This is a genomic window from Prosthecobacter sp., from assembly GCF_044232965.1.
Classification (GTDB): Bacteria; Verrucomicrobiota; Verrucomicrobiia; order Verrucomicrobiales; family Verrucomicrobiaceae; genus Prosthecobacter.
The window spans coordinates 57,219-106,518 of the sequence record NZ_JBIIKX010000013.1; the positions used below are offsets into that span (position 1 = coordinate 57,219).

Below are 49,300 nucleotides of genomic sequence, written 5' to 3' on the forward strand. Positions count from 1 at the left end.
AGCCATCTTTATCAACTGGCGCTGGCGGACGCGCTGGATGCCGCTGGCAAACATGACGAGGCGCTGGCGGCCATCCAGCGCGCCCTCGTGCTGGCGCCGTTGTATGAGGAGCCGCGCATGGCGCTTGGCATGCATTACCACCGGATCGGCAAGTATGAGCAGGCCGAGTTTGCCTATCTCTGGGCCAGCCAGGCCAAGGCGATGAATCCTGCGGGCACCACGAACTGGCTGGACAGTTATCGCCAGCTTCTATATCACACCGCCGTGCTGGCCGAGCGCAAACGCGCCGCGCGGAACAAGCCTTAGGGGCTCAGGAGACGACGCGCTTCACCTCATCCACGCGATAGCCAAATCCGGGGCCGCTGAGCGTGCTGAGATCCACGATGCCGCCGCGACGCTGAAACAGGCCGGGGTGAATCTCCTGCTCCGGCAGCGAGGCATCGGGATAAAACTGCATCGCGTTGCATTCCACGCCCTGGATCGTGCCCGCATGCGCGGCGAGGCGGACGTGCGGGATCATGGCGAGCATCGGATTGGTCAAATCCTGCACCATAAGCGGCATACCGTGCGCCTTGGCCCAGCACAGGCTTAGCAGCGCACCGGTTTGTGTTTTGCAGGTCTTCAACGCCACGCCGGACCAGCCGAGACGACGGCCAAGGCGCACAAACTCCCAGTCGTGGGCGCTTTCATCAAGGAATAGCGGCTTGCGCGCGGAAACACTGCGCACGTCGATCTGATGCGCCTCAAGATCGTATGGGAAGGGCTGCTCGACGTAGAGCGTGCGGGCGAAAATTTCCGGCTCCTCGGCCAGCAGGCGGTCAAGGATGGCATTCACATAAGCAGGCTCCTTCACGGTGCAGTTGAAGTCGGCGCTGAACCAAGTCACACCACCGGCGAGGCCGATGCGGCCCACGCGCTGCATGCGCTCGAAGTCCCACGCCGCATCCGTACCGCGCAGCTTCACCTTGAGGCACTTCAGACCGTCGCGCTTGATCCAGTCGGCCAGCAGTAGCGGATGCGCGTCCTGCGGCTCGGTGCCGTTCAGATCGGCGGCTTCGAGCGCGTCCACACCGCCAACGAGATGCCACACAGGCAGTTGTTTCGGCGCGTTCATCACCAGGTAGTCCTGCGGGTAACGGCTTTTGAAATCGATGCCGCTGCCGTCTTCTGGCGTGATGAAGGCGGAGAGATCGCGGCTCATGAACTCCGCGTTGTAGGTCGAGTAGATGTCGCGGTCATGCAGCACGCCGTAGGCATCGTGAACGGCGATGTCGAAGGCGCTGAATGCCACCAGGGAGCCAAGATAGGGCATTTCATCGCCTCCAGCTGCTTGATTGGCTTCCTTCAAAGTGGCCGCGAGCGTGCCGTGCATGAAATCGTGCCCGATTTCCATCGGGTGGCCGGTCAGGCCGCTCTCCACGAGGCGCTGCGCTAGCAGCGTGGAGAAATCCTGCATGCGCTGGGCACGCACCGCCACGCTCAGGGAGCTGGGCCAGACCCAGGACACGCTGAGCGGTGTCTCGCCCCAGCCCTGGGCGGTTTTGCCGCTGCCATCGGCCACCGTCACGCGCACACGCAGACAAACAGCGCTGGTCACGGTCTCCGGGCCAAACTTGAGCGGCACGCGCATCGTGACGGGAAGGAAAAACACTTCGGCGGCGGTGACACGGACATCGGTGAGCTTGGTGGAGGGCATTGGGCAAAATGAAGCGCCCACATCCGCCCGCAAAGAAAACATTGCCGTGGAAAGCAGCTTCCGCTTCACTTGGCACATCATGCGCATCTGGGATCTGCACTGTCATCTTTCCGGCGTTCCTGGGCTCACGCCGGAGGAACGTCTCAAGGCGCTGCTCGTGTATGCCGACCGCATGGGCATTGAGCGGCTGTGCGTGTACATGGGCTTGAAGTGGTCGCAAGATCCGTCCCCGGCCGATCTGGTTCAGCAAAACAGCGAGGTGCTGCGTGCGATCGCCAAGTTCCCGGATCGGGCGTTTGGTTTTGTTTATGTGAGCGCCAAACATCCTGAGGAAAGCCTCGCCGAGCTCGAACGCTGCGTCGCCAACGGGCCGATGGTGGGCGTGAAGCTGTGGGTGGCGGAAAAATGCAGCGTGGAGGCGATTGATGCGATCATCCGGCGCGCGGCGGAGTTGAAGGCGGTCATTTTTCAGCACACCTGGTTCAAAACAAACGGCAACTACCCCGGTGAATCGACACCGGACGATCTGGTGACGCTGGCGCGGCGCTTTCCCGAGGTTCCCATCATCTGCGGCCACACGGGCGGCACCTGGGAGCTGGGCATTCGCGCGATTCGTGAGCAAACCAACCTGTATGCCGATCTCGCCGGTTCGGATCCCACCGCAGGCATCACCGAGATGGCGGTGCGTGAGCTGGGTGCCTCTCGCGTAATCTATGGCAGCGACTGCGGCGGGCGTAGTTTCGCCAGCCAGCTTGCCAAGGTTCACGGCGCGCAGATCAGCGACGCCGACAAACAAAAGATCTTCTGCGACAATCTGCGAAATCTGATGCTGCCGATTTTGAAAGCCAAGGGCATTGAGGCTTAGCTTTTCTTTTTGCCGAAGCCGAACAAGCGCTTGAGCAGGCCGCCGCCTTCTTTTTTCTCGTCGCTTTCCGTGGTTGGCGCGTTCGGGCTGGACAGTCGGCGGCCATCGCCCGCAAGTTTGGCTTTCACAGGTTTCTTTTCCTCCACGGGGGCGGGTCTGCCCGCAGGCGTGGGCAAGGAGGCGGCCCACCATGAAGGTGAGAGCGCCGCGACGGTCTGCCAGGCGTCGAGTCCGGCGTGCCAGACGAGCGAATCGGAGGCAAGCTTCTTCTCGCGGGCCAGTTGGCTCATCGCGGCTTCATCCATCGGCCCTTCGGCGGCTCCGGCGTTGTTGAAGTACCAGTTCATCTTCGGCGGCAAGGCTACGCGTGCCGGCGAACAGTGCAAGGCGCGAGGAAATGCTTTCCAACTCGTCCCAGGTTGTTCAAACTGGCCGCATGAATCGCAGAAACTTTCTGGCAGGCTCCAGCGCGGCGCTGGCGGCCACCGTTTTGACGGCGGCGGATGACACCAGGCTCATCGACTGCCATGTGTATCTCGGCGCGAATCCCTTTCGGCGGCTCGGGGCTGAAAATGCGGCGCAGTTTGCCCAGGGATTGCAACAGCGCGGCGTCACCGAGGCCTGGGCGGGCGCGTTTGAAGGACTGCTGCGGCGTGATGTGGCTGCTGTGAACCGTGAACTGGCACAGGCCTGCGAGAACTCCCTGTTTCGCCCCTGCGGCACGGTCAACCTCACGTTGCCTGCCTGGCAGGACGATGTGAAGCGCTGCGCGGAAGAACACGGTATGCGGGTGATCCGTCTGCATCCGAATTATCACGGTTACACACTCGAAACGCCTTCGTTTCGCGAGCTGCTGACGCTGGCGGGCAAGCATCGGCTGCTGGTGCAGCTCGTGGCGCAGATGGAGGATGAACGAACGCAGCATCCGCAGGTGCGCGCGGCTCCGGTCGATCTCAAGCCTCTGACGGCGATCATGCGTGAGATGAAGGACACGCGAGTGATGCTGCTGAACGCGAGCGCGGCGATGGTGCTGCGGCATTTGCAGGACTGTCCGAACGTATGGCTCGATTTCGCTATGATCGAGAGTGTGGGCGGGGTGGACAATCTGCTCAAGACCTGGCCGCTGGAGCGTGTGGTGTTTGGCTCTTTTGCGCCGGTGTTTTACTGGGAGTCGGCCCGCCTGAAGATGCAGGAGTCCGCGATCATGGCTGCACCGGCGCGGACGATTCAGTCGAGCAATGCGGCGGCCTTGCTGGCTTGAGGTTTCAGGCCTTTACCACGACTGAACGTGGCGGCGGGGCGCTGGCGGGCAGTTTCGCGGGTTTCAAGGCGGCGGTGTTGGAACCAAGGACCGGGACCGGTGAAACGCCCATCACGTCCAGGGTGTGCTCGGCTTGAATGACGCTGCCGTTCCAGGAGGTGACGACAGGATAGACCTGCGCGGTGTTGGAGAGATAGACCTTGTTTGGCACCAGTTCCTCCGGCGGGCGGAGCTGCATCTGACCGAGTTTGTAGATGGGCTCGACGAACGGAGCGCGGAAGATGAAGGTGGTTTCGATGTCCGCGTCCTGAAACTGCGGAAAAAGTTTTTTCAGCGCGGGAATCCACGCGGCCCGAATGCTGTCATCCGCCTGCATGAAGCGTGGGTCTTCGCGATGCAGGTACTTGGTGAGATAAACGACGTGGCGCTCCCCACGGTCGCTGGTGTCCGTGAGCGTGGAGGTTTCGACGACGCCGTCAAAGGGATGCTCGCTTTCCGGCGTGGCGACCCAGTAATGCGTGGTGAGGGGCTTTTTGAGGAACAGGAGGCAGTTGATGACGCCCTGGTAATCGGTGGTGGTGTCGAGCGCTGGCATTTGCGCGCGCATGACGGGGCCGAGGAGCTTCTCCACCTGCGGTGTGGGCAGCGTGATGACGATCTGGTCAAATTTTTCGCTGCCTGCGGCAGTGGTGACGGTGACGCGGCCCTCGGCATCGAGATCGATGCCCTGCACGGCCGTGCTGAGCCGGATCTCGGCACCGAGCGAGCGCAGCACGCGGGCGCAGGTGTCGGTGATGTGCTTGTAGCCACCTTTGATGTAGCCTTTGCACTCGCCTTTGGATTCGCCCTTCTCGCGGTTGAAGCGGGTCCAGAACCAAAGCGCGGGGACGTCGTGGTAGCGGTCGCCGAATTTGGCCTCAAGCATCGGCTGCCAGAATTTCGTGAAGGCGCGTGCTCCACTGAGCCGGGTGAGCCATTTCACCGTGGTGATGTTATCGAGCCCTTTGTCGGAAACGAGACGGCCATACAAGCCGGTGATGCCGACGCGGATGCGATCCATGTAGCGCAGCGGGGCAAACTTCAACAGATCGAGCGCGGTGTTGAGCGGGAAAAACCTGCCCTGATGCGCATAGGCGAAGGTGGTGGGCTTCCAGTAAACGTCATCATGGATGCCGAGTGACTCCAGCACGCGCAGCAGCGGCCCGTCGCTGGGCAGCATGCAGTGGTAGAATTTTTCAAAGGAGCGGCCGTCATGCTCGAAGAAGGTGCCGAGACCACCGAGCTGGCCGGAGCCTTCGATCAGTGTCACGCATTTGCCCGCCTGGGCGAGGCGCAGGGCGCAGGTGAGGCCGGAGATGCCACCGCCGAGCACCGCGATGGAGTGAGTGACTGGGCGCATGAAGGGCTAATATCGAATGAAGCCCCAATCATGCACGAGATCCGAGCTGGTCGCGGAGCTCATTAAGCGAGGGCTCCTCAGCCTGCGGCAACACGTCCTTGGCCCAATAACGGCCGACCACGGTGAAGTAGCGGCGCATGGTGCGCAGGATGCGCATCTTGCTCACACCGATCTTGAGATCGTAACGCAGCGTGTAGGGAATTTCCGCCGCACGGGCACCCAGCCAGCGCAGGCGCAGCAGCAACTCGAGCATGCAGGCAAAGCTGCTCTCTTCGAGGAACCGTGGGCCGGCGTTTTTGATCAGGCGGCCCAGCGTGAGGCTGCGGTAGGCGCGGAAGCCGGTGGAGTAGTCGCGCACGTTGCGGTAGGGCAGCAGCACTTTCATCATGAGGAAGCAGCCCCAGCTCAGGATCACGCGGATGAAAGGCACGCCCTGAACCACGCTGCCGGACTGAAAGCGCGAGGCGATGACCACATCGGCATCGCCTTCACGGATGATTTTCACCATGTCCTGGATGTACACCGGGTTGTGGGTGTTGTCGGAATCCATGACGACAACGACATCGCCGATGAGCCAGCCTTCGCGCAGGCCGGTCTGAATGCCTTCACCGAGCCCCTTGTTCACCTCATGCTGCACGAGCTTGAGAGGCATCACCTTGGCTGCCTCGCGGGCGATTTCCGCCGTGCGGTCCTTGGAGCCGTCATCGACGACGACGACGGTGTATTTGAACGGCATGTCCGCCATCTTTGAGCGGATGTTTTCGAGCAGGACCGGCAGGTCCTTTTCCTCATTGTAGGCCGGCAGCACAATGGCGATCTCGTTGACTTGAGTCGGTGTTTTCATGGCGTTCTTTTTTTGGTTTTTGGGGTCAGGCTTGCAGGGTGCTTAGATGCGTGAGCTTGGGAGTGGCGGCGTGAATGGATTCGGCGTGCTGGCTCATCGTGCCGGTCTGCCAGTGCTGTTGCAGAGCGCGAATGGCGTGCTCAACGATGGCGATCTTCCTTGCCGCAGGCAGTTTCATGCCGGGGAAGAAGCTCATCTGCGGCACGTCCTGCACATCGAGGAAATCCGTGGGGTGCAGCAGCAGCGAAGGCGCGACACCGCGCAGGCGGCAGAGCAAAACGGCCGTGTTCCAGTAGAGTTTGGCCAGAGGCTCCGACTTCTGCGCCAGGAACATCAGGTAGGTCGTGTGAACCGGAAGCCGCAGCAGCGGCATGGTCGTCACCGGCAGCTCAATGAGGCCGTTGTCCCAGGCAAAAGTCCGCAGCGTGCCGAAGGCGTCGCTGAACTTGCCGTAGAGGCCTTTGCGCTGTGCTTTCTCTTCGGCGCTGAGCTTGGAGTTTAGGAAAAAGAACAGACGCGCCACAGGGCCGAGAGCGCTGGGAAAAAGGGAGGCGTCATAGGCGTAACCGCGCTCGGCAAGCACCTCGCGCACCAAGGGCGAGGTGCTGAAACCTGGGCCACGAAAACCGCGCGGCTGCTTGCCGGTGACGGCGGCGATAGCTTTTTCCGCGCCGCCGATTTCCTCGTGAAGCTGCTCGCGGCTGTAAAGATGCAGCCAAGGCTCGTGCATGAACGAGTGATTCGCGATCTCATGCCCGGCATCGGCGATTTGTTTTAACACGGCACGGTTCGACTCGATCGTGGCATCCTGGCCGACGATGAAAAAGGTGATGCGCTGCCCGCAGCGCTCAAGCACATCAAGGATGCGCGGCACGACCACGTCCAGATAACCCGGAAAACTCTCCCAGCCCGGAACTCCCTGAGTTTTCAGGTAGCTCCAGAGGTTGTCGAGATCGAGCGAGATGCTGGCGGCAGGCTTCATGACGCGAAACAGAGGCAAAAAATCAGGCTGCGAAGCGCATGGGTGCCATTGAGATTGTTTGGGGTGGTGCTCCGAACAGGATATCGCACACGCGCTCGGCGGTCTGGCCGTCGCCAAAGACATCGCGGGAGTTGTTGGCGCTGGCGTGCCAGACTTCGTCGATCAGTGCTGTGCGTAGCATTTCACCCAGGAGCACGGGTGACTCGCCGACGAGACGCGCCACACCACACTCCACGGCCTCGGGGCGCTCGGTGTTCTCGCGCAGCACGATCATCGGCTTGCCGAGCGCGGTGGCCTCTTCCTGGATGCCGCCGGAGTCGGAGACGATGAGCCAGGTCTGTGAGAGCAGATGCACAAAGTCACAGTAACCCATCGGTTCTGTCAGGCGGATGCGTGGATGCTGCCCCAGCTCGGTGGCGACGGCGACGCGGACATTGGGATTGGGATGCACCGGGAAAATCATGCAGAGGTCTTTTTCTCGCTCGATGAACTCGCGCAACGCCCGCAGATGCTGGCTCATTGTCTCGCCAAAATTCTCGCGGCGGTGGGTGGTCACGAGCACGAGGCGTTTGCCACCCGTCCACTGCTGCATGAGCTCAACGCTCTTGCCGGGACGCTTGGTCAGCAGCGTGTGGCGCAGTGCATCGACCACGGTATTGCCCACGAGGTGAATCGTGTCGGCAGGAACCCCCTCGTCGAGCAGGGTGCGGCGGTTGCGCTCCGTGGCGGCAAAGTGGTACGCGGCGATCTGGCCGACGATGCGGCGGTTCATCTCCTCCGGGAAGGGGCTGTGAGGATTTCCCGAACGCAGACCTGCCTCCAGATGACCCACCGGAATACGGCGGTTGAAGGCGGCCATGGCACCCATCACTGCGGTGGATGTGTCGCCCTGTACGATCAGCAGATCAGGTTTTTCCTTCTCCAAAACAGGGTCCAACCGCTCTAGCAGTCGGCTGCCGAGGGCGTTGAGGCTCTGCCCGGCCTTCATGGCCTCCAGATTGTAGCAGGGTCGTATGCCGAACAGCTCAAACAGCGGCTCCAACAGATCCGAGTGCTGGCCGGTGTTCACGGTGACGAGATCCACGCCCCGGCTTTTCAGCGCCTTGATCATGGGCGCGAATTTAATGAGCTCAGGCCGTGTGCCGAGGCACACGAGAACTTTGGAGGGCCGGGAGTCTGATGATGCGACCAATTTCATATTAAGGACGAAGCATAATAGACAGCGAAAGATCCGGCAAGGTTGAATTATGGAAATTATGTCAAATATGGTCAACGAGACTAAGCTCAAGGGGGAAGAAGCTTCGGACTTAGACTGACTTTCAAATGACGTGACACGATCGTCGCCAGGCCCAGACCGATCCACGGCCAGACGACGATCGTGTACCGTGGCAATCCAGGCAGCAGGCTGGTGCCGCCGAGGTAGATGAAGGCCATGAGGGCCAAAATCAGGATTTCAGCGGGAATCGTGCCTCGACACCGCCAGCCGACCCACAACGCTGTCAACACCGCCAGCACCAGCGGTCCATTCACGGCGACGAGCACGAGCATGATCAACTCCTCGGCCTGGTAAGAACGCGGAAAGCCGAAAATGAGGCGGCCCCAGTTGCTCAAACAGTTCTTGAGCACGCCTGTTGGATTGGCGCGGATGTTTTCGAGCGCCTTTTTCTTCAGCGCGGCCTCGCGCTCTTTCACCGGGAGGTAGTAGTTCGCCTTGTAGAAGTCGCGGTGGCCGTTGGCGACGAGTTCGGGCTTGTTTTGCGCGTCCTCCTCGGAAAACCAGTGGCCGTTTTCACCCTCGTGCGTGCTGGTGGCCCAGTAGAGCAGTTCTCCGCCGTTCGTGGACCAGCAGAGCGTTTCGCCAGTCTTCGACTTCGTGTAGGCCAGCCATGGCACGCACATGGCGAAGGCCAGCGCCAAAACAGCAAGCGCCCGCCATAAAACTGTGCGCTGGCTTTTCCAAAACGGCAGCAGCAGCATGAGGAAGGCAATTGAGGCCATGATCACATTGCCAAAGAACACCCGCGTGAGCGTCAGCCAGGCAAAGGCGAACGCGGCGGCCAGAATCATCCCCCAGTTCGATTTTTCCGACCGCAAAGCCGCCGTGAAGGCCCACGCGAAGCCGGCGATGCAGCACAAAGCAAGCGCCTCCGTCATCAAGTAAGGTGCGGTGCGCACCAGGCTCGGATGCAGCGCTGTCACGAGCGCCACGCCCAGCGCCCAGCGTTTTCCAGCATACGGCAGCACCGCGCGGAAACTGAACCACACCGCCAGCGCCATGAAGACCGCGTTGAGCATGCGCAGACCGAGCAGCGGTGTCTTCACCATCAGCAGAGCGGAGAGAACGAGCGGGTAGCCCGGTCCGTTGATGACATCCGGTTTCTCCGGGGTGACATAGAATCCTTGCGTGAGATTTTCCGCGAACCACAGGTAACGCCCCTCGTCCCAGATCAAATCCGGGCGGCTCGCCAGCAGCGTGACGGCGATGTAAAACAGCAGCGTGCCGCCCAGCAGCAGGAGTTCGAGGCTTCGGGTGGCGGATTTTGCGTCAGACATCCGGTACCGTCCGCTGCATCGGTGTGTTTTGTCAAAGCCGAACCTTGCATCCCCTCCTCAACCATCCATCAATCCCGCTCCAACTTACCTTTTTCCACCATGATCAAACTCACCGGCATCGCAGACGAAGCAGGCGCATCTCTTGATGTGCAAATCCAGGCTCACCAGGAACTCGGCTGGGACAGCATCGAGTCTCGTGGCGTCGAGATCGACGGTGTGAAGGGCAACCTGCATGAGATTCCCGAGGCGGTGTTCGACAAGGTCGTGGCCCGTTTGCAGGAGCGTGGCATGAAGATCAGCGGCTTCGGCTCGCTCATCGGCAACTGGGCCAAAAAAATCACTGACGACTTCAGCATCACCGAAGCCGAGATCTCTCGCGCTATCCCGCGCATGCAGCGACTCGGCGCGAAACTCATCCGCGTGATGAGCTACGCCGTCTGCAAGGACGAGGGCGGCAAGGATCTGGAGGAGCAGTTCGCCCCCGAGCGCATCAAGCGCATGATCGAGATCAACAAACGCTTAGCCGACGCAGGACTCACCGTCGTTCACGAAAACTGCATGAACTGGGGCGGCATGAGTCCGACGTATGTGCGGCGCATGGCCGAGGCCGTGCCCGGCATGAAGTGGGTTTTTGACACCGGCAATCCCGTCTTCATCGACGACCGCGACAAGCCCGGCCACAAGCAGGACGCCTGGGAGATGTACCAGACCATCAAGCCCTTCATGGCCCACGTTCACGTTAAAGACGGCATCTGGGACAAGACGAAGAACGACGCCGTCTATACCTTCCCCGGCGAGGGCGAAGGCCAGACCGAGCGCATCATGAAGGATCTCGTCGAGACCGGCTACGAAGGCTACATCAGCATCGAGCCACATGTCGCCGTCGTCTTCCACGGCGCGGGCGCCGCTGACGATCTTTCTCCTGAGCAGAAGGCCAAGGAGCAGTACGACAGCTACGTCAAATACGGTCGCATGCTGGAAGCGATGCTGAAACGCCTTGGCGCGAAGCTGGGCTGAACAGGAGGGGGATCATCCTGATCCCCCGCATGCAAAGAGGGACCAGGATGGTCCCGCTCATCACGGTGCCTTCGCGTTCTCGTCGTAGCGGTGCAGCGGGCGCACCCAGATGTTGCGATAGCGTGTGGGATTGTGGTGGTCTTGAAGCGCGAAGCCGAACTCCTGCACCTTCGTCTCCAGCGGCACGGCGTGATGCACGAGCACGCCATTGTGGAGCACCGTCATGCGGGCTGGTTGGAGCACGTTGCCCTTGTCATCGAGCTTAGCGCACTCGCAGATGATGTCGTAGCTCTGCCACTCGCCCGGTTTGCGGCAGGCATTCACCAGCGGCGGGTAGTGGTGGTAGATCGCGGCGGCCTGACCATCGGGATAAGTGTCGTTTTCATACGAATCAAGCACCTGTACCTCGCCCCAGCCGTGGATGAGCACGCCGCTGTTGCCCCGGCCCTGGCTTTTGCCGACGACTTCGGCGGGCGTGGCCCACTCGATGTGGATCTGGCAGGAGCCGAACTTGTCCCGCGTGTCAATGCTGCCAGATTTGCCCACGATCTCGGCATAACCATTCTCGATCTTCCATTTCGGCACGTCCGAGGTGTCGGGGTCATCTTTGCGCGGCTGCCGCTTGAACTTGGAGAGGTCTTTCCCATCAAACAGCACGATGGCATCACTCGTTGGCGTGTTTTCCGAAGGCGGCGTGATCACCGTGGGGCGCGGGCGCTCCATGTCGCCATGGCGATAGATGCCGCCGGGTGTGAAAGGTTTTTCTTTGGCCGGTTCGGCCGAATGAGCGGTCAGTGCAAGGCCCAAGGCGGGGAGGAGCAGGAGGCGAGTCATGGCCCAAGGCTACGCAGGCACGACGCTTCGTGTTGCAGCGAAGATGATCCGCTCAGGCCGCCTGCGGAGCCTGAAGGGCGGACATCGAAAAGCGCTTCATGAGCGAGCCGGCCGCCACATAGCCAAAGCCGCAGAAAAACAGCAGCAGGAAGGGAATGGAACCCCACTGGCCGCGCTGCGCCGCGAGAGCGATCATCCAGGCGAAGTAACCGGTGAGCGTAACCTCGATCCACAAAGCAATGGATTTGCCAGCCTTGTACTTGGAGCGTTGTTTCACGGCCTGCGCCTTGGTTTCGATGCCGTATTTCGGCGTGCGGACGAAGTCGGAGCTTTGGTTCAGCAGCGCTTCGAGCACCGCTTTGCCGTTGTTGATCGACATGCCGATGCCGAGCGCGAGCAGCATCGGCACATAGGGCAGCGCTTTCAGCCAGCCGAAGCGGCTCTGGGCACCCTGGGCGGTGATGTAAAACGCCACGACGCTTAGCGAGGCGAAGAAGAACACCGGCACATCGACGAACACCGCCTTGTGCCAGGAACTTCCCATCACGAAATTTGCCGGATACATGAGCACCAGTGTGCAGAGCGTGAGCAGGTAGGCGAAATTCGAGGTCAGGTGCGCGGTGGCCTCCAGCTTTAGCCGCAGCGGGATGTCGCTGCGCCACACATCGCCCAGGATTTTTTTGCAGACCTGGATGGAACCCTTCGTCCAGCGGTGTTGCTGGCTTTTGAAGCCATCCATGTCCGGCGGCAGCTCGGCGGGAACGACGACATCCTTCAAATAAATGAACTTCCAGCCCTTCAACTGCGCACGGTAGCTGAGGTCGAGATCTTCCGTCAGCGTGTCATGCTGCCAGCCGCCGCTTTCGGTAATGGCGGAGCGCCGCCAGATGCCGGCGGTGCCGTTGAAGTTCAAAAACTCACCGTGACGGCTGCGGGCAGTTTGTTCCAGTACGAGATGGCCGTCGAGGAACAGCGCCTGAAGACGTGTGAGCAGGGAGAATTCCTTGTTCAAGTGCCCCCAGCGGGCCTGCACCATGCCGACCTTTGGATCGGTGAAGTGATGAATCACTTTTTTCAGGTAATCCGGCTGCGGCTGGAAGTCCGCGTCGAAAATGCAGATGTAGTCGCCCTTCGCTGCGGCCATAGCCTCGTCCAGCGCCCCGGCTTTGAAGCCGTTGCGGTTTGTACGGTGGCGGTAATCCACGTCATAACCCTGAGCCTTGAGTTCGGCGGCGAGTTTTTCCGCGTGGGCGGCGGTTTCGTCGGTGGAATCGTCCAACACCTGGATTTGCAGGCGGTCGCGTGGGTAATCCAGGGCGCTGACCGTGCGCAGCAGGTTCCCCACGACATGCAGCTCGTTGAAAATGGGCAGTTGCACCGTGATCACCGGCAGCTCGTCGAACTGGGAAGCGGGCACGGGCGGGTTCGCACGGTGCTTCCAAAAATGATACAGCACTTTGATTCTGTGTGCGCCGAAGGCAGACAGAGCGGTGAACACAAGGATGTAGCTGGTAAACCAGAAAGGATTATCCCACACAATCATATCGGGAGGCCTACGAGGCAGGGGGCGCAATCAATCTCCACCAAGCTGAAACAATCAAGCAGCAAATCGAGTGCCAGAGCCATGAGGAAATTTTCAGCCCCCCGGATCAGACAGGTTCCTTTCTGGCGCTGTCCCGTAGATGCGCCATGATGCGCCGCATGCCCACCGAACAGCGCGACTGGTACGACACGCCTCTTTATTACGACATCGTCTTTGACGACGGCACTTGCCAGGAGGCGGACTTTCTGGAAGCGGCCTTCGCCAAGCACGCGCGACCAGCCCGGGGACGCCGATTGCTGGAACCGGCCTGCGGCAGCGGTCGTCTGGCCCTGGAAATGGCACAGCGCGGCTGGAATGTGAACGGTTTCGACGGCAACGCCCACATGATCACCTTTGCGAAAGAGCGCCTCGCCGCCGCAGGGCTGAAAGCGCGGCTGTGGGAGGACTGGATGCAGAATTTCGAGCTGCCCAAAGGCCTGAAGGGCGGTTTTGACCTCGCTCATTGCCTCGTCAGCACCTTCAAATACCTCCACTCAGAAAAAGACGCCGCCGAGTGCCTGCGCCGCGTCGCCGCCACGCTGCGGCCCGGCGGTTTGTTCTTCCTGGGCCTGCATCTGACCGACTACGAGTCTGGCAAAGAGGAGCATGAGCGCTGGGTGGCGCGGCGTGGGCCTGTTGAAGTCGTTTGCAACACACACACCTGGCCTGCCGACCCCAAATCACGCCTCGAAGACTTGCGCACCCGGTTGAAGATCACCGACGCGGGCCGCACGCACACGCAGGAGACGCGCTGGCAGTTCCGCACCTACAATGCCGCGCAATTGAAGACGCTGCTGCGCAAGGTGCCGGAGCTTGAGTTCGTCGAGTGCTACGACTTCACTTACGACATCACCGACCCACGCCGCTTTGACGACAGCTATGCCGATGTGCTGCTCGTGCTGCGCAAGTCAGGCGCTGCTTAAATTTCCTCACGCCGTCTCCCCACGTCGCAGATCCGGCATCAGCCGCACCGGCTTCGTGCTCGTGTGGCCTGTTTGCGCCAGCTCCAGCACCAGCTTTGACAGCCGCTTCGCAAATTTCGCCGCATCCGCCGAGTAGCGTGTCACGCGCGGCACCACATGTTCGAGAAACGCATCGTCATCGCGTGACACCACCGCAAAATCACGCGGCAGCCGGTGTCCGCTGCGCAGCAGATGCGTGATGACCGTCAGTGTGTGAATGGACCGGGCCACGACAAAGGCTGTCGGCGCTGGTTTGCGCTTCAGCAGCACATCCAACTGCTCAACGACCTGCTCGGCGGTTTCATGGTGCTGCAGCAGGATCGGCGCGGCATTCGAGGTCGCAAACGCCTCGCGAAAACCGTGCGCGCTTTCCACATCACCACCGTGCGAGGAGCCCGGCAGCAGCAGCGCGATCTGCCGGTGCCCTTTTTGCATCAGCATCGTCGCGGCATGACGGCAGGTGGCTCGGTAATCGAGATCGACGGATGGCAGCTCCAGCCCGTCCGCGCATGATCCTGCGATCACCGTCGCGATGTTTTGCTCGGCAAACCAGCGCTGCATCACCGGCGCCGAGCGGAACAGCACCCACGCGGCGGCTTGCACGCGCTGGGTGAGTTTTTTCAGTCCGCCCGCAGGTTTCGCCACAAAGCAGTGCGCGCTCGCATGCACTTCCAGTTGGTGGCCCGCTTCTGCCAGCAACTCCCGCAACGCGTCCACCCAGAACAGCACAAAGGGCGGCATCGCCTGCTGCGGCACGGGAGACAGCAGCGCGATCATGTTCGATCTGGCTTTGCCAGGCTGCTTGGCACTCACGGCTAGAATGCGGCGCTTCTTATTCTCCACCGCGCTGATCACGCCTTCGCGTTCCAGTTGCGCCAGCACAGCGCGCAGCGTCGGACGGCTGATGCGCAGTCGCGTGCAGAGCGTACGCTCGGAGGGCAAAACATCGATCCATTCACCCGCCAGCAAAGCCTCGCGCAAAAAGTCCGCGCTGTGCGTGATCAAAGAAGGCCTGGGTGGAACGGCATGCATGATTCGGCCCGCATCATGCCCTGGTCATCGCATTTGACCACGGAGATTTCACGCTCCGCATCGTTTCGTCATTCGTCATTCTGAATTCGTCATTTCCACCTCATGCTCCCTCACTCCGACCTCGTCCAACTCAAGCGCTGGAACACCCCCACCATCTACAACGGCTGGGAGCAGATCACCAAGCGTGATCCTGCCGCTGATGCCTTCAACCTCGAAGAAACCCGCGACTTCATGTCACAGATGGGGCCGATGGTCGGTTACGCCATCACAGTCGTCATCGAGCCGAGCAACAAGGCACATCGCGAGGCCAATCCCGATGGCTGGAACGAATACCGTCGCTACGTCGCCAGCATGCCCGGTCCCAAGATCGTCTGCGTGCAGGATCTCGACAAGCCGCGCACCATCGGTGCCTTCTGGGGCGAGGTGAACAGCAACATGCACCGTGCCCTCGGTTGCGTGGGCACCATCGTCGATGGTGCGATCCGCGATGTCGATGAAATGACCAACGCCGGCTTCAAAGCGCTCGCTCGCCGCCTTTGCGTCGGCCACGCGTATGTTCATCCCGTGCGCTGGAACTGCGAAGTCGAGGTCTTTGGCCGTAAAGTCTCTCCTGGCGACCTCATCCATGCCGACAAGCACGGTTTCATCATCATCTCGCCTGACGAGCAACCCAAAATCCTCGAAGCCTCCCGCTTCATGGACGCCAACGAATGCCAGACCGTCATCCCCGCCGCGCGTGGCAGCGCCGGACTCAGCAGCGACCAAGTCCTCGCCAACCTCGCCGAGGCCGGAGCGCAGTTTGGTAAGAACGCCCGGGGAAAATTCCAGCGTGAGGGAGAGTGGTAGATTCGATGAGTCATTGAAGCAGCACTCCCGACCAACCGCATTCGAGCGCAATTTTTTCTGTCACACACTCACAACTGCCAACCACCATGAAACTCGCTTACGTCATCACCATTGCGCTCAGTGGCTTCCTCACGGCTGCCGAGCCTTTCATTGAAAAACAAGACCTGTTCACCGTCGGCGAAGATCCCGCCTACAGCCTGTATCACATTCCAGGCCTCGTCGTCACGGCGAAGGGCACCGTGCTCGCCTGGTGCGAGGCGCGGAAACGTGCCGCCGGTGTCAGCGACTGGGATGACATCCGCATTCTCCTGCGCCGCAGCACCGACGATGGCAAAACCTGGAGCGCGTCGAAAAGCATCGCCAACGTCGAAGGCCCGAAGCAGAAAAACCCTTTCGCTCTCAAGATGAAAAACGTCGATCCCAACGACGTGACCTACAACAACCCCGTCCTCATCGCTGACAAGGGCGGCGCTGTTCACATGCTCTTCTGCCTCGAATACGAGCGCGTCTTTTACCAGCGCAGCGAGGACGACGGTCTCACTTTCAGCAAACCCACCGAGATCACCTCCGCGTTTGAGGCCTTCAAGAAAGACTACGACTGGAAAGTGCTCGCCACCGGCCCTAACCACAGCATCCAGCTCAAAACCAGCCGCCTCGTTGTCCCCGTCTGGCTTTCCACCGGCACCGGCGGAAATGCGCATCGCCCCAGCGTCACCGCGACCATTTACAGTGATGATTCAGGCAAGAGTTGGAAGGCCGGCGACATCGCCGTGCCCTGCACCGAGGAATGGATCAACCCGAACGAGACCGTCGCCATCGAACTCAACGACGGCAGTGTCATGCTCAACGTCCGCAGCGAGTCGAAAGCGCATCGCCGCCTCATCACCATCAGCAAAGACGGCGCGACCGGCTGGAGCACTCCGAAGTTTGATGACGCGCTGCTCGAACCCATCTGCATGGGCGGCATTGTGCGCTATAATCACGACGGGCAAAGCCTCATCCTCTTTTCCAATCCTCACAATCTCGACAAAGCCAAAGGCAAGGCCGAACCCGGCAAAAACCGCGACCGCAAGAATGTCAGCGTGAAGATCAGTCGCGACGAAGGCCGGAGCTGGCCGGTGAACAAGCTCATCGAAGACGGCCCCAGCATGTACTCCGACATCGCCGTCACCCAGTCCGGTGCCATTCTCTGCTTCTACGGTCGGAGTGGTGACAACCAAGGTGTGGCCGCCTTTGCTGGCGGGCGTCTGACGCTCGCCCGTTTCAATCTTGAATGGATCACCACGCCATGAAGTTGTTCTCTGTGGTTGCCCGCATTTTGCTTGATCTGTCCTGGCGGGCTGTCTCGCTGTGCTCGGCTCTCTGTGTCCTCAGTGGTTGCCTCAACGCCGCCGAGCCGCTGTTAGTGTGCGGAATGCGTCGGGCACGACTCTTCACCCCAGCACGCCCTTCACGATCTCGCCATGAATGTCCGTGAGGCGGTAATCACGTCCTTGGAAGCGGTAGGTGAGGCGGGTGTGGTCGAGGCCGAGGAGGTGGAGCGCGGTGGCGTTGAGGTCGTGGATGTGGACGGGGTCTTTGACGATGTTGTAGCTGAAGTCGTCGGTCTCGCCGTGGACGTGGCCGCCTTTGACACCGGCTCCAGCCATCCAGACGCTGTAGCAGCGCGGGTGGTGATCGCGGCCGTGATTGTCGCGGGTGAGCACGCCCTGCGAATACACCGTGCGGCCAAACTCGCCGCCCCAGATGACGAGCGTGTCATCGAGCATGCCGCGCTCTTTGAGCTCCGCCAAAAGCGCCGCGGTGGGCTGATCGGTGTCGTGGCACTGGCTCTTGATGCCGCTGGGCAGGTTGTTGTGCTGATCCCAGCCGCGATGGTAGAGCTGGATGAAGCGCACGCCACGCTCGGCGAGTCGGCGGGCGAGGATGCAGTTCGCGGCATACGTTCCCGGCTTCTTCGATTCGGGACCGTAGCGCTCGTAGATGTCGGCGGGCTCTTTGGAGAGATCGGCGAGATCAGGCACGGCAGACTGCATGCGGAAGGCCATCTCGTATTGATCAATGCGGGCCTGCGTTTCGGGATCGTGGTAATCGGCGAGCTTGAGGCGGTTCAACGCGGCGACATCGTCGAGCATGGCACGGCGTCGCTCCGTGGTGATACCCGGCGGATTGGAAAGGAAGAGCACGGGGTCCTTGCCGGAGCTCATGCGCACGCCCTGATACTTCGACGGCAGGAAACCGCTGCCCCACATGCGTTCGTGCAGTGGTTGCGCGTTCGTGGGGCCGCTGGGACGCGAGATGAGCGCGACAAAGGCTGGCAGGTCCGCGTTGTCGGAGCCAAGGCCATACGACACCCACGCGCCAAACGCGGGTCGCCCGCCGATTTGATGTCCGGTTTGAAGCAACGTCATCGCCGGATCGTGGTTGATCGCCTCCGTGTGCAGCGAGCGGATCAGGCAGATCTCATCGGCGAACTTCGACGTGTGCGGCAGTAACTCGCTCAGCCACATGCCGCTTTGGCCATGCTGCGCAAACTTGAATACCGACGGCGCGATCGGGAAACGCTTCTGCCCCGCTGTCATGCCCGTGAGCCGCTGCTCGCCACGCACCGAGTTCGGCAAATCCTTGTCGAACTGCGAGGCGAGCCCCGGCTTGTAATCAAACAGATCGAGCTGCGACGGCGCGCCCGCCTGCGTGAGCCAGATGATGCGCTTCGCCTTCGGCGCAAAGTGCGCCGAAGGCACGGCGAAGAGTTTTGGATTTGCGAGCGATGCCAGCGCAAGGCTCTTAAGCCAGTTGCGACGCGAAAAAGGGGCGAGGGAGGATTCGGTGCTCATGAGGTCACTCCTTGGTGATGGTTTCGTCGAGATTGATCAGCGTGCTGGCGACCGTGGTGTAGGCAGCGAGTTCAGCAGCGCTCAGTTTGTCGTCCGTTTTGGCCTCGCCGAAGGTGAGAAGCTGTTTGGCGGCTTCTGCGTCTTTCGTGAAGTCTTTGATGGATCGCTCCACCGCGGTCGTGAGGACTTGGAGTTCGTGTTGGCTCGGTTTTCGTCCGAGAAGCAGTCGAAAACCATGCGTGAGGCGAGACTCGATGCTCGTGCCGCCTTCCTTGATCATGCGTTGCGCCAGAAACCGAGCCGCTTCGACATACGTCGGGTCATTCATCAAATTGAGCGCCTGCAGCGGCGTGTTCGAGCGTGAACGACGAAGGGCGCAGGTCTCGCGGAAAGGCGCATCAAAGAGCAGCATGCCGGGATGCGGCACGCTGCGCTTCCAGTAGGTGTAAAGGCTGCGACGATGCAGATCGTCGCCACTGCCTTGCTGGTAGGTGGCCTTGGGATTGTCACGCTGCGCCACGACCTGCTCATAAAGCCCCGGCGGATGATACGGCTTCACGCTCGGACCGCCGATTTTCTCCACAAGCAGCCCACTCGCCGCCAAGGCTTGATCGCGAATCACCTCGGCGCTCAGGCGATGACGCGGCCCACGTGAGAGCCATTGATTCGACAGATCGGACTGATCCGACGAATGACGCGAACTCTGCTGATAGGTCTCGCTCGTCACGATCAGCTTCACGAGCTTCTTCACATCCCAGCCGCTTTCTTGAAACGTCACGGCAAGCCAGTCGAGCAGCTCCGGATGGCTCGGCGGCTCGCCTTGAGAGCCAAAGTCCTCGCTTGTGCGCACGAGACCGGTGCCGAAGAAATGCTGCCAGAAGCGGTTCACGATCACGCGGGCCGTGAGTGGGTTCTCGCGGCTCACGAGCCACTTGGCGAGGCCGAGACGATTGCGCGGTAAATCGGCAGCGAGGGCGGGCAAAACGGCCGGCGTGGCAGCGCTGACCTTCTCACCCGGCTTGTCGTAAGCCCCGCGCATCAGGATGAAGGTCGGACGCATCTCCTTCTGCTCCTCCATGACCAGCGTGGTCGGAATCTCCGCCTCCGCAGCGGCGATCTGCTTCTTCAAAGCAGCCTCCTCTTCACTCAGGCGACGGTGCTCAGGCATCTGCGCCAGGCGAAAGCTCGCGAGCTGTTTGCGCTCGGCCGCGGTGCGTTTGGCGGCCTCTTTTTGCGCGATCGTCACGATGCTCGCGGGCGCGATCAGTTCCGTCGCATTCTTGGTGGCAAACAAACGCCACTGCGAAGGCCCGCCGGCATTCTCGACACCGATCGAGATCGCCACCTCGGCACCTTCGAGAGGCTTTTCGAGCTCAAACAGCGCCTGCACTGGCTTGCCGGGTGCCACCGAGAGCACGGATTTGGTTTTGCGGTCGTTGTCGAGCACGTTGGCATGCGTGGCGTCGATGGCGTGGAGCTTCGTTTTGCCGACTTTGAGCTCGCTCCATTGAAAACTGGCCGAAGGAGCCGTCGTCGAGCATTCGAGACGCAGCGCGGTGATTTTGCCCGCTGGCAGCTTCACCCGGATCACGATGTTGTTGGCCCGCGTTTCCTGCGGACCGACCAAAACGGCCTTGTCGACGATTTGAGGCGGATTATCGCCCCCGGTCGCTTTTTGCGGCTCCAGCGGCTGCCAGTCGATCTTCGTCGCCGCGAGCTTTTTCGCCCAAGGCTCGAGATCACCGGCTGCGAGGCCTTTGAGCTGATCTTCGACCGGTTTGAGCTTCGCATTCAGCGCGGTGATTTTCGCCTCGAGCTCCGGCGCGGGCAGTTTCACAAAAGGCGGCGCATTGGTGCGCACCGGATTGCTGTAAATACCCACGCCGCGTTCCGGAACATTGTGGAAGAAGGCCTTCATCGCGTAAAAATCGTGCTGCGTGAAGGGATCGAACTTGTGATCGTGACAGCGGGCGCAGTTGAAGGTCTGGCCGAGCCAAACGGCGGCGGTCGTCTCCACGCGGTCCGCCGTGTATTCGGCCAAAAACTCCTCCGCGATGATGCCGCCCTCCTCATTGAGCATGTGATTGCGATGAAACCCCGTGGCGATCTTTTGATCCAGCGTTGCTCCCGGCAGCAAATCCCCCGCGATCTGCTCGATGGTGAACTGATCGAAAGGCATGTTCGCATTGAACGCCTTGATCACCCAGTCCCGCCAAGGCCACAGCTCGCGATCACGATCCACCTGGTAGCCGTTCGTGTCCGCAAACCTCGCCGCATCCAGCCACCCGACCGCCATGTGTTCCCCGTAGTGCGGTGATTGCAGCAACCGGTCAATAAAGTCATTCAGGTCAGCCTCGTCAGATGGCTTCGGCGGCAGCCCAGTGAGATCCAAAGCCAGCCTCCGGATCAAAGTCTCCCGTGATGCCCTGGGCGCAGGCTGAAGCCCATGCTTCTTCAACTCCGCCCGAATGAAATCATCAATCGAGTTGCCGGACTTCGGCTTCACCGGCGGCACGAAGGCCCAATGCGGCTCATACTTCGCTCCTTCGGCGATCCACTGCTTCAGCGTGTCCTTTTGCTTCGCCGAGAGCGTCTTGTGCGACTCAGCCGGTGGCATCAGATCATCGGCGTCAGTCGTGGTGATGCGTTCGATCAGGTTCTGTGGCCCCAGCTTGATCAGTTCCTCCCGCACGTCGAGCCGCAGATCGCCCTTGCGGTTGTTTTTGTCCGGGCCGTGGCAGTAAAAGCAGTTGTCACTGAGGATCGGGCGGATGTCGCGATTGAACGACAAATCCGCCGCGCCAGCCAGCGTGGTGATCGAGAGCAAAGAAAGGCGAAAAAGCATCCGCAGTCATACGCCGCAACACACGCGGCTCACTCGGCCTACTTTTTCTTCACCGGCGTGCTTGGTAGCGAAGAAACATTCAGCGTGAAGGGCTTCGCGGGCTGCTTGCCGAGGAGTTGAAGATCAAACCACTCGACCATGCGCTCCGTGTCCTGCGGCATCTCCTGCCAGCCACCGTGGCCTGCGCCCTGGCGGATGACTAGTTCGCACACGGTGCCGACTTCGTGGCAGCGTTTCAAAAAGCGCTCGGATTGCGTGATGGAGACCTGCGGGTCGGCGTCGCCATGCACGATGAAGATCGGCGGCTGTCCTTTGTGGACCCAGTAGATCGACGACAGCTCGCGCCCGAGTGCTTCACGGCCTTCCGGTGTGGCCGCTTTAGGGCCAAACGCGGCGGCGTAGGCTGCCAGCTTGCCGATGCCGACAGCGTTGTCGCCGGGCTCGAACCAGTTCAGGTAATCGGTGGGAGGATAGAAGCACGCGACGGCATTCACGGCGCTGCTTTCGCGATCAACCGGGTCAGCTGCCTTCGGATTGCCCGGACCGCCACGAGTCGCGAGCATCAAACTGAGATGACCACCTGCGCTGCTGCCGGTGACGCCGAGCTTCTGCGGGTCCACGCCATACGATGCGGCATTCGCACGGACAAAACGCACCGAGCGATTCAGATCGGCCACGATCTCCTCGACCTGAAACCTCGGCTGCGTGCCATGCACGACCACGAACGTGGTGTAGCCCGCCTTCGGCCAGCCGCCGTCGTTGATGCCGTTGTGGTTCGATTTCCAGCCGCCGCTCACGATCTTGATGATGCCTGCGCCGTTCGGTTTAGCTGGCTTGAACACGTCCATCGTCAGCGCCACGCCGTCATGCTTCGTGTAAATGATGTCGCGGATGCGTTCTGGCTCCTGAGCGAGAAGAGACGTGGTGACGAGAGCAAGGGTGAAGAGGAGTTTCATAATAAGGAACGTGGAAACTAAACACCCCAATGCTGCGCGATCTTCCGCTTCAGGAAATCGACGCTCCTGGCGAGCTGCTCCATGCCATCGACGCCGTCCTCGATGCTGATCCAGCCGTTGAAGCCTTTGCTCTTCAGCTCGGTGAAGATGGCGTCGTAGTCGTTGAGGCCTTTGCCGATCTCTCCGTGGCGCAAACGCTTCGCATAGCCTTGCGCACCGCCTTCTTCTTTGCGCAGGTCTTCGATGGTGCCCTCGGCGAGGTAGCGGTCACTCGCGTGCATGGTGACGACGCGATGCGACACGCGTTTCAGCAGTTCGATGGGGTCCTCACCGGCGAGGTAGGTGTTCGAGGGATCGTAGTTCACGCCGAAATTCGGGTGGTTCACGGCATCGACGAGCTTGCAGAAGACATCCATCTTCTGCGCGAACTCGGGATACTCCCAGAAGTCGTCCTTGTAGTGGTTTTCAATGATGAGCGTGATGCCGCGCTCCTGCGCATACGGCAGGCAGGCGTGGATGGAGTCGGCGGCGAGCTTCACGCCCTCATCTAGGGTCAACTCAGGCCGGCGCTGGCCGCTGAGCACGCGGCAGTAGCTGCCGCCGAGCGTGTGCGTCATGTCGATCCAGCGTTTCTGCTTGGCGATCTCCTTTTCGCGGAAGGCGGCGTCTGGGTGCGTGAAGTCCGGCGAGCAGCACATCATCGGGATGACCTTGCCGGTGTCCTCGACCTCCTGGCGAAAGCGCGGCCAGTTTTTCTCATCGGCCATCTCCAGGAAACCCGCATACCACTCCAGGCCCTGCACATCGAGCGTGGAGGCGAGCTTGATCCATTCGGAGACGGTCATCGTCCCTTCTTTGCAAAGGGCGACCATGAAGGCTTTCGGGAAGGCGGCGAGTTTGGGCATGGACCCAGCATAACGAAGGGCGGCCCGCTTGCACCACGACAAAGTGTGTGTGATTTGCGACCTGCGTCCCCGCCTGCCGCCTCGAGTTCTTATCTTTAGTGGCGGCACTTCCGGCCAGATCACCGAGCATTGATGCCCGCCTGAACCTGCGCGATGGCCTGTCCGATCTGCGCTTGGACGTTGCTGCCGCGCTGTGCCGCTTTGATGGCCTGCTTGATGGTCTTGATGGCATTGACCTTGAATCCGGCCTTGTTGCCCGTGGCGTTCTGCAGGTGCTGCTGGGCTTGTTCGAGCAGCGGCACGGGGTTTGGGGAGGCCTGTGCCTGCTGAAGAAGCTGGATGGCCTTCTCCATGCGGGGTTCGACGGCATTCAGCGTGCTGCACAGTCCAAGTGTGATGCAGACGACGGCGAGGAGGTGGGTTAGATGGCGGTTCATAGGTTTGGTTGTGTTTGTGCAGGTGTCGTTTGGGTGGATATGGGGGTGCGTTCCCTGGATTCGCTCACCCGATGCACCGTCCGGGTCGCGTTCCGGCAAAAGAGCCAAAGATTCTTCAAAATCTGCCGCCACGCCTCATTTCGGACGTTTCGACTTGTCCTTGCCCTGATGGAGGTTGGCAATGGCCGCGTTGATCTTTGACTCCATTTTGCTTCTGTTGCCAGCCTGCAGCTCCTGGATGGCCTCTTCAATCTTGTCGGTCACGTCTTCCTTTTCCCCGCCCTTGTTTCCCTTGTTGGCCTTGGAGATGCGGGTTTTGGCGGACTCCAGCAAGGGCAGGGGATCGGCGGCTTTCTTCGCGGCCTGGAGCTCATCGAGAGCTTTGCGTTGCTGGGGCAGGTCGGCGAAGGCCACGGACGCAGTGCTGAAAAGCAGCACCGAGCAGACGATGTTGAGGAGGGCAAGGAAGTGTTTCATGGATGTGGGCGGATCTTGGAGGCAGGAGCGAAATGCTCCATTCACCTGAGCATGCCCCATTCGTGATTCGTTCCGGCAGAAAAGTTGAGATAATTTCAATGCCTGGCCAAACGCGTCATTTGTCCCACTCGACAAGCAGGCCTGCGCTGGCGTTTTTGCGCCTCACAGGATCATCGAACCAGCAAAGCCTCCCATGATGCTTGATGACGATGCCAAACGGTCCCGGTACCGGCTGGCCCATGGTGGAGGAATAATCGGGCTCGCCCTCGGGCCAATCGGTGAAGGTGAAGGGCTCGCCGGTGATCCATGTGAACGGCTGGCCGCTGGCTGCCGCGCTCGCGCCCAGCCAGATGCTGGAGGAGCGATGAGCCGCATCGAGCTGCGTGCGGAAGGTCGCGTAGATCCATTTGCACTCTTCCTTGCTCGTGATCGTGGCGAGGTGTCCTCCCATCGTCTCTGCTTTCGCCTTTGCCTCGGTCCAGCCCATCGCGCCGGGAACGAACTGGTAGCGGTGCCCGGCGAAGGTGTGTACGAGCGTGAGCGTCTCATGCATTTCAGTGCCTTGCCGGCCATCCCACAGCACCTTCACACCGATGGCCAGCAGGATCATTGCGGCTGCGGCCAGAGCCGGCTTCCATGCTTTCCTAAGCACGGGCCGCCGCGTGACGACTGGATCAACGCGCAGCCAGTTTTCCAACGCATCGGCCAGCTCCGCCGCAGTGGCGTGGCGGGCGGCGGGCGACTTCTCCAGGCATTTCATCAGGATCGCGGCCAGTTCGCGGTGCGGCGTGCGCGGCGTAGGTGGCGGTTTTTCAGCCACCTGCTTCAGCAGCTCGATGAGATCGTCCGATTCAAACGCATGATGGCCCTCCACCAGTTCGTAAAGGATCGCCCCGAGGCTGTAGATGTCCGTGGCGGGTGTGAGCTCGCGCACGCCGCCACGCGCCTGCTCCGGGCTCATGTAATGCGGGGTGCCCACCACCCCTGTCATTGTCAGGCCCGACTCCTGGCCCATTTTCCGCGCGAGACCAAAATCCGTGACGTGCGGCTCACCAACGGCATCGAGCAGGATGTTCCCCGGCTTCAGATCCCGGTGCAGGATACCCTTGGCGTGCGCGTGTTGCACGGCGCGGGCGACTTTGACCATGAGCGCCACCGCCTTTCGAGGGGCTGCCTGATATTCCGCCATGTGAAACTGCAGCGTGCCGCCCGCCACGAGCTTCATGCTGAAATATGGCTGCCCCTCATGCGCTCCGACTTCATAGATCGGCACGATGTTTGGATGATCCAGCGAGGCGGCAGCCGTGGCCTCCGCCCGCAGTCGTTGGGTGTCCGCCTCCTTGCTCAGCAGAGGGCGGTGCCGCAGCATCTTCAGCGCCACTACGCGGTCCAGAGACACCTGGCGCGCCCGAAAAACGACGCCTGATGAACCATGCGCGATCTCATCAAGCAGCACATAGTCGCCGAAGTAGCCGACCTTGTCTCCCGCGGCGGGAATCGGCACAGATGCAGTTAGGGTTTCGTTCGGCTCCAGAAAACCATTCTTTTCTCCTTCCGCCCCCAGCATCGTCTCAATGCGGCCACGCAGGGCGAAATCCCCACCACATGCTTCAGTGATGAAGCGGGCACGCTCCCCAGCGTCCGAGATCTCACGGGCTGCGAGGAAGATCTCCTTCTGTCGTGAGATGGATGAATTGGAAGGGGGCATTGCGGGAAGGTTCGCAGGTTGAAGCAGGGCTCTGTCGAAAGACGATGCCACGGAGACATGCCCCGTCGCTCATCCATTCCGGCAAAATTCAGGCCAGCTCGGTCCGCAGCCACGCGCGGGCAAAAGCCCACTGTCGGTTCAGCTCCCGTTCTGGAACTCCGGTCATGTCCGCGATCTCCGGCCACGACAAGCCTGCAAAAAAGCGCAGCCCCACGACTTCCGCGAGGAACGGCTCTTTTTTTCCCAGCCGTTCCAGCGCCTCATCGAGCGCCAGCAATTCCTTGTCGGGCATGGGGGCGGAGATCTCCACATCCTCAAGAACCAGATGCTCATGATTGCCGCCGCGTTTGAGGCGGTTCTTGTCACGCGCGCGATTGATGAGAATGCGCCGCATGGCTTGCGCCGCCGCGCCGAAGAAATGACGGCGGTTTTCCCAGCGTGGCGCGCTGTCTTTGGACACGCGCATCCACGCTTCATGCACCAGCGCTGTAGCCGTCAGCGTCTGCTGGGCATCGCCCGCCACCATGCCACGGGCCAGTTTGCGCAGATCATCATAGACCTGCGGCAACAATTCCGAAGAGCTGGCATCGGCTTCGGCAGGCGGAAGTAACTCGTCCACATAAGCAGCGTGGTGGGTGCTCGCCCGTCTGTCAAATCACGAAGCCATCACGGCTTCGTCGGAATGGTGCTCGCGTCCTTCGGCGGATTGCGGCCGATGAAGGGGTGCTGCTCCAAATCGAAAACCTGGCCGCTGATGGGGCCGCATTCGTCGGCGAGGAGCCAGGCGGCGCAGGCGGCGATCTCGTCGGGCCAGAGGATGCGGCCGGCGGGGGCATAGACCTTTGGCAGATCGGCATACCAGTCGTCTTTGAGGCCGTGGGAGCGTTTGCGTTTGGCTTCGTTCTCGGTCAGCACCCAGCCGGGATTGATTTGATTCACACGCACGCCGTCCTCACGCATGAGTGTGTCCCCCAGATTGCGCGTGAGGGTCATGAGAGCGCCTTTGGAGACGCTGTAGGGCATCAAATTGGGCTCGCCGCTCCACGCATTGACGCTGCCGATGTTGATGACGCTGCCGCGTGCTTCACGCAGATGCGGCAAGGCGGCGCGGATGAGGAGATAAGGCACCACGCAGTTGATCTCGAGCATGCGGCGGAACCATTTCGCATCCGTGTCGTGAATGTTGCCGAGGCCGACCTGCGCGGCGTTGTTCACCACAGCGTCGAGCTTGCCAAAGGCACTCACAGCCTTCTCGACGAGCAATTGCGGCGCATACTCCTCCGCGAGGTCTTTGAGCACGAGCGCCGCCTTGTCCGCGCCGAACTCCGCGAGCGTTTCCGCGCCCAAATCGGCCTCCAGGCCATGGATGAGCACTTTCGCACCTTCGGCGACACAACGCTTCGCTATGGCCTTGCCGATGCCGGTGACGCTGCCGGTGATGAGGATGACTTTGTTTTCGAGACGGTTCATGGAGGTGCGGAGCATAACGAGCTCTGCGCCCTTTTCACCACGACAAAGTGTGTGCGAAATGCGGCATAGCAAAAAGTGGCTGCGGCTTTAGCCGCATTCATGGCATCACTTCGGCTAAAGCCGCAGCCACTCTCTCAACGCCAGACTTCATCCTTCGCGGGATCGCCGGGCACGTCGAGGAGCTGGACTTTGTTGATGCTCACAAAGCGGGCGTGGTCGGTGAACTGGCGGACGATGCGCTTTTGCTCGTCGAGCTCGAAGAACTGGGCGGTGGTGGCGAGGTAGCCGTGGCCGAGCCAGTTGATGACAAGGGTGTCGCCGTCGGGCAGGCGCTGGAAGCCGCTGATGAGGCGCAGCGGGTTGTTCGGCACATCCTGCGTGCCGAGCTTCCACACGGTTTTGCCTTCGCGGTCGAGTTCGAGCAATGCCTCGCCTTCGCCGCAGGCGATGAGGAGGTGGCCGTTGGGCAGTTCGCGGACTTCGTGAGGATCGCCGGGCGTTTGGATCGAGCGGAGGAGTTTGCCTTCGGCGCTGAGTTCGAGGATGGCGCGGTCGCCTTTGGCGCTGATGAGATAGCGCCCATCTTTCGTGCGACGGCAGCCGCGCATTTGATCATGCGTGTTCTTGGTCTTCACTGGCACGGCGATCTCACGGACGATCTGGCCATCGCGACCGACTTCGATGAGTCGCCTCGTGCCGCCCTCGACGACCATGACATTGCCATCCGGCAAGGGCTGGCAGCCGTGGACTTCGGTCTTCTCGGGGGCGCGGTAGCTCCAAATGACCTTATGGTCGAGCGTGACTTCGCGAGCGCCGCGCAGGTGGCTGAAGAGCACGTTGCCATTCGCCAGCATCCACACGTCCTGCGGTTTCTCGGCGGGATGCTCCCACTCCACGCGACCATCCGCAGCGATGATGGCGACTTTGTTGCCGCCGTAATCACTGACGAGCATGCGACGGCCAAAGGGCGTGACGTGCGCCGCGGCGACTGTCACGGGATCGCTGAGGAGGTTGCGGTTGTTCCGTTGCAAGGGCGGCTCGGGGCTCTCCCACCCGCGCGGGGCACCGAGATGCACCACATGTTGGCCGGTAACATCGTCGATGCGGATGTTGTCCATGACGAAGCCATTGCGCGAGCAACGCCAGCAATGAATCGCGCTGCCACCGCTCTTGATGACATTGCCGATGACCTCGTAGCCATCGAGATTGAAGTTCGGCTCGATGCTGGTGACGCCCGTCTCCATGTAGTTGTAGTTGCACTTCACGTTGCGCAGGTGACCGCGAAACGACGGATGGCCGAGCAGATAGCCTGAACCATTCGGATTGATCGTGCGGGTGCGCTGGATGGTGATGTCTTCGGCGTCAAAGGACTCGCCGGGGCCAGTTTTGCCGCCTGGCAGGAACTTCCCGGTATGTTCGCCGTAGCACATCACGGAGCGGTTCGTGTCCATCATGGTGATGCCCTCCACGAGCACGCCTCGCACGCGGCCATGGACGAGCACGCAGGCGTTGATGTCCTTCACGAGAAAGCCGGGCTGCACGTTGTGCGTGGCATTCATGTCGATGGTGCCTTTGCCCGTGATGCGGACGTTTTCAATGGTGTCCGGCTGGCGGCCATGACCGACCCGGATGCCATAGGCGACGGGTCCATCGTAGGTGCTAAACCAAGTGCTTCCTTTGTTGTGCCCGGTCTTGTTGCCAAAGCGGACCTGCACGCCATGCGCGAGCGTCTGCCACTCGCCCGTGATCGGCACGCGCTGATGCGGCGTCTCGGCGAACTTGCTGGAGGACGGCGGCAGCTTGGCGGTGCCTTGTGGATTGTCGGCGCTTTCAAAAACGCCCCAAGCAAAGGTGTCCGCACCGCCGTCGCTGCCTTCGGAGTCGATCTTGAGGGTGAAGATGCACGGCTTGATGAGGTCAAAGCTACCGCCCATTTCCAAATCGTCGAGTTTCTTGCCCGCGTCCTGATCGGTGGTGATCTCGGGCTCGGCTTCTAGCTTCGTCGTGTCGTCCGCGAGCTTCAGCGTGGCCCCTTCGCTCAGCTCAATGTGGATCGCTTTGTCCACATAAAGGATGGAGCGGTGCTTCGTGAGGCCGTGCTGGTGCAAGCCGGGCAGAAAGACCATTTTGTCGCCAGGTGCCGCGCGATCCATGACGGCTTGCGGGTTGTCACCAGGCTTGATCGAATGCTGCGCAGCATGAAGCAGCGGCGCGAGGGCGAGGAGGAAGAGAAAACGCATGGTTGGCAGGGTTGGGTGTTAAAGTTGAGCCATCGGTTGCACCATCGGCCAGAGCTTGATCTCCTCGGCGACGAGATGCGCGGGCAGTTGGGCGGTTTGAACGAGGAGCTGGCCGAGATCGGCAGGCGAGATGCATTGCGCGAGCACAGCGGGATCGCGTGGCGGAAGGTTCGCGGCCTCGGTGAATTCGGTTTGACCCCAGGAAGGCAAAACGGAGGTCACGCGCACGCCGTGAGGTCGCAACTCGGTGAGCAGGCATCGCGTGAACATGAGTAAACCGGCCTTCGCGGCCGAATACACGCTCCAACCCGGCCACGCATGCGTGGAGCAGGCGCTGCCGATGTTCACGATGAGGCCGCTGCCCTGCTTTTGCATGATCGCGGCAGCGCGACGGCAGCCAAGCATCGCCCCCGTGAGATTGCTGGCGATGCTTTGGGTGATGGCCTCATCCGTCTGCTCGCTGGCCGGGCCAATCTTGACACCCTCGCCTGCGTTGTTGATCAAGACATCGAGCCGACCGGTTTGGGCGATCACCTCCGCCATCAAGCGATCCCAAGCGGCTCCGTCCGCCACATCGGCCACGAAAGGCGTCGCCCCGATGCGGTTGGCGGTCTCTCGCAGCCTGACCTCGTTTCGTCCTGTGATCCACACACGCGCCCCAGCCTTCGCAAAGGCCTCCGCGATGCCCGCGCCGTAGCCGCGCGAGCCGCCGGTGACGATGACAGTGGAGGAGCTTAGGTTTGTCATTTGGGCTGTGCGTTGAAATGGAGAACCGATTGAAGGTCACGAACTACGCGTTTGCAATGGCAAATCTTGTTCCGTATATCAAACACATGCCCAAAGCGCGAAAAACCGCCGCCAACCCTCTCAGCCGCTACAAGGTGCCCATCCTCGACCGCACCCTGGACCTGCTGGAACTGCTTTCGCGGCATCCGGAGGGCCTGACGCTCACCACGATGACCGAGGCGCTTGCGATGCCGAAGAACTCCGTCTTTCGCATTGCCACCACACTCACGCTCCGTGGCTATGCCGAACGCGATGAAGGCACGAAGGCCTACCGCGCCAGCCGCAAGCTCCTCAGCCTCGGTCATGCCGCCGTGGGCGGCGAGCGACTCATCCAGGCCGCCGCACCCATCCTCACCGCCTTGCGCGATGCCACCGGCGAAACCGCGCTGCTCGGCACCCTCGCTGGCAATCACGGCGTCGTGCTCGATCAAGTCGCGTCCTCGCATCCGGTGAAGGTCGTCGTCGAGATCGGTCACGCCTTCACCCTGCACACCGCCGCACCCGCAAAGGCCATGCTCGCCCACTGGAGCCCCGAGGCCCAAAAAAACTTCGTGCAGCAGATGAAGTTCCCCAAACACACGCGCCACACCATCACCAGCGCCACCGCCTTCCTCGCTGAACTGAAGCAAGCCCGCCAAAACGGCTACGCCCTCGACCGCGGCGAAGAGAGCGAGACCTTCGCCTGCGTCGCCGCACCTGTCTTTGATCATCGCAGCCATCCCGTCGCCTCCATCTGGATCAGCGGCCCCTCGGATCGCGTCACGCCGGGCAGTTTGGACAAGCTGGGCCAGAAAGTGAAGCAGTTCGCGGATCAGCTTTCGCGGCAGCTCGGGTATCAGGCGTGAGGGAGATAGCTCTCAAATCTCATGCCAGAATCCCCTTCACCACCTTGCTGGGCTCCACGCCGGTGAGGCGGAAGTCGAGGCCTTGGTGGCGGTAGGTGAAGCGTTCGTGCTGGATGCCGCAGAGGTGGAGGAGGGTGGCTTGCAGGTCGTGGACATGCACGGGGTTCTCAGCGACGTGGTAGGCGAAGTCGTCGCTGCTGCCGTAGATGCACCCGCGCTTCACACCACCACCGGCGAGCCACATGGTGAAGGCGCGTGGATGATGATCGCGGCCGTGGGCCTTGGGATTGTTGATGTCGCCCTGAACGAAGGGCGTGCGGCCGAACTCGCCGCCCCAGATGACGAGTGTGTCATCGAGCAGACCGCGATTTTTGAGATCCTTCACAAGGGCAGCGCTGGGTTGATCGGTGTCCTTGCACTGGATGGGGAGTTGCGTGGGCAGGTTGCCGTGCTGGTCCCAGCCGGCGTGCATGAGCTGCACATAGCGCACGCCGCGCTCGGCGAGACGGCGGGCCATGAGGCAGTTGTAGGCATAGCTGCCTTTGCGTTTCACATCGGGGCCATAGAGTTCGAGCACGCTCTGCGGTTCGTCGCTCAGATCGGTGAGTTCGGGCACACTGGCCTGCATCTTGAAGGCCATTTCGTATTGAGCGATGCGCGTGGTGATTTCGGGATCGCCGAGCCGCTCGTGAGCGTGGTGGTTCATCTCGGCGAGGCCATCGAGCATGGTGCGGCGCAGGTCGCGGTTAATGCCATCAGGATTGCTGAGGAAGAGCACCGGATCGCCTGCGCCTCGAAACGGCACGCCTTGATACTGCCCTGGCAGAAAGCCTGCACCCCAGTAGTAATCATAGAAGAACTGGCCGCACGAGGCCTCTTGATCACGCGAGGTCATGACGACAAACGAAGGCAAATTGTCCGAGTTGGAACCGAGGCCGTAGCTGAGCCACGCACCGAGGCTCGGACGGCCCGGCAGGTTGTGACCGGTGAGCAGATGCGTCACGGCGGGAGCGTGATTGATCTGCTCGCCATGCATGGAGCGGATGAATGAGCAGTCATCGACGATGCTAGCCGTGTGTGGCAGCAGATCGCTGATCCACATGCCGCATTGGCCGCGCTCCTTGCCGCCAAACGCTGCTGGCAGGCAGGGCTTGCTCTTCTGGTTCGCCGTCATCGTAGTGAGCCTGAGACCACCGAGCACGCTCTCGGGGATGTTTTGATTGCGGCGCTTCTGCAGCTCAGGCTTGTCATCAAAGAGGTCCACATGCGACGGGCCGCCGGTTTGCATCATGTAGATCACGCGCTTCGCTTTGGGTGCAAAATGAGGCAGCGATGGCAACCCCTTCTCCGCTGCCATCAGCGACTGCAAAGCAGGTGTGCCGAGTGTGAGTGCCGTGGTGCCAAGGAAGCGACGACGGGTGAGATTGAGGGCGTGTTGATGGAGAGGGTTCATGGGTTCAGCGTCTCGTCGAGGTTCAGGATCATGAGGCAAACCGTGGTCCAGGCTGCGTGTTCAGCGGGTGGGAGTTTGCCGAGTCGTTTTGATTCGCCGGTGGCGATGAGTTGCTCGGCATCCTTGGGCTGGGCTTGGTAGTGGGTGCGGGCTTTGGTCAGTGTTTGCTTGAGAGTGGTCATGCCCGGCGCATCGAGATGATGGCCAGTGGCATTGCGGAAGGCTGTCTTCAGTCGCGCATCGTCATCTGACAACACGGCGAGCTTCTCGGCCCACACGCGGGCGGCTTCCACATAAGTGACATCATTGAGGGTGGTGAGGGCATGGAGCGGCGTGCTGGTGCGCTGAGGTTTGACGGCACAGCTTTGTCGCGCAGGCACATCGAAGAAGCTCGCCGGAGCCACGCTGCGTCTCCAGAAGGTGTAGAGGCTGCGCCGATACAAGTCCTCGCCCGTGCCCTGGAAGTAGCGATTCTTGCCAAAGCTCATCTCCTCCCAGATGCCGGGCGGTTGATACGGCATGACTGCGGGTCCGCCGCGCTTCTCCACGAGCAAGCCGGATAGGGCGAGTGCTTGATCACGCAGGAAGCGCGAGTCAAGCCGGTGACGCGGGCCGCGTGCGAGCAAAATGTTCTCGGGGTCCTTCGCAAGCAAGGCTGGCGTCACGACCGCACTCTGGCGGTAGGTCTTGGATTGCACGATGAGTCGTATCATGTGCTGCACATCCCAGCCGCTGTCGCGAAACTCCACGGCCAGCCAGTCGAGCAGTTCGGGATGCGATGGCAGCGCGCCTTGCAGCCCGAAGTCATCGGGCGTCTTCACGATGCCGCGACCAAAGAACTGCTGCCACAGACGATTGATCACCACGCGCGACATCAGCGGATGCTGGGGCGATACGAGCCACTTCGCCAAGGCCATGCGGTCAGCCTTGGTGCCCACAGGCAGAGGTGGCAAGGAAGCAGGCACGGCAGGCGGCACGATGTCGCCGGGAGTCTCGTAGTTGCCGCGCTTCAAGATGTGCGTCTCGCGCTTCTTTTCATCCCGCATCACCATGACGTGTGGGATCTGTTGCTGAATCCTGTCTTCCTCGGCACGCAGTTCATCAATGGTCTTCATCGGCACCGACCACCGCGCATCACCGCGCAGAAACAGCTCCACCAGCGCTCGCTCCGTTTTGTTCGTTAGCTTCTCGTAGTTTAGCGACTCCAACTTGATCGTGCCTGCGATCCGGCGCAGGCCGTCTTCCTCAATCCGCTTCAATAAAAGTTCGCCATCCGCACGCACCTCCTTCACCCATGTTTCGAACGGCGCTTTGAACTCCTTGTTCCTAACCATCAGAGCCTTCTCCGCGCTGTCCCGTTTCGATTGCGCGGACTTCATTTGAGCCTCCTGCTCCGGAGTGGCGAGCATCAGATACGGTGACTCCATCGCGTAAAGGCTGTCATACATGTTGCTGTAGCTCTTTTTGCCAAAGCGCTTGTCCACACCGCCGGTCTCCACGAGCTGGTTGAACAGCGCGAACATCGAATAGTAGTCCTTCTGCGTGATCGGGTCGAACTTGTGATCGTGGCACTGGCTGCAGCCCATCGTCAGGCCCAGCCAGACGGCGCTGGTGGTCTCCACGCGATCAAACACGGTCTTCGTGCGATTCTCCTCCGCGATGGTCCCGCCCTCCGCATTGAGCATGTGATTGCGATTGAACGCGGTGGCCACGAGTTGGTCCTGCGTGGGCTTCTCCAGCATGTCACCAGCGAGCTGCTCGATGGTGAAGCGATCAAAGCGCATGTTGTCATTAAACGCCCTCACCACCCAGTCGCGCCACGGCCAGTTCATGCGGATGGAGTCCATCTGGTAGCCGTTCGTGTCCGCGTAGCGTGCCGCATCGAGCCAATCCATCGCCATGCGTTCGCCATAGCGCGGTGACTTCAGCAGGCGAGCAATGGCAGCCGCATAGGCCTGCTCAAAATCCTTTGCCGCTGTTTTCTCAAACGCATCCAACTCCGCAATCGTCGGCGGCATGCCGGTCAGGTCGAACGTCAGTCGACGCAGCAGCAATCCTGCCTCTGCCTGGGACGAAAAGGCGAGACCTTCCGCCTTCAATCGCTGCTCAATGAAGTGGTCAATGGCAGACAAAGTGGCTTCGGCTTTAGCCGAATCTTCTGTCCCAGATGCGGCTGAAGCCGCAGCCACTTTCCTTGGCGGCACGAACGCCCAATGCGCTTCATACTTCGCGCCTTGCTCGATCCAGCGTTTGATCAGTTCCCGCTGCTCACTGGTGAAGGGCTTCTTGTGCGCCTTCGGCGGCGGCATCACCTCGTCTTCATCCGCGCTGATGACGCGCAGCCACAGCTCCGACTTGCTCGGATCGCCCGGCACAATGGCCCGCACGCCATCGTTGTCCTTTAGCGCCGACTCCCGCAAATCCAGCCGCAGCCCCGCCTCGCGATGCTTTTCATCAAAGCCATGGCAGTAGTAACAATTGTCCGACAGCAGTGGCCGGATGTCGCGATTGAACGACACCTCTGCGGCCATCGCGGCGAGGGGACTGAGGGTGAGCAGAGTGAGGGCGAACTTCATGAGCGCTGAATACTACGCCGCTCATTCACCCTTCTCAGTTACGAGGGTTCGTAAGCTCACGCTTTCCCCACCAATCTCTCCGCCACGGCCTTCGACACGGCGGCAGTAGCGCAATTGACATGGAGCTTGCGGTAGATGCTGCGGGTGACGTAGTCGGCAGTATGCGGATTCAGGCCGGTGGCGTCGGCGATTTGTTTGCGGGGCATTCCGGCGACCATGCATTTGAGGACGGACTGCTCACGCTCATCGAGGCCGTAGTCCTTCTTGGCGGGTGCGAGCTTGGTAAACATGGCGAGCACGCGCGTGGCGATGCGTGGATTCATCGGCGAGCCTCCGGCGATGGCTTGATCGATGGCGGTGATGACTTGGGCCATGGGCTCCGATTTCAACAAGTAGCCCGAGGCTCCGGCGCAGATGGCGCGGAAGATTTTATCATCGTCTTCGAACACCGTGAGAATGAGAATGCTGGTGGCTGGGGCGCGGCTTTTCAGATGGGCGATGCCTTCGATCCCATCCATGCCCGGCAGGCCGACATCGAGCAGGATCACCTGCGGTGCCTCCTCCGCATCCAGAGCCGAGATCGCGTCCTCACAGTTCGCAAAGGCACGCACGTCATGCTGGTGCGGCTTCATCGTGAGCGCACGTTCCGTGCCCCGGCGAAAGGCGGCGTTATCTTCGATGATCCAGATATGAGGCATAATAGGGGAATGACGAACTCAAGATGCAAGCGGCACTCGCAGCGTGAGTGTGGTGCCTTGATTGGATGAAGAGAGAGTGAAGGTGCCGCCTAGCTGCTTCGCACGCTCGCGGAGGCTGTTCAGGCCCATGCCTGAATATGCAGCAGCCGGATCAAAGCCGCGTCCGTTGTCGCGAATGACGAGTTCGAAGTCAGAGGCCATGATTTGCGCGGAAAGCTCGACATGCGTGGCCTTCGCGTGACGCAGGATGTTGGTGAGCGCTTCCTTGAAAAACAGAAACACATGACGTCTCGACTCCACTGGCCATGCGGCGGGCAGATCGTTAGCGGTGGCTTTCCAGGTCACGCCATGGTTCGGCAGCAGACGTTTCGCCACGCGTTGCAAGTGCTCCATGAGATCAATGCCGGACTCTTGTCGTGCACCGACAAGCCACAGCACCTCGCGCATCGCATCGGTCGTTTCGTGCGCGATGCGATTGATCTCCTGCCAGTCCTCCGCCGTCGCATCACCTTGCAGCGAGGAGGTTTCGCTGATGACGGCGATACCCGCGAGGTTGCTGCCGATCTCGTCGTGCATGTCGCGGGCCAGTTGAGCACGAAACTGCTCCTGCGCCCGCACCGCACGGCGATGCGAGCGCCAGAAAAGGAGGGCCGCTGCGCCGATGACGCTGATCACCGCAAGTCCCAGTGTCCACACCGCTCGCGTCTGCGCCATCGTCGTGAGCATCGGGATCTTCGCCGCGAGCCCCGCCACCTGTTCCTCCAGCCGACGGCGCTCCTCCCATTGCTCCAACCACAGCGGCAAATCCATCAGGCGGCCGTAGCTTGTGTGATCATCCGTCAGCAGCTCAAGCGGACGCGGCGGATCACGCGCCGGATCGCCCGAGGTGGTCACCTTCGCACCTCGCGACACCTTTTCACCGCCGGCAAACAACTCCAGCTCAGACACGGCGAACGATGTTAACGTGGGCCGTTGCGGTGCCAGCATCACCACGCGCACATGCCTCGCTGTGCGACCTCCGGCAGGAATCGTCACGACGTTGTTGCCGGGATTCGGGAAGTCGATTTCGGGATTCTCGAAAACCGCCACCGCATCACTGAAATCACTGTTTTTCGCCAACTCGACACGAAAACGCGACGGAAACGAAAAGCCCGGCACGTCCGCGCCTTGTCGAGCATGCAGCGGATGCAGCCGCACCTCATCAAGCGGCATCTCGCGGCCCAGATCCACGCTCATCCAGGGATGCGGCAGATCCGACTGAAGGCTCGCAAACAACGCATCAAACGCCGGCACCGAGCTGCGATCAATCGGCGGCCCCAGCGGCGTGCGGCCATCTGTGAGGTGATGATTCATCCAGCGCGGCGGCAGCCCCGTGCCACCCTGATGCTGCACCTTGGCCCCGAGCACGATGTTGAGCTTGCCAGCCATCACCATCATCTCAGCGAGCGCGAAGGTCCATCGACCCTCCACCTGCGCCAGCTTTGTCACCGTGAGCCGCAGATAACGCGCCCGCGTTTCCGGCACATGCGCCACCACCGGCGCCACGCTCGACTGGACATGATCCACCTCCGTGCGCACCAGCAGCGGCGTGAACGTCGAAAACTGCGCATCATCCGAAGCATCCAGCCGAAACCGCACCGGGAACGCATACGGCGACTGCGTCACGCCCTGAAAATCCACCACCGCAGGGATCAGCACCACCGTGTCAAAACGTCGTATCTCACCGAGGTCCACCTGCACAAACGGCGACTCCGGCGGCGGCTCCTCCATCATGCGATGCTGGATGCCAAACTCCGGCACCGTGTTTCCGATCATCGGCTGCCCAAGCGACTCCAGCGCCTTCTCCGCCCTCAACAACTCCGCTCTCGCCTCCTTCAAATCACCGCTGAACGCATCCAACCACGCTGCCTCCGCGCCTGGAGCGAGGAGGAGCAGGCTGAGCAACACTGAGAACAACCGTTTCAATCCCCGCACGATGCACCGCATCCCCTCCGCCGCCACGGCGAGAAATCGCCCCACTTTACGAAAACGCGTTAGGCTACCGGGGACTGAGTCACAGCCCTGGCGGTGTGATGGCCGTGTTTTCGTAGAGGATGACACCGCCGCGTTTCACGATTTCGCGCTGCACGGACTTCACATCGACGCCGCGAACGCTGCTGCCTGAGTTTTGCGCATGGATCGCCGCGATGCCGCTGGCTTCACCCAAGGCCATGAAGACGGGTTCCATGCGCAGGGTTTGATAGCCGACGTGGCTCGCGGAACATGCCACGGGGACGAGCAGGCCATCGACACACTTCGGCACCAGGATGCGATACGGGAGCTGGAAAGGATCGTGCGAGATGAAGAAGTAGCCTGGACGCAGCAGCGGATACGCGGGGTCGTATTTGCGCACGGCGTGCGAGTCGAACTCGAACTCCGTCACCGCAATGCCATCGGCAAAACGGGCAGGCAGTCCGGTGTCGAAGATGGGTTTGGCGTCGTTCTGCGTCAGCGTGTATTCGCCCCAGATGCGACGACCTTGGCGCACATAGATGTGATGCGGGCGGTGGCGATGGTCGGTGAACTCATCCTTCGGAAAGCCCCACTGGCTGGCTTCGTCGCGGATGGCCTGGGGCACGGCGGGATCGTTTTGCAGCAACCAGACGAGCCCCTCGTTGTGACTCCAGTAGCGGGCAAAGATGCGCTCGCGCTCGGCGGGACCGGCTTCGGGCCAGCGCCAGTTTTCCTCGGCCAGATCGAGCGACTCGGCAGGCACGCCGGTGTCCTGATGCGGATGGTCGCTGTTCACCTCGAACTTCCCGTTCGGCATCTCGTAGAGCTGGATGACTTGATTGAAGCGCGTGATTTTGCCCTCGGCGATTTGCGCGAGGACGTGTCGGTAGTCGTCGCGATTGAAGGCAGCGGGTTTTTCGACCGGCACGGAGTTCGCTTTGTCCTTCGTGAGGTGAAAGCGGAAGCAAAAGGCCTGGATGCCATCGTCGGCTTCGCCGGTAGAGCCGGGCAGCGGATTGTAGTCTTTGAAGCGAACGTAGATGTGCCCGGCATGAGGCTCGCCAAAGGTCGCCCGGCTCTCGCGACCGACGCGATAGGGCACGCCCGCCAACGCGGCGACGTCGCCCTCATAAGTGCAATCGATGAAGGTCGCTGCGCGGAACTCGGTCTGCGTGCCGGGCTTGCTCAAATCCTCCGCCGTGATGCTGACGAGTTTCACCGTCGGTCCAAAGTCCTTCGGCGCGGCTCCGTCGATGCGTTTGCCCGGTGTGGCGACTTTTTCCGTGCCATCGCTGCCGATGACACGCGCCGAGATGACGCGATGCCGCTGAAGCAGCGTGATGTTTTTCTCCGCCGCGAGCATGTCGCGGAACACTTTCTCCGCGATGTGCGGCTCGAACATGTTGCCGCCCTTGCACACCTTCACCTGCTTCGAGTCCGCGCCGTAAGTTGTGGTGTAATGCTCCACGATGCGGCGTTTGAACTCGTTGTAGAGTCCGCCCACCGCGCCGTGCTTGCGGATGTCGGTGTTCGTCAAACCGCCTGCCACAATGCCACCGACGTGCGCCGATTCTTCGAGTACGATGACCTTCGCGCCACTTTTCGCCGCCGCCACGGCTGAGGCGACTCCGGCTGGATTGGCCGCGACCACGACGACATCCGCCTGCTCCGCCGCGAGCATGGTGGTGAAGGCAAGAAGGATAGCGAGCAAGAGCTTCATGCGAGTGAATCAGGTTCGTAGCCGAAGAAGGGATAATCGTTCTCTGGGACAAAGGTGGCTGCGGTTTCAGCCGAAGTTTTCGACGCAGCTTGAACAATGATCGGTGTGGCCACGGCGGCAGCGACGGTGCCTTTGAGGGCATTGAGCAGCGCTTCGCGGCGGGTGAGTTGAGTTTCTTGTTTTGGGTTCATGGGATTCATCGGTTTCGCCAAATGGCGCAGTGCATTTGGTTTATTGTTCGGTCACCACCTCATCCAGGCTGAGCAAGGGTGTGGTTTCATAGTATGAAAATCACACGCTGAGGCCGTTAAGGGTTTCCGCGTTGCTGGTGCCAAACTTGCCGGTCTCCACGCCCATCTCCTGCAGCATCTGCACCCACAGGTTGCACAGCGGCGGCGGGTTTTTCGGGTCATGGGCGATGTGCTGGCCATGCTTGAAGCGTCCGCCCGTGAGCAGCACCGGCAGATTGGTGGATTCGTGGCTCGAGGCGTTGCCCATGCCCGCGCCGAAAACGCTCATGGTGTTATCGAGCAGGCGTGAGCCGCCATCGCGTGCCTCCTTCATGCGCCCGATGAATTTCCCCCACTCCAGCAGCAGGTCCCGCTCCAGGATGGCGAGCTGGGAGAGCTTGCCCTTGTCCTGCCCGTGGTGGCTGAGGTCGTGATAGGCAAAGCTGGTGCCGGGCTTCGACGGTGTCTTGCTGGTGCCGACGTAGTAGAGCGTGACGATGCGCGTGAGATCGGTCTGCACGGCGAGGCGGGCCACTTCGAGCATGAGACCGAAGCGCGTGGTATCCTCGCCGGGGCCGGGATCCTTGATGATGGGCACACCGGGCTTCGGCTTGGGCTGCCGGGCGAAGTTTTCCGAGCGCACCATGCGCTGCTCCAGCTCACGCACGCTGGTGAAGTATTGGTCCAGCTTGTCGCGGTCGCCAGCGCTCACATCGCGCTGCAAACGCTTGGCTTCACCGGCCACGCGGTCGAGGATCGACTGTCCCTCCTGCACGCGTGCCACTTCCTCCGCGACTTCCGCAGGCGTGCCATCGATGAAAAGTGTGGCGAACGCACGGGCGGCGCTCGTTTCCGGGGGAATGGCCACGCCGCTGCGCGTGTAGCTGCAACTGTAGGCTCCACTCGTGGAAAAATTCAGCGAGGCATGGCGCGTGTCGCGACCGATTTTGTCGGCGGCGAGTTGATCGAGCGAGACGGTGTTTTTGAATGAAGGCGAACCCGGATGCGGCGCACCGGTGAAAAAGGATTTGTCCGACGCATGACCGTCACGCACCTCGGGATGATTGAGGCCGGAGATGATGCTGAATTCCTTTCGGTGCGGCTGCAATCCTTCGAGGTAGGGCGTTGCGATGTAGTCGGCTCCCGCTTCTTTCGGAAACAAGTTAGGCGCGTGGAAACTGAAGTAATTCAGGAGCCCGATGAAGCGCATCGGCGGCTTCGGATCCGCCGCAAACGCAGCCGACATGGCATCGAGCCAAGGGAGCGCGAGCGTGATGCCAGCGCCCTTGAGCATCGCCCGACGGGAGATGGAGCGCTGTGTGGTGAAGGTGACGTTTTTCATGAGGGACGTTCGGTTGATTTACTTGTGAGTGAAGACACGGCTTTGGATGACCTCATGCACGAGTGTGCGCAGGCCGTGGTCGCTGGATGCGGCGCGGTGTATGATGGCTTCGACGACTTCGCGGTCGGCGAACTGCAACTGAGCACCGGTGAAGTGAGTGATGAGTTTTTCGGTGACGCAGTGGGCGAGTTGCTCGGGCTGCGCGAGGATGAGTTGCTTGAACTCATCCACGTCTTTGAACGGGCGGCCATCAGCCATGATGAAGCTCGGGTCCACAGGACGTCCCTGGGTATAAAAGCGAACGTCGGTGCCGGGGACGCTCACGACTTTGTCCTTCGCGCTGTCGGGAATGGCGCGATAGTTGGTGCGCCAGCGGCCGGTGACATCGAAGTTCTCCAGCGCGAAGCCCGGCGGATCGAGCTTCGCGTGACAAGTGGCGCACGCTTGTTGATTGCGATGCTTGTCGAGTTGCTCGCGGATGGTGGTGGCACCGCGAATGTCTGGCTCGATGGCGGGCACGTTCTTCGGCGGCGGGTCGGGTGGCGTGCCGAGGATGCGGTCGAGCACGTAAGCGCCGCGCACCACGGGCGAGGTGCTGGTGCCGTTGGCGGAGACTTTCAACACCGCACCTTGCGTGATGAAACCACCGCGCCGTGAACTGGGAGTGAGGCTCACTTTGCGAATTTGCTCACCTTTCACTCCGGCGATGCCGTAGTGCTCGGCGAGGCGTTCGTTGAGCATCGCGAAGTCGCTGTGCACGATGTTGCGCACGCTGAGGTTGCGGCTGAGCAACTCGTTGAAGAAGCGCTCGGTCTCACTGACCATGGACTGCTGAAGGTATTGCTCAAACTCGGGGTAGAGCTTCGTGTCGGGCTGGGTGAAATCGATGTCGCGGAGATTGAGCCAGCTTCCGAGGAAGTTTTGCGTGAAGTGCTTCGCTCTCGGTGAAGCGAGCATGCGCTCAGTCTGCGCGCGCAAGGTCGCGGGTTCATGCAGCTTCTTCTGCGCGGCGAGTGCGTGGAGTTCATCATCCGGCGCGGTGCTCCACAGGCCGTAGCTGAGCCGTGAGGCGAGCGCGTGGTCATCGAGCGGGCCGGGCTTTTCCTGGAGGAAGAGAAACTTCGGCGAGCAGAGCGCCATCTTGTAGGCAGCGCGCAAGGCTTCATCAAAACGACGGCCTTTTTGCATCTGCTCCTTCACAAGCGCGAGATGCTCGATCACTTCTTCATCGGTCACTGGGCGACGGAATACTTTCGGTAGGAATCCAGCGAGCAAGCGGCGGGCATCGGCTTCGGGTTGCGATGAAACAACGCGCAGGTCCTTGGTAGCCACCTTTGCGTTCGCAGGCTGCAGCGGCAGGTTGCCGTAGAGCAGTTGATGACCACGCGGCGGCCATTGCTCAAGCAGCGGGCCCTCGATTTCCACCCACTCGACGACCGCGCAGATGCCGCCGACCATCGAGCGTTCGTCCGGCGTCTCAGGCACGATGCGATAGGGCGAAAGCCAAAGCGTCTTGCCTTGCGGCACGCGCGCTTCGTATTCGAACTCGCGAAACTCCGTGGGACTCATCTCCACGTAGGTGTTCTCAGAGGTCAGCCCATTGTAGGGCCACACGGCAAGCGCGACCTTGAGCACGATGTGGCGATCAGGGCGCTTCTTGTCATTCGCATTCGCGTTCGGTCCCTCTTTGTCAATCATCGCCCGTGCGCGGATGCGGAAGCGATAGCGGGCGTCTGGCACAGGAGGTGACCACGCTCCCAAAGCGCCATGCGGGCCGTTGCCGCCATTCCAGCGGATGGCGAGAAACCCCTCGGGCGAATGCGTCCACTGGCTGTTCTGAAAGCCCGGCGCATTCCAGTCGTGCCAGGTTTCGTTGTAGTCGGTGCGGATCTTTTTTGTCTCGGGCTTCGGCGTGGTGATCGTCGCTTCCTTCAACGCGAGGTCCGCCGCCTGCAAGTAACGCTCCAGATGCACCGCAGAGAGATTCAGCGCCGCACCGATGTTGTCGAAGCCGCCTGCCGTGCCGTCTTCTGGCAACAAGTCACGCAGAGGCGTGTCGATGCCGAGCAGATCGTGAACTGTGTTCACATACTCGGTGCGATTCAGCCGCCGGTAAACCACGCGGCCATCCGACTCCTGCTTGTGTCGGCTGAAAGTATGCAGCTCATCATGCAACGTCTTCAAAAAGCTGCTGCTCACTTCCGATGGCGGACGATTCTTCTTCTTCGGTGGCATCTCGCCGCGCTCCACCTTGTCGAAGACCTTGGTCCATTGCAGGAGGTTCTCCACGTCATCGGGCTTCCATTTCAGCGCCGCCAAATCGAGCCCGCCTTTCTTTGAGTCTGCATCGTGGCAATCGTAGCAGTGCTGGTCGAACATCGGCTCCAGTTTACCGCCGAGTTCAGCGGCTGATGCGGAAGCGAGCACAACCGCGCAAAACAAAGTGGTGATGTTTAAGGCACTCTTCATCACGGCTGCTTCGGGGTGGTAGGTTGGACGCTGGCTGCATCGCCAGTTTTCGGGACAGCTCGCGCGAGACGAAACCCCGTGTCGGGATATTTCTTCGCCGGTTTGGAGCTGGTGCGCACGAACGACTTCATTTTCTCAAACGTATGCGCCACACTGCCACCTCTCATGCCGCGTTGAGTATCGAAGACGAGCGCCTCGTTCCATTCCCACGCATTGCCGCTTTGATCAAACGTGCCGTAATAGCTGGCGGAACCGGGATAACTTCCCACCGGATACATCCGCGTGTAGGCACTGGGCGGAAGGTTGCCGACGTTCTTCTGCGAGTAGTTCGCCGAGTTCGGTTCACTTGCGCCTTCGGCCCGGAACTGCGGCTGTTCGTTGCTGCGCGTGGGATAGAGCCAGTAATCGCCAACCGGCCCACCCTTCGATTGCGGCTGAAAATACGCCGCCTTATACCACTCGTTCTCCGTCGCGATCCACACCTTCGCACCCGGCTCATGCCGCGCGAGGCCGCCGTGCTTCGCGATGTCATACGCGCCGGTTTCAGTGTCGCCCTTGCCCTGGCCATTGTGCAGCCAGTTCACAAAACGCATCGCATCGAGAAAGCTCACATACACCACCGGCTTCTTCTCCTGACCCGCGATGACTTCATAGCGATACGCTCCCGGCGCACCCATGCGATTGATAAATACCGGCAAGTCGTTGCGAATGCCGCCCTGATTGTTATCCGTCAACAGCGCGCTGCCCATGCTCGCATTCCACAGTCCGCGCGGATCATTCGCCGCCACCGCATTCAAGAACTCCGCATACTGCCCGATGGTTACCTCGAACTTCGCCATCTGAAACTCATACGCTACCGCGCCATAGCCCGTCTTGTCCGGCGCATTGCCCGCATCACCCACCGTGACCCATTCGCTGTCGAGGGCGTGCGCATCCATTCCGCAGACGAGAAGCAACAGGAGCCACGGCTTCATTTTTTCTCCTCCAGCGGCTCAAAGCTCACATCGTCATACCAACCGTTCACCACGTCCTTGCTGCCACCGCCCACGGCGAACTGCACCGTCTCTTTTGGCGCATCGCCCGCATGGGTCTCGTAGGTCAACACTTGTTTCCCATCGATGAACGCCATGATCGTCTTGCCGTGCATCTCGATGACCAGAGCGTGCCAGGCATCGAGAGAAAGTGCGATCTTCTCCACCTTCGCCGCACCGATGAACTTGCGGTTCATCTTCTTCTCCTTCTTCAGCGCCTCCGCTTCCGATGAACCCTTTGGATACAAGTTCTCCTCGTCCCAGGCTGTGATGCTGCTTTGCCGGATGTGCACACCCGCGAGATGAAAATTCGCCTCCAGGATCGGATTCGGCCCATTGAACCCAATCGCCGCCATGCCGCCCTCCTCCATCTTGAAACGCAGGCTCAACCGCACATCCTTGCCACTGATCTTTCGCTGCAAGCCCGATGGATGCAGCTTCCCAAACGTCTGCCCTCGCAGCACGCCGTCCTGAATCTGCCACCAGCGGTGCATGTTCTCTGGGCCCGAAGCGACCTTCCCATCCGGCAGCCATCCATAGGACGACCAGTTCTTCATGAAGGCCGCCTCGTTGGAAAAATCCTCCTTCCAGCGGGAAAGGTCGGGCTGGGCGTCCGCGGCATGCAGCCGCGCGCCCGCCATCAGCAGAGGAAACAAGAACAGCAGAGTCTTCATGGTTGGGGCGGAAAATACACGCGGTGCAGAACTCTGTTTGCGCCGGAATCGCTCCGCAGCCTGATTGTCCATTGTCGATGTCGGAAAACACATGGTCACGGCTGCTGGTTCGTCTTCCTCATCCAGCGGAACTCCGTGCCGTCGCAAGCGCATGGACATCAATTGGAGTCTCATTGCTTCCTCCCAGTCAGTCCGTGCAACAGCTTCGTGGCTTCCTCCTGTGACACCAGTCCGGTTTCCGCCAGCCTCTGCGCGGCCCTTGCCTCGACATCCGGCCACACAGAGGCGCATTCCTTCGCGTGGCCCTTGAGAATCGCAACCTGGCTCGGATGAATGAACGCCCATTGGAACGGATCGCCGCGGCGGCCCATGCCGACATAACGATGCACCTGCCACCAGCGCAGCAGCGCAGCGGTGCCGTTAGCGAGGCTTTCGGCAGCCTGCGACTCGTTTCCAGGCTTCTCAGCAACCGCCTCGAGCAGTTTCCGCCGCGAATCAACTTGTGCGGCCATGATCTCCAAATACCGTGCTGGGCCGCCGGGGATGCTCTTCGCCAGATCGGTATCGAGCCTCAGCGCGAGGACTCTCGCCGCGAGATCGGCGGGCAGTTCGGCGAGCGGGAGTTTCAAGCACGACCATGCCGGAATCAGCACGCCGGCAGCGTCACCCAGTTGGCGTGCGAGATCAGCAAGGACTTCATCCTCGGGTTTGTCCAAGTAGCTGAGGTCAGCGGCGGCGCGGCCAAAGAAGAAGAGGTTCGGCAGCACGAGCACGGCATTCTGGCAGTTGCCAAAGACGCCTTGTGCGGTGCTGGAGAGTTCGCTTTCCTGCTTCAAGACCTGACGGATGATGTCAAACTGAAGCACCGTGGCCGGCGGGGTCGGCTCGAACTCGATGGCTTCGTAGCACATGATGGTCGAGCGCGACATCAGGCCCGCCCGTTCCGTCTCGGCCACCGGGATGCGACCATTGGCCCAGCCTTCGCGATGACTGCGGCCGGGCAGCAGTTCCCACTCGCCGGTCATCTCCTTCTTCAAGGCTTCCAACGACAGACGCACAGGCGGGGCCACCGGAGCGGACCAGAACCCCTTCGAAGTTTTACGCCCCCAACCGCTCCACAACCACGGAATCACCCGCTTGCCCGGCACGGCTTGCTGGTCGCTCTTCAAAATCCGCAGATACTCCTCGATGGGCGCGCCGAAGTAGCCGCCGGGATCTCCGTCAATGACCACGTAGGCATCCGCATTATCAACCAGTTGCAGAATGGACTGGCGATGTTCCAGGTAGGTCTTGGCTTTTGCTTCGTCGTCAAATCGGACAACGTGGGTTGTAGAATAGAGGCTGCGATCTTTCCAGGGCAACGCGCGCACCTCTTCTTTCGAGATGACGTTTGGACAATAAGTGAACCAGCATTCCAGTCCGGTCGCCTTGGCATCATCGATCACGGCGCGATAGCTGCGCAACGTCGCGGTGTCCTCCGCCGAGAGTGGCATGGGTGCCGTCTCCGGCGTGGGCCAGATCATCACGGTGTTGTAGCCCAGATGCTTCAGCAGGCGGAACATCTGCGCAAAGTCCTGCCGGTCCCAGGACCGCACCGAAAAGGGGTGCTCCATGACCCAGCAACCGTGGAGATAAAATCCACGGCGCTCGAAGCCGGTCTTGGTGGCTGGTGCTTCTTGTGCCAAGGCAGTGCCGGGAAGAAAAACGGATGCAACCGACAGAAGGAACAGACACGAGAGTCCGCGACTGAGTTTGTCCCAGCGAGATGATGTGAGCGTGGAGTTTTTCATAGAGTAGCGTAGTTTCACTCGGATAATTCCGTTTGTCTTCCGTGCAAATGGCGAAAACTTCCAGAATCCTTACCTCATGACTGAGCCAATTTTTCTCCGCAGCACAGAAACCGAGCAGTTCGGTTTCTCATTTGTCAGCGGGACTCAAGCGCCGGTGCAGCGGTTGCACCGGCACGACGAGATTGAAGTGGGAGTCACAGAGCACGGCAGTGTGGATTCGATCATTGGACGCACCCGAACGCTCATCCCTCCCGGGCGCCTGCTCGTCTTTTGGGCCTCGCAACCTCATGGGCCCGTGGCTGTCGATGCTGGCACGCACGCGCACGTAGTGCATGTGCCCCTCCCATACCTGACAGATGCGGGGATTCCACCTGAATTCATGCGTCGTTTGCTGGAGGGCGAGGTCATCTACGCCGCTCCTCAGAGCGAGGCGCAAGTCCCTGACATTCTGCTGCTGAAGCACTGGGTGATGATGCTGGCCAATCATGGCGCGATGGGCAGCCAGATTGTGTTGCACGAAGTCATCGCCCGGCTGCTGCGAATGGCGGCGGAACGAGCATCCGGGGACAGCGAAGCAGGTTCATCGGCGGGGGGCGCACTGCTTGTCAGTCACAAGCAACGCCATTTCCTCAACATAGTGAGGCTCCTCGCCGAACGATGCGCGGAGCCATGGACGGTGGAGCGAATCGCTGCCGAGGTGGGCCTCAATTCCGGTTATGCCATGCGCCTCTTCCATGAAATTGGTGGCATCAGTATCATTGCCTGCCTCACACAGCAGCGTGTCGCTCTCGCTCAACGCCTCCTGCTCACCACCGATGCAAAGATTTTGGACATCGCCTTCGATAGCGGCTTTGCAAGTGTCAGCTCGTTCTATGAGATGTTTGCCCGGACCTGCGATCAGTCGCCTGCGAAGTATCGGCGGTTGATGCGAGACGCCAAGGCGTCCCGCTTGACGAAGTCATAGCGCCTTTGGTTCGCGGGGTCCTGCGTCTTCTTGGTCTGCCAAAAATCCAAGACCTGTCGTTCGTGCGGTCCGTAGCGGACATTCGCCAGGGTGGGAGGTGGCAGCGGATAAGGTGGCGACCCTTCGCTGGGTTTTGCGGCTTTGTCCTGAGCGGGAGCTGCCACCAGCGCGAGCAGCAGGGCCATGGAGAGCGCGAGAAAGTGCTTCATCGGGGGATCGTGGTTTACTTCGTCACCGCAGGCACAGGCCAGTCATCCGTGCGGAAGGGTGAGGCAGGCAAACCCGCGCCATTCGCGAGGCTGTAGTCGGGCCAGTCTTTCCACGCATAACGGACGGCCACGGGCTGCGCGCCATCGTGGATCTGCCACCACCGGCGCATGTTCTCCGGGCCGGAAACCACCTTTCCATCCGCCAGCCAGCCATAGGAGGCCCAGTTCTTCATGAAGGCCGCCTCGTCGGAAAAATCCTCCTTCCAGCGGCCTCCGCGGCCTCCAGCCGGGCGAATGCCATCAGAAGGGAAAACAAACACAGTAGAAGTTTCATCATGGGGCCGAAAAATACACGCAGGTGGAACCCCTTTTTGCTCTTGGAGGGCTCCGCAGCACAATGGTCCATGGTTGATGTCGGAAAAGACATGGTCACTGCTCTCGCTTTGTCCCCAGTGGCTCGATGCTCACGTCGTCATACCACGTCGCAAGCACGGTCTTGCCATTGCCACCGACACCGAAGCCGATGCTCGTCTTGGGCACATCGCCGGAGAGCGTCGTGTATTGGAGCACGGGCTGGGCATCGATGCTGACCCGCAGTTCCTTGCCCCGCACTTCGACGGTGAGATCGTGCCACGCATCGGGCGCCAGGGTGATCTTCTCCGTCTTCGCGTAGTAGAACTTGCGATTCCACTCACCCTTCTTTTTCATCTCCGCTGCTTCTGGCGAATCCTTGGGATATAAAACATCATTATCCGCCGCCACGATGCTGTTCG

The 49,300-nt window shown here is 61.0% G+C and carries 43 protein-coding genes and 1 pseudogene (1 of these 44 running past the window's edge); 10 read left to right on the forward strand and 34 right to left on the reverse strand.

From position 1 onward, the window contains the following. Positions 1-306, forward strand: partial view of an O-antigen ligase family protein gene (locus tag ACILSI_RS07975; RefSeq protein ID WP_395721333.1) — the final stretch only. It extends 1,602 nt beyond the left edge of the window; only the last 306 of its 1,908 coding nucleotides appear in the window; its start codon lies beyond the left edge, outside the window; its stop codon occupies positions 304-306. Positions 307-310: 4 nt separating this feature from the next. On the opposite strand, the gene ACILSI_RS07980 is transcribed toward ACILSI_RS07975, so the two are convergent. Next, a complete protein-coding gene (locus ACILSI_RS07980; RefSeq protein ID WP_395721334.1) occupies positions 311-1,696 on the reverse strand; it encodes an enolase C-terminal domain-like protein in 1,386 nt (461 codons plus the stop codon). A gap of 79 nt (positions 1,697-1,775) precedes the next feature. Here ACILSI_RS07980 and ACILSI_RS07985 point away from each other — a divergent pair, with 79 nt between their 5' ends. Then, positions 1,776-2,561, forward strand: coding sequence for an amidohydrolase family protein (locus tag ACILSI_RS07985; RefSeq protein WP_395721335.1), 786 nt, complete (start codon positions 1,776-1,778; stop codon positions 2,559-2,561). On the opposite strand, the gene ACILSI_RS07990 is transcribed toward ACILSI_RS07985, so the two are convergent. Then, on the reverse strand, positions 2,558-2,908 hold the full coding sequence (locus tag ACILSI_RS07990; RefSeq protein ID WP_395721336.1) for a DUF4339 domain-containing protein: 351 nt from the start codon (positions 2,906-2,908) through the stop codon (positions 2,558-2,560). The two genes, ACILSI_RS07985 and ACILSI_RS07990, sit on opposite strands and share 4 nt — an antisense overlap. A gap of 89 nt (positions 2,909-2,997) precedes the next feature. Between ACILSI_RS07990 and ACILSI_RS07995 the strand changes: the two genes are divergently transcribed. Beyond that, on the forward strand, positions 2,998-3,822 hold the full coding sequence (locus ACILSI_RS07995) for an amidohydrolase family protein (protein ID WP_395721337.1): 825 nt from the start codon (positions 2,998-3,000) through the stop codon (positions 3,820-3,822). 4 nt (positions 3,823-3,826) lie between these two features. Here the strand turns inward: ACILSI_RS07995 and ACILSI_RS08000 are convergent, their stop codons facing one another. The 5 genes from ACILSI_RS08000 to ACILSI_RS08020 form a co-directional block, all read right to left on the reverse strand. Next, a complete protein-coding gene (locus ACILSI_RS08000) occupies positions 3,827-5,221 on the reverse strand; it encodes an FAD-dependent oxidoreductase (RefSeq protein ID WP_395721338.1) in 1,395 nt (464 codons plus the stop codon). A 28-nt stretch (positions 5,222-5,249) separates the two neighbouring features. Next, positions 5,250-6,065, reverse strand: coding sequence for a glycosyltransferase (locus ACILSI_RS08005; protein WP_395721339.1), 816 nt, complete (start codon positions 6,063-6,065; stop codon positions 5,250-5,252). 25 nt (positions 6,066-6,090) lie between these two features. Beyond that, positions 6,091-7,047, reverse strand: a complete 957-nt coding sequence (locus tag ACILSI_RS08010) for a polysaccharide deacetylase family protein (protein ID WP_395721340.1) — start codon at positions 7,045-7,047, stop codon at positions 6,091-6,093. Positions 7,048-7,069: 22 nt separating this feature from the next. Beyond that, positions 7,070-8,245: a non-hydrolyzing UDP-N-acetylglucosamine 2-epimerase gene (gene wecB, locus ACILSI_RS08015; RefSeq protein ID WP_395721341.1), complete on the reverse strand. Its 1,176-nt coding sequence runs from the start codon at positions 8,243-8,245 to the stop codon at positions 7,070-7,072. An 86-nt stretch (positions 8,246-8,331) separates the two neighbouring features. Then, positions 8,332-9,600, reverse strand: a complete 1,269-nt coding sequence (locus ACILSI_RS08020) for a glycosyltransferase family 39 protein (RefSeq protein WP_395721342.1) — start codon at positions 9,598-9,600, stop codon at positions 8,332-8,334. A gap of 99 nt (positions 9,601-9,699) precedes the next feature. Here ACILSI_RS08020 and ACILSI_RS08025 point away from each other — a divergent pair, with 99 nt between their 5' ends. Continuing rightward, positions 9,700-10,617, forward strand: a complete 918-nt coding sequence (locus ACILSI_RS08025) for a sugar phosphate isomerase/epimerase family protein (protein ID WP_395721343.1) — start codon at positions 9,700-9,702, stop codon at positions 10,615-10,617. Between the two features lie 60 nt (positions 10,618-10,677). On the opposite strand, the gene ACILSI_RS08030 is transcribed toward ACILSI_RS08025, so the two are convergent. After that, positions 10,678-11,451, reverse strand: coding sequence for a DUF1080 domain-containing protein (locus ACILSI_RS08030; protein WP_395721344.1), 774 nt, complete (start codon positions 11,449-11,451; stop codon positions 10,678-10,680). A 52-nt stretch (positions 11,452-11,503) separates the two neighbouring features. After that, on the reverse strand, positions 11,504-12,868 hold the full coding sequence (locus ACILSI_RS08035; protein WP_395721345.1) for a cellulose synthase family protein: 1,365 nt from the start codon (positions 12,866-12,868) through the stop codon (positions 11,504-11,506). 284 nt (positions 12,869-13,152) lie between these two features. Here ACILSI_RS08035 and ACILSI_RS08040 point away from each other — a divergent pair, with 284 nt between their 5' ends. Then, complete coding sequence (locus ACILSI_RS08040) at positions 13,153-13,956, forward strand: class I SAM-dependent methyltransferase (protein ID WP_395721346.1); 804 nt, start codon at positions 13,153-13,155, stop codon at positions 13,954-13,956. A gap of 6 nt (positions 13,957-13,962) precedes the next feature. Here ACILSI_RS08040 and ACILSI_RS08045 read toward each other — a convergent pair whose 3' ends face one another. Beyond that, a complete protein-coding gene (locus ACILSI_RS08045) occupies positions 13,963-15,027 on the reverse strand; it encodes a substrate-binding domain-containing protein (RefSeq protein WP_395721347.1) in 1,065 nt (354 codons plus the stop codon). A 102-nt stretch (positions 15,028-15,129) separates the two neighbouring features. On the opposite strand from ACILSI_RS08045, the gene ACILSI_RS08050 reads away from it, so the two are divergent. Both ACILSI_RS08050 and ACILSI_RS08055 read left to right on the forward strand, forming a co-directional pair. After that, a complete protein-coding gene (locus ACILSI_RS08050) occupies positions 15,130-15,873 on the forward strand; it encodes an RraA family protein (protein WP_395721348.1) in 744 nt (247 codons plus the stop codon). A gap of 86 nt (positions 15,874-15,959) precedes the next feature. Beyond that, a complete protein-coding gene (locus tag ACILSI_RS08055) occupies positions 15,960-17,165 on the forward strand; it encodes an exo-alpha-sialidase (RefSeq protein WP_395721349.1) in 1,206 nt (401 codons plus the stop codon). Positions 17,166-17,306: 141 nt separating this feature from the next. Here the strand turns inward: ACILSI_RS08055 and ACILSI_RS08060 are convergent, their stop codons facing one another. From ACILSI_RS08060 to ACILSI_RS08110, 11 genes are all read right to left on the reverse strand, one after another. Continuing rightward, positions 17,307-18,710 carry a DUF1501 domain-containing protein gene (locus ACILSI_RS08060; protein WP_395721350.1) on the reverse strand — a complete coding sequence of 468 codons (1,404 nt, stop codon included), beginning with the start codon at positions 18,708-18,710 and terminating at the stop codon, positions 17,307-17,309. A gap of 4 nt (positions 18,711-18,714) precedes the next feature. Further along, positions 18,715-21,555, reverse strand: coding sequence for a PSD1 and planctomycete cytochrome C domain-containing protein (locus tag ACILSI_RS08065; protein WP_395721351.1), 2,841 nt, complete (start codon positions 21,553-21,555; stop codon positions 18,715-18,717). 38 nt (positions 21,556-21,593) lie between these two features. Beyond that, complete coding sequence (locus tag ACILSI_RS08070; protein WP_395721352.1) at positions 21,594-22,511, reverse strand: prolyl oligopeptidase family serine peptidase; 918 nt, start codon at positions 22,509-22,511, stop codon at positions 21,594-21,596. A gap of 17 nt (positions 22,512-22,528) precedes the next feature. After that, positions 22,529-23,416, reverse strand: a complete 888-nt coding sequence (locus ACILSI_RS08075; RefSeq protein WP_395721353.1) for a sugar phosphate isomerase/epimerase family protein — start codon at positions 23,414-23,416, stop codon at positions 22,529-22,531. 119 nt (positions 23,417-23,535) lie between these two features. Beyond that, positions 23,536-23,853, reverse strand: a complete 318-nt coding sequence (locus ACILSI_RS08080; RefSeq protein ID WP_395721354.1) for a hypothetical protein — start codon at positions 23,851-23,853, stop codon at positions 23,536-23,538. A 135-nt stretch (positions 23,854-23,988) separates the two neighbouring features. Then, positions 23,989-24,330, reverse strand: coding sequence for a hypothetical protein (locus ACILSI_RS08085; RefSeq protein ID WP_395721355.1), 342 nt, complete (start codon positions 24,328-24,330; stop codon positions 23,989-23,991). 115 nt (positions 24,331-24,445) lie between these two features. Then, positions 24,446-26,038, reverse strand: a complete 1,593-nt coding sequence (locus ACILSI_RS08090; protein ID WP_395721356.1) for a protein kinase domain-containing protein — start codon at positions 26,036-26,038, stop codon at positions 24,446-24,448. Positions 26,039-26,126: 88 nt separating this feature from the next. Continuing rightward, on the reverse strand, positions 26,127-26,657 hold the full coding sequence (locus ACILSI_RS08095; RefSeq protein WP_395721357.1) for an ECF-type sigma factor: 531 nt from the start codon (positions 26,655-26,657) through the stop codon (positions 26,127-26,129). A 47-nt stretch (positions 26,658-26,704) separates the two neighbouring features. Further along, on the reverse strand, positions 26,705-27,508 hold the full coding sequence (locus tag ACILSI_RS08100; RefSeq protein WP_395721358.1) for an SDR family NAD(P)-dependent oxidoreductase: 804 nt from the start codon (positions 27,506-27,508) through the stop codon (positions 26,705-26,707). Positions 27,509-27,642: 134 nt separating this feature from the next. Beyond that, the gene (locus ACILSI_RS08105) at positions 27,643-29,748 is read right to left on the reverse strand and encodes a hypothetical protein (protein ID WP_395721359.1); all 2,106 of its coding nucleotides are present in this window, start codon (positions 29,746-29,748) and stop codon (positions 27,643-27,645) included. An 18-nt stretch (positions 29,749-29,766) separates the two neighbouring features. Further along, complete coding sequence (locus tag ACILSI_RS08110; RefSeq protein ID WP_395721360.1) at positions 29,767-30,495, reverse strand: SDR family oxidoreductase; 729 nt, start codon at positions 30,493-30,495, stop codon at positions 29,767-29,769. An 86-nt stretch (positions 30,496-30,581) separates the two neighbouring features. Here ACILSI_RS08110 and ACILSI_RS08115 point away from each other — a divergent pair, with 86 nt between their 5' ends. Then, positions 30,582-31,379 carry an IclR family transcriptional regulator gene (locus tag ACILSI_RS08115; protein ID WP_395721361.1) on the forward strand — a complete coding sequence of 266 codons (798 nt, stop codon included), beginning with the start codon at positions 30,582-30,584 and terminating at the stop codon, positions 31,377-31,379. Positions 31,380-31,398: 19 nt separating this feature from the next. Here ACILSI_RS08115 and ACILSI_RS08120 read toward each other — a convergent pair whose 3' ends face one another. The 11 genes from ACILSI_RS08120 to ACILSI_RS08170 all read right to left on the reverse strand — a co-directional run bounded on the left by ACILSI_RS08120 (position 31,399) and on the right by ACILSI_RS08170 (position 47,177). Then, positions 31,399-32,832, reverse strand: a complete 1,434-nt coding sequence (locus tag ACILSI_RS08120; protein ID WP_395721362.1) for a DUF1501 domain-containing protein — start codon at positions 32,830-32,832, stop codon at positions 31,399-31,401. Further along, entirely contained in the window at positions 32,829-35,408 is a 2,580-nt protein-coding gene (locus ACILSI_RS08125) for a PSD1 and planctomycete cytochrome C domain-containing protein (RefSeq protein ID WP_395721363.1), read from the reverse strand. The genes ACILSI_RS08120 and ACILSI_RS08125 overlap by 4 nt, the downstream gene beginning before the upstream one ends. 56 nt (positions 35,409-35,464) lie before the next feature. Then, positions 35,465-36,106: a response regulator gene (locus tag ACILSI_RS08130; RefSeq protein ID WP_395721364.1), complete on the reverse strand. Its 642-nt coding sequence runs from the start codon at positions 36,104-36,106 to the stop codon at positions 35,465-35,467. Positions 36,107-36,124: 18 nt separating this feature from the next. Next, positions 36,125-38,050 (reverse strand): ATP-binding protein, encoded by a 1,926-nt coding sequence (locus ACILSI_RS08135; protein WP_395721365.1) that lies wholly within the window; start codon positions 38,048-38,050, stop codon positions 36,125-36,127. Positions 38,051-38,159: 109 nt separating this feature from the next. After that, complete coding sequence (locus ACILSI_RS08140; protein ID WP_395721366.1) at positions 38,160-39,818, reverse strand: FAD-dependent oxidoreductase; 1,659 nt, start codon at positions 39,816-39,818, stop codon at positions 38,160-38,162. Then, entirely contained in the window at positions 39,815-40,009 is a 195-nt protein-coding gene (locus ACILSI_RS08145; RefSeq protein ID WP_395721367.1) for a hypothetical protein, read from the reverse strand. The genes ACILSI_RS08140 and ACILSI_RS08145 overlap by 4 nt, the downstream gene beginning before the upstream one ends. A gap of 100 nt (positions 40,010-40,109) precedes the next feature. After that, positions 40,110-41,390 carry a DUF1552 domain-containing protein gene (locus ACILSI_RS08150; RefSeq protein ID WP_395721368.1) on the reverse strand — a complete coding sequence of 427 codons (1,281 nt, stop codon included), beginning with the start codon at positions 41,388-41,390 and terminating at the stop codon, positions 40,110-40,112. A gap of 18 nt (positions 41,391-41,408) precedes the next feature. Beyond that, entirely contained in the window at positions 41,409-43,859 is a 2,451-nt protein-coding gene (locus ACILSI_RS08155) for a DUF1592 domain-containing protein (protein ID WP_395721369.1), read from the reverse strand. Further along, on the reverse strand, positions 43,859-44,833 hold the full coding sequence (locus ACILSI_RS08160; RefSeq protein WP_395721370.1) for a formylglycine-generating enzyme family protein: 975 nt from the start codon (positions 44,831-44,833) through the stop codon (positions 43,859-43,861). Before ACILSI_RS08160 ends, ACILSI_RS08155 begins: the two co-directional genes overlap by 1 nt. Beyond that, positions 44,830-45,564, reverse strand: coding sequence for a family 16 glycoside hydrolase (locus ACILSI_RS08165; protein ID WP_395721371.1), 735 nt, complete (start codon positions 45,562-45,564; stop codon positions 44,830-44,832). Before ACILSI_RS08165 ends, ACILSI_RS08160 begins: the two co-directional genes overlap by 4 nt. Before the next feature lie 170 nt (positions 45,565-45,734). Further along, a complete protein-coding gene (locus ACILSI_RS08170) occupies positions 45,735-47,177 on the reverse strand; it encodes a hypothetical protein (RefSeq protein ID WP_395721372.1) in 1,443 nt (480 codons plus the stop codon). Between the two features lie 253 nt (positions 47,178-47,430). On the opposite strand from ACILSI_RS08170, the pseudogene ACILSI_RS08175 reads away from it, so the two are divergent. Together ACILSI_RS08175 and ACILSI_RS08180 are read left to right on the forward strand one after the other, a co-directional pair. Further along, positions 47,431-47,703, forward strand: a pseudogene (locus ACILSI_RS08175) (AraC family ligand binding domain-containing protein); the annotation flags it as partial. A 30-nt stretch (positions 47,704-47,733) separates the two neighbouring features. Continuing rightward, positions 47,734-48,318 carry a helix-turn-helix domain-containing protein gene (locus ACILSI_RS08180; RefSeq protein WP_395721374.1) on the forward strand — a complete coding sequence of 195 codons (585 nt, stop codon included), beginning with the start codon at positions 47,734-47,736 and terminating at the stop codon, positions 48,316-48,318. Between the two features lie 223 nt (positions 48,319-48,541). Here the strand turns inward: ACILSI_RS08180 and ACILSI_RS08185 are convergent, their stop codons facing one another. Both ACILSI_RS08185 and ACILSI_RS08190 read right to left on the reverse strand, forming a co-directional pair. After that, entirely contained in the window at positions 48,542-48,760 is a 219-nt protein-coding gene (locus ACILSI_RS08185) for a hypothetical protein (RefSeq protein ID WP_395721375.1), read from the reverse strand. Between the two features lie 196 nt (positions 48,761-48,956). Next, positions 48,957-49,300 (reverse strand): hypothetical protein (locus ACILSI_RS08190; protein WP_395721373.1); only part of this gene is annotated, 344 nt, incomplete at its 5' end.

What these genes read in the sequence shown, in the direction of transcription:
- ACILSI_RS08070 (WP_395721352.1), bottom strand. Translation starts at nt 22,511, where the DNA reads ATGAAACTCCTCTTCACCCTTGCTCTCGTCACCACGTCTCTTCTCGCT.
- ACILSI_RS08100 (WP_395721358.1), bottom strand. Translation starts at nt 27,508, where the DNA reads ATGAACCGTCTCGAAAACAAAGTCATCCTCATCACCGGCAGCGTCACC.
- ACILSI_RS07985 (WP_395721335.1), top strand. Translation starts at nt 1,776, where the DNA reads ATGCGCATCTGGGATCTGCACTGTCATCTTTCCGGCGTTCCTGGGCTC.
- ACILSI_RS08160 (WP_395721370.1), bottom strand. Translation starts at nt 44,833, where the DNA reads ATGAAGCCGTGGCTCCTGTTGCTTCTCGTCTGCGGAATGGATGCGCAC.
- ACILSI_RS08025 (WP_395721343.1), top strand. Translation starts at nt 9,700, where the DNA reads ATGATCAAACTCACCGGCATCGCAGACGAAGCAGGCGCATCTCTTGAT.
- ACILSI_RS08125 (WP_395721363.1), bottom strand. Translation starts at nt 35,408, where the DNA reads ATGAAGTTCGCCCTCACTCTGCTCACCCTCAGTCCCCTCGCCGCGATG.
- ACILSI_RS08120 (WP_395721362.1), bottom strand. Translation starts at nt 32,832, where the DNA reads ATGAACCCTCTCCATCAACACGCCCTCAATCTCACCCGTCGTCGCTTC.
- ACILSI_RS08005 (WP_395721339.1), bottom strand. Translation starts at nt 6,065, where the DNA reads ATGAAAACACCGACTCAAGTCAACGAGATCGCCATTGTGCTGCCGGCC.
- ACILSI_RS08000 (WP_395721338.1), bottom strand. Translation starts at nt 5,221, where the DNA reads ATGCGCCCAGTCACTCACTCCATCGCGGTGCTCGGCGGTGGCATCTCC.
- ACILSI_RS08110 (WP_395721360.1), bottom strand. Translation starts at nt 30,495, where the DNA reads ATGACAAACCTAAGCTCCTCCACTGTCATCGTCACCGGCGGCTCGCGC.
- ACILSI_RS08075 (WP_395721353.1), bottom strand. Translation starts at nt 23,416, where the DNA reads ATGCCCAAACTCGCCGCCTTCCCGAAAGCCTTCATGGTCGCCCTTTGC.
- ACILSI_RS08115 (WP_395721361.1), top strand. Translation starts at nt 30,582, where the DNA reads ATGCCCAAAGCGCGAAAAACCGCCGCCAACCCTCTCAGCCGCTACAAG.
- wecB (WP_395721341.1), bottom strand. Translation starts at nt 8,245, where the DNA reads ATGAAATTGGTCGCATCATCAGACTCCCGGCCCTCCAAAGTTCTCGTG.
- ACILSI_RS08055 (WP_395721349.1), top strand. Translation starts at nt 15,960, where the DNA reads ATGAAACTCGCTTACGTCATCACCATTGCGCTCAGTGGCTTCCTCACG.
- ACILSI_RS08040 (WP_395721346.1), top strand. Translation starts at nt 13,153, where the DNA reads ATGCCCACCGAACAGCGCGACTGGTACGACACGCCTCTTTATTACGAC.
- ACILSI_RS07980 (WP_395721334.1), bottom strand. Translation starts at nt 1,696, where the DNA reads ATGCCCTCCACCAAGCTCACCGATGTCCGTGTCACCGCCGCCGAAGTG.
- ACILSI_RS08085 (WP_395721355.1), bottom strand. Translation starts at nt 24,330, where the DNA reads ATGAAACACTTCCTTGCCCTCCTCAACATCGTCTGCTCGGTGCTGCTT.
- ACILSI_RS08140 (WP_395721366.1), bottom strand. Translation starts at nt 39,818, where the DNA reads ATGAAGCTCTTGCTCGCTATCCTTCTTGCCTTCACCACCATGCTCGCG.
- ACILSI_RS08145 (WP_395721367.1), bottom strand. Translation starts at nt 40,009, where the DNA reads ATGAACCCAAAACAAGAAACTCAACTCACCCGCCGCGAAGCGCTGCTC.
- ACILSI_RS08150 (WP_395721368.1), bottom strand. Translation starts at nt 41,390, where the DNA reads ATGAAAAACGTCACCTTCACCACACAGCGCTCCATCTCCCGTCGGGCG.
- ACILSI_RS08155 (WP_395721369.1), bottom strand. Translation starts at nt 43,859, where the DNA reads ATGAAGAGTGCCTTAAACATCACCACTTTGTTTTGCGCGGTTGTGCTC.
- ACILSI_RS08010 (WP_395721340.1), bottom strand. Translation starts at nt 7,047, where the DNA reads ATGAAGCCTGCCGCCAGCATCTCGCTCGATCTCGACAACCTCTGGAGC.
- ACILSI_RS08105 (WP_395721359.1), bottom strand. Translation starts at nt 29,748, where the DNA reads ATGCGTTTTCTCTTCCTCCTCGCCCTCGCGCCGCTGCTTCATGCTGCG.
- ACILSI_RS08080 (WP_395721354.1), bottom strand. Translation starts at nt 23,853, where the DNA reads ATGAACCGCCATCTAACCCACCTCCTCGCCGTCGTCTGCATCACACTT.
- ACILSI_RS08030 (WP_395721344.1), bottom strand. Translation starts at nt 11,451, where the DNA reads ATGACTCGCCTCCTGCTCCTCCCCGCCTTGGGCCTTGCACTGACCGCT.
- ACILSI_RS08020 (WP_395721342.1), bottom strand. Translation starts at nt 9,600, where the DNA reads ATGTCTGACGCAAAATCCGCCACCCGAAGCCTCGAACTCCTGCTGCTG.
- ACILSI_RS08065 (WP_395721351.1), bottom strand. Translation starts at nt 21,555, where the DNA reads ATGCTTTTTCGCCTTTCTTTGCTCTCGATCACCACGCTGGCTGGCGCG.
- ACILSI_RS08165 (WP_395721371.1), bottom strand. Translation starts at nt 45,564, where the DNA reads ATGAAGACTCTGCTGTTCTTGTTTCCTCTGCTGATGGCGGGCGCGCGG.
- ACILSI_RS08050 (WP_395721348.1), top strand. Translation starts at nt 15,130, where the DNA reads ATGCTCCCTCACTCCGACCTCGTCCAACTCAAGCGCTGGAACACCCCC.
- ACILSI_RS08185 (WP_395721375.1), bottom strand. Translation starts at nt 48,760, where the DNA reads ATGAAGAACTGGGCCTCCTATGGCTGGCTGGCGGATGGAAAGGTGGTT.
- ACILSI_RS08180 (WP_395721374.1), top strand. Translation starts at nt 47,734, where the DNA reads ATGCGTCGTTTGCTGGAGGGCGAGGTCATCTACGCCGCTCCTCAGAGC.
- ACILSI_RS08090 (WP_395721356.1), bottom strand. Translation starts at nt 26,038, where the DNA reads ATGCCCCCTTCCAATTCATCCATCTCACGACAGAAGGAGATCTTCCTC.
- ACILSI_RS08130 (WP_395721364.1), bottom strand. Translation starts at nt 36,106, where the DNA reads ATGCCTCATATCTGGATCATCGAAGATAACGCCGCCTTTCGCCGGGGC.
- ACILSI_RS08170 (WP_395721372.1), bottom strand. Translation starts at nt 47,177, where the DNA reads ATGGAGCACCCCTTTTCGGTGCGGTCCTGGGACCGGCAGGACTTTGCG.
- ACILSI_RS07990 (WP_395721336.1), bottom strand. Translation starts at nt 2,908, where the DNA reads ATGAACTGGTACTTCAACAACGCCGGAGCCGCCGAAGGGCCGATGGAT.
- ACILSI_RS07995 (WP_395721337.1), top strand. Translation starts at nt 2,998, where the DNA reads ATGAATCGCAGAAACTTTCTGGCAGGCTCCAGCGCGGCGCTGGCGGCC.
- ACILSI_RS08060 (WP_395721350.1), bottom strand. Translation starts at nt 18,710, where the DNA reads ATGAGCACCGAATCCTCCCTCGCCCCTTTTTCGCGTCGCAACTGGCTT.
- ACILSI_RS08045 (WP_395721347.1), bottom strand. Translation starts at nt 15,027, where the DNA reads ATGCATGCCGTTCCACCCAGGCCTTCTTTGATCACGCACAGCGCGGAC.